Annotated in this window: 58 protein-coding genes, 1 tRNA gene and 2 pseudogenes (1 of these 61 only partly in view); 31 read left to right on the plus strand and 30 right to left on the minus strand. The window is 47.9% G+C overall.

Features of this window, described 5'->3' with window-relative positions:
* Window positions 1–221: 221 nt before the first annotated feature.
* Window positions 222–1,067: a crotonase/enoyl-CoA hydratase family protein gene (locus tag ABJO30_13895; GenBank protein ID MEP3233914.1), complete on the minus strand. Its 846-nt coding sequence runs from the start codon at window positions 1,065–1,067 to the stop codon at window positions 222–224.
* Window positions 1,068–1,179: 112 nt separating this feature from the next.
* Here ABJO30_13895 and ABJO30_13900 point away from each other — a divergent pair, with 112 nt between their 5' ends.
* The 13 genes and pseudogenes from ABJO30_13900 to ABJO30_13960 all read left to right on the plus strand — a co-directional run bounded on the left by ABJO30_13900 (window position 1,180) and on the right by ABJO30_13960 (window position 12,916).
* Complete coding sequence (locus tag ABJO30_13900; GenBank protein MEP3233915.1) at window positions 1,180–1,782, plus strand: DUF6653 family protein; 603 nt, start codon at window positions 1,180–1,182, stop codon at window positions 1,780–1,782.
* Between the two features lie 127 nt (window positions 1,783–1,909).
* Window positions 1,910–2,347: a PaaI family thioesterase gene (locus tag ABJO30_13905; protein MEP3233916.1), complete on the plus strand. Its 438-nt coding sequence runs from the start codon at window positions 1,910–1,912 to the stop codon at window positions 2,345–2,347.
* Window positions 2,348–2,352: 5 nt separating this feature from the next.
* Window positions 2,353–2,469 (plus strand): annotated as a pseudogene (locus ABJO30_13910) (IS1595 family transposase).
* 1 nt (window position 2,470) lies between these two features.
* Window positions 2,471–3,292, plus strand: a complete 822-nt coding sequence (locus ABJO30_13915) for a DUF3800 domain-containing protein (GenBank protein ID MEP3233917.1) — start codon at window positions 2,471–2,473, stop codon at window positions 3,290–3,292.
* Window positions 3,293–3,796: 504 nt separating this feature from the next.
* Window positions 3,797–4,261, plus strand: coding sequence for a 50S ribosomal protein L13 (rplM, locus tag ABJO30_13920; protein ID MEP3233918.1), 465 nt, complete (start codon window positions 3,797–3,799; stop codon window positions 4,259–4,261).
* Between the two features lie 2 nt (window positions 4,262–4,263).
* Window positions 4,264–4,761, plus strand: coding sequence for a 30S ribosomal protein S9 (gene rpsI / locus ABJO30_13925; GenBank protein ID MEP3233919.1), 498 nt, complete (start codon window positions 4,264–4,266; stop codon window positions 4,759–4,761).
* Window positions 4,762–5,014: 253 nt separating this feature from the next.
* Window positions 5,015–5,827, plus strand: a complete 813-nt coding sequence (locus ABJO30_13930) for a glycosyltransferase (protein ID MEP3233920.1) — start codon at window positions 5,015–5,017, stop codon at window positions 5,825–5,827.
* Window positions 5,824–7,071, plus strand: coding sequence for an oligosaccharide flippase family protein (locus ABJO30_13935; protein ID MEP3233921.1), 1,248 nt, complete (start codon window positions 5,824–5,826; stop codon window positions 7,069–7,071). The genes ABJO30_13930 and ABJO30_13935 overlap by 4 nt, the downstream gene beginning before the upstream one ends.
* Window positions 7,072–7,110: 39 nt before the next feature.
* Window positions 7,111–8,073, plus strand: coding sequence for an agmatinase (gene speB / locus ABJO30_13940; GenBank protein MEP3233922.1), 963 nt, complete (start codon window positions 7,111–7,113; stop codon window positions 8,071–8,073).
* A gap of 55 nt (window positions 8,074–8,128) precedes the next feature.
* Window positions 8,129–9,184, plus strand: a complete 1,056-nt coding sequence (gene argC / locus ABJO30_13945; GenBank protein MEP3233923.1) for an N-acetyl-gamma-glutamyl-phosphate reductase — start codon at window positions 8,129–8,131, stop codon at window positions 9,182–9,184.
* A 39-nt stretch (window positions 9,185–9,223) separates the two neighbouring features.
* On the plus strand, window positions 9,224–10,477 hold the full coding sequence (locus tag ABJO30_13950; GenBank protein MEP3233924.1) for an aminotransferase class V-fold PLP-dependent enzyme: 1,254 nt from the start codon (window positions 9,224–9,226) through the stop codon (window positions 10,475–10,477).
* Between the two features lie 111 nt (window positions 10,478–10,588).
* Window positions 10,589–12,004, plus strand: coding sequence for an aldehyde dehydrogenase family protein (locus tag ABJO30_13955; protein MEP3233925.1), 1,416 nt, complete (start codon window positions 10,589–10,591; stop codon window positions 12,002–12,004).
* Between the two features lie 9 nt (window positions 12,005–12,013).
* Window positions 12,014–12,916: a DMT family transporter gene (locus ABJO30_13960; GenBank protein MEP3233926.1), complete on the plus strand. Its 903-nt coding sequence runs from the start codon at window positions 12,014–12,016 to the stop codon at window positions 12,914–12,916.
* Here ABJO30_13960 and ABJO30_13965 read toward each other — a convergent pair.
* Window positions 12,909–13,985, minus strand: coding sequence for a COX15/CtaA family protein (locus ABJO30_13965; GenBank protein MEP3233927.1), 1,077 nt, complete (start codon window positions 13,983–13,985; stop codon window positions 12,909–12,911). The two genes, ABJO30_13960 and ABJO30_13965, sit on opposite strands and share 8 nt — an antisense overlap.
* A gap of 190 nt (window positions 13,986–14,175) precedes the next feature.
* Here ABJO30_13965 and ABJO30_13970 point away from each other — a divergent pair, with 190 nt between their 5' ends.
* Complete coding sequence (locus ABJO30_13970) at window positions 14,176–14,406, plus strand: DUF2842 domain-containing protein (GenBank protein ID MEP3233928.1); 231 nt, start codon at window positions 14,176–14,178, stop codon at window positions 14,404–14,406.
* 12 nt (window positions 14,407–14,418) lie between these two features.
* Here ABJO30_13970 and ABJO30_13975 read toward each other — a convergent pair whose 3' ends face one another.
* Window positions 14,419–15,474, minus strand: a complete 1,056-nt coding sequence (locus ABJO30_13975; GenBank protein MEP3233929.1) for a polysaccharide deacetylase family protein — start codon at window positions 15,472–15,474, stop codon at window positions 14,419–14,421.
* Window positions 15,475–15,568: 94 nt separating this feature from the next.
* Here ABJO30_13975 and ABJO30_13980 point away from each other — a divergent pair, with 94 nt between their 5' ends.
* The gene (locus ABJO30_13980; GenBank protein MEP3233930.1) at window positions 15,569–16,786 is read left to right on the plus strand and encodes a GNAT family N-acetyltransferase; all 1,218 of its coding nucleotides are present in this window, start codon (window positions 15,569–15,571) and stop codon (window positions 16,784–16,786) included.
* Between the two features lie 42 nt (window positions 16,787–16,828).
* On the opposite strand, the gene ABJO30_13985 is transcribed toward ABJO30_13980, so the two are convergent.
* Window positions 16,829–19,171, minus strand: a complete 2,343-nt coding sequence (locus ABJO30_13985; GenBank protein ID MEP3233931.1) for an exopolysaccharide transport family protein — start codon at window positions 19,169–19,171, stop codon at window positions 16,829–16,831.
* Window positions 19,172–19,420: 249 nt separating this feature from the next.
* Here ABJO30_13985 and ABJO30_13990 point away from each other — a divergent pair, with 249 nt between their 5' ends.
* The 5 genes from ABJO30_13990 (at window position 19,421) to ABJO30_14010 (ending at window position 24,076) form a co-directional block, all read left to right on the plus strand.
* Window positions 19,421–19,981 (plus strand): polysaccharide biosynthesis/export family protein, encoded by a 561-nt coding sequence (locus ABJO30_13990; protein ID MEP3233932.1) that lies wholly within the window; start codon window positions 19,421–19,423, stop codon window positions 19,979–19,981.
* Between the two features lie 238 nt (window positions 19,982–20,219).
* Window positions 20,220–21,785, plus strand: a complete 1,566-nt coding sequence (locus ABJO30_13995) for an undecaprenyl-phosphate glucose phosphotransferase (GenBank protein ID MEP3233933.1) — start codon at window positions 20,220–20,222, stop codon at window positions 21,783–21,785.
* A 40-nt stretch (window positions 21,786–21,825) separates the two neighbouring features.
* Window positions 21,826–23,088, plus strand: coding sequence for an O-antigen ligase family protein (locus tag ABJO30_14000; GenBank protein ID MEP3233934.1), 1,263 nt, complete (start codon window positions 21,826–21,828; stop codon window positions 23,086–23,088).
* A 67-nt stretch (window positions 23,089–23,155) separates the two neighbouring features.
* A tRNA-Pro gene (locus tag ABJO30_14005) sits at window positions 23,156–23,232 on the plus strand.
* 67 nt (window positions 23,233–23,299) lie between these two features.
* A complete protein-coding gene (locus ABJO30_14010; protein ID MEP3233935.1) occupies window positions 23,300–24,076 on the plus strand; it encodes a DUF817 domain-containing protein in 777 nt (258 codons plus the stop codon).
* 796 nt (window positions 24,077–24,872) lie between these two features.
* Here ABJO30_14010 and ABJO30_14015 read toward each other — a convergent pair.
* The 6 genes and pseudogenes from ABJO30_14015 to ABJO30_14040 form a co-directional block, all read right to left on the minus strand.
* Window positions 24,873–25,112: pseudogene (locus ABJO30_14015) on the minus strand (MerR family transcriptional regulator).
* Between the two features lie 35 nt (window positions 25,113–25,147).
* On the minus strand, window positions 25,148–25,441 hold the full coding sequence (locus ABJO30_14020) for an integration host factor subunit alpha (GenBank protein ID MEP3233936.1): 294 nt from the start codon (window positions 25,439–25,441) through the stop codon (window positions 25,148–25,150).
* A gap of 113 nt (window positions 25,442–25,554) precedes the next feature.
* Entirely contained in the window at window positions 25,555–26,532 is a 978-nt protein-coding gene (locus ABJO30_14025) for a beta-ketoacyl-ACP synthase III (GenBank protein ID MEP3233937.1), read from the minus strand.
* Between the two features lie 28 nt (window positions 26,533–26,560).
* Entirely contained in the window at window positions 26,561–27,598 is a 1,038-nt protein-coding gene (plsX, locus tag ABJO30_14030) for a phosphate acyltransferase PlsX (protein ID MEP3233938.1), read from the minus strand.
* 166 nt (window positions 27,599–27,764) lie between these two features.
* Entirely contained in the window at window positions 27,765–28,346 is a 582-nt protein-coding gene (locus tag ABJO30_14035; protein ID MEP3233939.1) for a DUF177 domain-containing protein, read from the minus strand.
* Window positions 28,347–28,350: 4 nt separating this feature from the next.
* Window positions 28,351–28,911: a ubiquinol-cytochrome C chaperone family protein gene (locus tag ABJO30_14040; protein ID MEP3233940.1), complete on the minus strand. Its 561-nt coding sequence runs from the start codon at window positions 28,909–28,911 to the stop codon at window positions 28,351–28,353.
* A gap of 294 nt (window positions 28,912–29,205) precedes the next feature.
* Between ABJO30_14040 and ABJO30_14045 the strand changes: the two genes are divergently transcribed.
* Together ABJO30_14045 and ABJO30_14050 are read left to right on the plus strand one after the other, a co-directional pair.
* Window positions 29,206–29,655, plus strand: coding sequence for an outer membrane protein assembly factor BamE (locus ABJO30_14045; GenBank protein ID MEP3233941.1), 450 nt, complete (start codon window positions 29,206–29,208; stop codon window positions 29,653–29,655).
* Window positions 29,630–30,976 carry a DNA polymerase IV gene (locus tag ABJO30_14050; protein MEP3233942.1) on the plus strand — a complete coding sequence of 449 codons (1,347 nt, stop codon included), beginning with the start codon at window positions 29,630–29,632 and terminating at the stop codon, window positions 30,974–30,976. The genes ABJO30_14045 and ABJO30_14050 overlap by 26 nt, the downstream gene beginning before the upstream one ends.
* Before the next feature lies 1 nt (window position 30,977).
* Here the strand turns inward: ABJO30_14050 and ABJO30_14055 are convergent, their stop codons facing one another.
* Entirely contained in the window at window positions 30,978–31,799 is an 822-nt protein-coding gene (locus tag ABJO30_14055; protein ID MEP3233943.1) for a DUF1849 family protein, read from the minus strand.
* Between the two features lie 136 nt (window positions 31,800–31,935).
* Here ABJO30_14055 and ABJO30_14060 point away from each other — a divergent pair, with 136 nt between their 5' ends.
* The 3 genes from ABJO30_14060 to ABJO30_14070 all read left to right on the plus strand — a co-directional run bounded on the left by ABJO30_14060 (window position 31,936) and on the right by ABJO30_14070 (window position 34,145).
* Window positions 31,936–32,415, plus strand: coding sequence for a RidA family protein (locus ABJO30_14060; protein MEP3233944.1), 480 nt, complete (start codon window positions 31,936–31,938; stop codon window positions 32,413–32,415).
* Window positions 32,416–32,524: 109 nt separating this feature from the next.
* Window positions 32,525–33,727, plus strand: coding sequence for a GNAT family N-acetyltransferase (locus tag ABJO30_14065; protein ID MEP3233945.1), 1,203 nt, complete (start codon window positions 32,525–32,527; stop codon window positions 33,725–33,727).
* Window positions 33,717–34,145, plus strand: a complete 429-nt coding sequence (locus tag ABJO30_14070; protein ID MEP3233946.1) for an HIT domain-containing protein — start codon at window positions 33,717–33,719, stop codon at window positions 34,143–34,145. Before ABJO30_14065 ends, ABJO30_14070 begins: the two co-directional genes overlap by 11 nt.
* Here the strand turns inward: ABJO30_14070 and ABJO30_14075 are convergent, their stop codons facing one another.
* The 5 genes from ABJO30_14075 to ABJO30_14095 form a co-directional block, all read right to left on the minus strand.
* Complete coding sequence (locus ABJO30_14075) at window positions 34,146–34,502, minus strand: AzlD domain-containing protein (GenBank protein MEP3233947.1); 357 nt, start codon at window positions 34,500–34,502, stop codon at window positions 34,146–34,148. It abuts the gene before it with no gap.
* Window positions 34,499–35,245, minus strand: a complete 747-nt coding sequence (locus tag ABJO30_14080; GenBank protein MEP3233948.1) for an AzlC family ABC transporter permease — start codon at window positions 35,243–35,245, stop codon at window positions 34,499–34,501. The genes ABJO30_14075 and ABJO30_14080 overlap by 4 nt, the downstream gene beginning before the upstream one ends.
* 103 nt (window positions 35,246–35,348) lie before the next feature.
* Window positions 35,349–37,793, minus strand: a complete 2,445-nt coding sequence (clpA, locus tag ABJO30_14085; protein ID MEP3233949.1) for an ATP-dependent Clp protease ATP-binding subunit ClpA — start codon at window positions 37,791–37,793, stop codon at window positions 35,349–35,351.
* A 122-nt stretch (window positions 37,794–37,915) separates the two neighbouring features.
* Window positions 37,916–38,263 carry an ATP-dependent Clp protease adapter ClpS gene (clpS, locus tag ABJO30_14090; GenBank protein ID MEP3233950.1) on the minus strand — a complete coding sequence of 116 codons (348 nt, stop codon included), beginning with the start codon at window positions 38,261–38,263 and terminating at the stop codon, window positions 37,916–37,918.
* Window positions 38,264–38,504: 241 nt separating this feature from the next.
* On the minus strand, window positions 38,505–38,837 hold the full coding sequence (locus ABJO30_14095; GenBank protein ID MEP3233951.1) for a phasin family protein: 333 nt from the start codon (window positions 38,835–38,837) through the stop codon (window positions 38,505–38,507).
* 496 nt (window positions 38,838–39,333) lie between these two features.
* Here ABJO30_14095 and ABJO30_14100 point away from each other — a divergent pair, with 496 nt between their 5' ends.
* A complete protein-coding gene (locus ABJO30_14100) occupies window positions 39,334–40,617 on the plus strand; it encodes a D-alanyl-D-alanine carboxypeptidase (GenBank protein MEP3233952.1) in 1,284 nt (427 codons plus the stop codon).
* A gap of 74 nt (window positions 40,618–40,691) precedes the next feature.
* Here the strand turns inward: ABJO30_14100 and ABJO30_14105 are convergent, their stop codons facing one another.
* A complete protein-coding gene (locus ABJO30_14105) occupies window positions 40,692–41,417 on the minus strand; it encodes a DnaJ domain-containing protein (protein MEP3233953.1) in 726 nt (241 codons plus the stop codon).
* On the minus strand, window positions 41,417–42,151 hold the full coding sequence (locus ABJO30_14110) for a VWA domain-containing protein (GenBank protein ID MEP3233954.1): 735 nt from the start codon (window positions 42,149–42,151) through the stop codon (window positions 41,417–41,419). The genes ABJO30_14105 and ABJO30_14110 overlap by 1 nt, the downstream gene beginning before the upstream one ends.
* Before the next feature lie 97 nt (window positions 42,152–42,248).
* Between ABJO30_14110 and panC the strand changes: the two genes are divergently transcribed.
* The gene (gene panC, locus ABJO30_14115) at window positions 42,249–43,112 is read left to right on the plus strand and encodes a pantoate--beta-alanine ligase (GenBank protein MEP3233955.1); all 864 of its coding nucleotides are present in this window, start codon (window positions 42,249–42,251) and stop codon (window positions 43,110–43,112) included.
* A gap of 6 nt (window positions 43,113–43,118) precedes the next feature.
* Here panC and ABJO30_14120 read toward each other — a convergent pair whose 3' ends face one another.
* The 3 genes from ABJO30_14120 to ABJO30_14130 are packed head-to-tail and all read right to left on the minus strand — an operon-like array spanning window position 43,119 to window position 44,149.
* Window positions 43,119–43,556: a DUF1489 domain-containing protein gene (locus ABJO30_14120; GenBank protein MEP3233956.1), complete on the minus strand. Its 438-nt coding sequence runs from the start codon at window positions 43,554–43,556 to the stop codon at window positions 43,119–43,121.
* 42 nt (window positions 43,557–43,598) lie between these two features.
* The gene (locus ABJO30_14125; GenBank protein MEP3233957.1) at window positions 43,599–43,997 is read right to left on the minus strand and encodes a rhodanese-like domain-containing protein; all 399 of its coding nucleotides are present in this window, start codon (window positions 43,995–43,997) and stop codon (window positions 43,599–43,601) included.
* Window positions 43,997–44,149 carry a hypothetical protein gene (locus tag ABJO30_14130; protein MEP3233958.1) on the minus strand — a complete coding sequence of 51 codons (153 nt, stop codon included), beginning with the start codon at window positions 44,147–44,149 and terminating at the stop codon, window positions 43,997–43,999. Before ABJO30_14130 ends, ABJO30_14125 begins: the two co-directional genes overlap by 1 nt.
* Before the next feature lie 207 nt (window positions 44,150–44,356).
* On the opposite strand from ABJO30_14130, the gene ABJO30_14135 reads away from it, so the two are divergent.
* Together ABJO30_14135 and ABJO30_14140 are read left to right on the plus strand one after the other, a co-directional pair.
* Entirely contained in the window at window positions 44,357–45,058 is a 702-nt protein-coding gene (locus tag ABJO30_14135) for a DUF599 family protein (GenBank protein MEP3233959.1), read from the plus strand.
* Window positions 45,055–45,387: a DUF3253 domain-containing protein gene (locus ABJO30_14140; GenBank protein ID MEP3233960.1), complete on the plus strand. Its 333-nt coding sequence runs from the start codon at window positions 45,055–45,057 to the stop codon at window positions 45,385–45,387. The genes ABJO30_14135 and ABJO30_14140 overlap by 4 nt, the downstream gene beginning before the upstream one ends.
* Before the next feature lie 15 nt (window positions 45,388–45,402).
* Here the strand turns inward: ABJO30_14140 and ABJO30_14145 are convergent, their stop codons facing one another.
* Window positions 45,403–46,026: an ATP-dependent Clp protease proteolytic subunit gene (locus ABJO30_14145; GenBank protein MEP3233961.1), complete on the minus strand. Its 624-nt coding sequence runs from the start codon at window positions 46,024–46,026 to the stop codon at window positions 45,403–45,405.
* A 184-nt stretch (window positions 46,027–46,210) separates the two neighbouring features.
* On the minus strand, window positions 46,211–47,623 hold the full coding sequence (gene mgtE / locus ABJO30_14150) for a magnesium transporter (GenBank protein MEP3233962.1): 1,413 nt from the start codon (window positions 47,621–47,623) through the stop codon (window positions 46,211–46,213).
* 156 nt (window positions 47,624–47,779) lie between these two features.
* On the opposite strand from mgtE, the gene ABJO30_14155 reads away from it, so the two are divergent.
* Window positions 47,780–49,300, plus strand: a complete 1,521-nt coding sequence (locus tag ABJO30_14155) for a DEAD/DEAH box helicase (GenBank protein MEP3233963.1) — start codon at window positions 47,780–47,782, stop codon at window positions 49,298–49,300.
* A 142-nt stretch (window positions 49,301–49,442) separates the two neighbouring features.
* Complete coding sequence (locus ABJO30_14160) at window positions 49,443–50,492, plus strand: GGDEF domain-containing protein (GenBank protein MEP3233964.1); 1,050 nt, start codon at window positions 49,443–49,445, stop codon at window positions 50,490–50,492.
* Between the two features lie 38 nt (window positions 50,493–50,530).
* On the opposite strand, the gene ABJO30_14165 is transcribed toward ABJO30_14160, so the two are convergent.
* From ABJO30_14165 to ABJO30_14195, 7 genes are all read right to left on the minus strand, one after another.
* Window positions 50,531–50,917: an iron-sulfur cluster assembly accessory protein gene (locus ABJO30_14165; GenBank protein ID MEP3233965.1), complete on the minus strand. Its 387-nt coding sequence runs from the start codon at window positions 50,915–50,917 to the stop codon at window positions 50,531–50,533.
* A 13-nt stretch (window positions 50,918–50,930) separates the two neighbouring features.
* On the minus strand, window positions 50,931–51,323 hold the full coding sequence (locus ABJO30_14170) for an SUF system Fe-S cluster assembly protein (GenBank protein ID MEP3233966.1): 393 nt from the start codon (window positions 51,321–51,323) through the stop codon (window positions 50,931–50,933).
* Window positions 51,324–51,345: 22 nt separating this feature from the next.
* Window positions 51,346–52,569, minus strand: a complete 1,224-nt coding sequence (locus ABJO30_14175; protein MEP3233967.1) for a cysteine desulfurase — start codon at window positions 52,567–52,569, stop codon at window positions 51,346–51,348.
* Window positions 52,562–53,704 carry a Fe-S cluster assembly protein SufD gene (gene sufD / locus ABJO30_14180; GenBank protein ID MEP3233968.1) on the minus strand — a complete coding sequence of 381 codons (1,143 nt, stop codon included), beginning with the start codon at window positions 53,702–53,704 and terminating at the stop codon, window positions 52,562–52,564. Before sufD ends, ABJO30_14175 begins: the two co-directional genes overlap by 8 nt.
* 9 nt (window positions 53,705–53,713) lie before the next feature.
* Entirely contained in the window at window positions 53,714–54,469 is a 756-nt protein-coding gene (gene sufC, locus ABJO30_14185; GenBank protein ID MEP3233969.1) for a Fe-S cluster assembly ATPase SufC, read from the minus strand.
* Window positions 54,470–54,575: 106 nt separating this feature from the next.
* Window positions 54,576–56,045, minus strand: coding sequence for a Fe-S cluster assembly protein SufB (sufB, locus tag ABJO30_14190; protein ID MEP3233970.1), 1,470 nt, complete (start codon window positions 56,043–56,045; stop codon window positions 54,576–54,578).
* A 250-nt stretch (window positions 56,046–56,295) separates the two neighbouring features.
* Window positions 56,296–57,084: the 3' portion of a cysteine desulfurase family protein gene (locus ABJO30_14195; GenBank protein MEP3233971.1), read on the minus strand. Its footprint extends 336 nt past the window's final position; the window shows 789 of its 1,125 coding nt (coding positions 337–1,125); its start codon lies off the right edge, out of view — the gene reads right to left on this strand; it ends in the stop codon at window positions 56,296–56,298.

Below are 57,084 nucleotides of genomic sequence, written 5' to 3' on the forward strand. Positions count from 1 at the left end.
TGGATCGGGCAAATGCGCACTGTACCGCTGTGATCCAGCCGATGAATCATCTGCGCGCCCCAACTACACACCGCGCATTCAGCATCCATCACAGCTATCGGTGCGCTATCATCAAATGAGGGAACGCTGACATCGTCGCGAAAAGAATATGGCTTATACATAACGCCATTAGTATCGATGAAAAACCTCTCTTTTTCAACCAGATAAAAAGAGCGGAAACGCTAGTCGAATGGGCGATTATTAGTCCAATCAAAGGTGCCTGCATCGCGTTCTTTCACCGCTTGCTTCCAACCAACAGCTTCTGATCGCTGCTTGAAGTTCATGCCTTCAGGCGAGTAACGAGAAAGACCATCGAAAGTGGTGGCAAGTCGTTGTGTTTGCATGATCTCTGCTTCAACAGCGGAATTGATCACCATCTTATGCATAGCCAATTGGTTGATCGGCACACTCGCCATTCGGTTCGCTAATGCTTCCACCTCTGCATCGAGTTTTGCGTGAGGAACAGATCTCAAGACCAGGCCAATCTCTGCGGCTTCTTTGCCGGAGATTTTATCGCCAGTAAACATCATCCGTTTGGCCTGCTCTGGCCCAAGCCGATGCACCCACATTGCCGTTGTTGGACAACCCCAAACTCGCGACGGCATATAACCAATTTGCGCTTCATCAGCCATGATCACAAGATCAGAACAAAGCGCGATATCTGAGCCACCAGCAACCGCAAACCCGTGCACTTTACAAAGCACAGGCTTCATCGCGCGAAACAGCGACATAAAGCCCTGCGTATTCGCCCACATAAGCTGGAAATCCTTCATTGGATCCCATGGCATGTCTTGGCTGTATGGATGTAGTTCATCGCTTTCTGCGTAATAATGCAGATCGTAGCCAGAACAAAACGCCTTACCGTTTCCAGACAGCACAATCACATGCACATCTCGGTCTGCATCTGCTTTTGCAACGGCCTCAGCAAGATCACCTGCCATATTACCGTCTATCGCATTCATCACCTCAGGCCGATTGAGCGTAATACGCCCTATCCGCCCGTCTTTTTCGTAAATAACTGTAGTCATACCAGCTCACTTAAATCCATACTAGTATGGTGAGTAAGCCAATATAAATGGGCAATCAAGCAATCCATAGTTGAATACGCGATAATTTGCGTCAAATTGCGGACATGATAAGATGATTCAACGGTACAATCATTCAACAATTGCACATGGCACAATGAGCGCAGCTGGTAAAAATGCTTTTGAAAAAGCGATGGTCAAGACCATGAAAATGGATGAGACCATATGGAAACGCCATGCCAGCCCTTGGTCTGTTTGGACACGCTTCAGCTGTCTACCTCTAATCGTTATGGCCATATGGAGCCGACAGTGGCTGGATTGGTGGGCACTCGCCCCTCTCGCCCTCGCGCTTTTGTGGACATGGATGAACCCTCGCGTCTTCTCTCCACCACAAGACCTCAACAATTGGGGATCAAAGGTCACACTCGGCGAGCGGGTCTGGTTAAACCGCCTCCACGTGCCCATCCCTGCCCATCACGCAAAAATGGCATGGATCACCAGCGTTCTCATATTTCCAGGCATCGCCATTATGGCTTACGGCCTTTATGCTTTAGCCATCTGGCCAACCGTGATTGGCACTGTGCTTACAATATTGGCAAAGGTCTGGTTTTGCGACCGCATGGTTTGGCTTTACGAGGATATGCGCAAAGAAAACGCGGTCTATGCAAGCTGGGTACAAATACCAGTCAATGACAACCGAGGCCGCAAAGCCGCCTAACCAAACACCAATCAGCACATCTCGTTGCCGATTCAGCAAAAGTGTTTTGCGCCATTTTATATTTGTCTCAAAGAAAGAGTGGCTTATGGTGATGAGAATAGGCAAGGCACGAACTTAGGCGGATAGTTTGACCAACGAACCAAAAATCAACAGGGAAGAATTGACCGAATATCTGCGGGTAGAATTTCCGCAAGTGTTCGACAACCCACGCGACATGGAAATCGAAACGCTAGGCTTCGGCGACGTAACAGTGCGCCTTATGGTTCAAGACCATCACTTACGCCCCGGTGGCACTGTGTCTGGCCCCTCCATGATGACGCTGGTTGATTGCGCGGCCTATGTGTCCGTCCTCAGCATGATTGGCCGCCAAGCACTGGCTGTAACCACCAATCTCAACATCAACTTCCTACGCAAACCACCCGCAGCCTCAGACCTATTATGCGATTGCCGCCCCTTGAAGCTCGGAAAATCTCTCTTCGTCTGCGATGCCTTGGTCTATGGCGCAGAAGACAAGGACAAAACACCCCTTGCCCATGCGACGTTGACCTATTCAATTCCGAAGTAGGGGTGGAATATGATTACCCTTATGGCAATCGCGCGAAGTTAGGGTGTGGTGATGTGGAGCGTGCGAACCTTGTGCTTGAGGGAATTATTGGCAAGCACCTCATATTACGTCTAGGATGGTGAAATGAGCAAAATAGTAAATTTTTATATCGATGATTCTGGAACAAGGCATCCAACAAATGACCGAGGGACGACGCCAGAGCATGGGTATGACTGGTTTGCGTTCGGAGGCGTTCTCATAGATGAAGAGGATGAGATAAAAGCAAGAGAATTACATGCAAATTTCTGCCAAAATTGGGACATTACTCAACCTTTACATTCTTCAGAAATTAGATCTCAGAATGAAAATTTTTTCTGGCTGCGAGACCTAACTGACTCAAAAAAAGAACGCTTTTATGAAGAACTATATTGTATGATGAGAGATGCTCCCGTCACCGGATTAGCGTGTGTCATAGATAGACCAGGATACAATGAAAGATATTTAGACACTTATAAGAACGAGCCATGGTTGCTCTGCAAAACAGCATTTAATGTTGTAGCAGAAAGAGCAACAAAACTATCAATATCCCGTAATAGAAAGCTGAGAATTTATCCTGAAAGATGCAATAAATCTGAAGATCAAATGATCAAAAGCTATTATGATGCACTGAAAACAAAAGGAATGCCGTTCGCAAAGGCCGAGTCAGATAAATACGCGCCCCTAACAAAAACGGATTTTCAGAATACGCTGTACGACTTTAAGGCAAAGAAAAAAACGTCCCCCTTAGCTCAGATGGCTGACTTGTACCTATGGCCTATATGCATGGGCGGATATCACAAAGGGAACAAACCTTATCGACGACTCAAGGAAGATGGAAAATTAATAGAGTGCTATTTAAGTGAGGAAGACCAACTGACACTTGCAAGCAAGTACAGTTGTTTTGAGAATGTAAACGTTAAACCTTAAAACACAAAAACCTCATACGTTTCCGTAGAGGTTTTGGCGACCGCACAGGCGATCTCGTAGGCTAAGCCTAGCTCTTTTATATCAGAATCAGCCGAGAATTTCAATGTCTGTCTATTAAACATCTATAATGGATTGTAAAAATATTATTTTGTCAATGAATTCAATGCATTAACTTTGCAAGAAATGGGGGGAATATATTTGTATGCTTAAAATCATGACAAAAAACAAAAACTGACATATTCGGAGAAGCCACCAAAGCACTCGCAACCGACAACTACGAAAAGCGTTTTGACAAGAACTTAACCTATTCGATACAGAAATAAGCATGAATTTAATGAGGTAACATAATACCTATTTTGTAACCCATTGTTTTAACACAGCTTTTCAATTATTTTCCGCTTGACCAAACACTAAACTCGTCTTATTCCATCCCTCAACGGCGAAGAGTGATGTTTTGTTGCTTTTTGCGTTTGAAAACAACCAGAACAATAAATGGAAATTTCCATGTCTACCTTTTCTCAAAAACCTGCTGAGGTCGAAAAGAAATGGATTGTGATTGATGCAAAGGGCCTCGTAGTTGGTCGTTTAGCAGCAGTAATCGCAACCCGTCTTCGCGGCAAGCACCTGCCTACATTCACACCGCATGTGGATATGGGCGACAATGTCATCGTAATCAACGCTGACAAAGTAGTCTTCACTGGTAAGAAGTTCGAAGACAAAAGATACTACTGGCACACAGGCTTCCCTGGCGGGATTAAAGAGCGCACACCACGCGCGATCCTCGAAGGCAAGTTCCCAGAGCGTGTTGTTCAAAAAGCTGTTCAGCGCATGATGCCGGGCGGACCTTTGACACGTCAGCAGCTTCGTAATCTTCGTGTTTATGCAGGTACAGAGCACCCGCATGAAGCACAAAACCCAGAAACACTCGATGTCGGCTCAATGAACCGCAAGAACAAGAGGGTCGCATAATTATGGCTGAAGAAATCAAATCCCTCGAAGACCTCGGCGAAGCAGTTAATGCCGCTCCAGCAATGGATGACGAGCAGCAAGCAGCCCCTGTCTACGTTCAAAAGCTAGACGCACACGGTCGTTCATACGCAACTGGTAAGCGTAAAGATGCGATTGCTCGTGTTTGGGTAAAACCAGGTGCTGGCAAAATCACTGTAAACGGCAAAGACATGGACAAGTATTTCGCGCGTCCAGTATTGCAGTTGATCATCAACCAGCCGCTTGAGCTTGTTGATCGTAAAACACAGTACGATATCATCGCAACTGTATCTGGCGGCGGTCTTTCTGGCCAAGCTGGTGCGGTTCGTCACGGTCTTTCATTGGCCCTCACCCGCTTTGAGCCTGAGCTTCGCTCACCACTCAAAAAAGGTGGCTTCCTAACACGCGACAGTCGTGTTGTTGAACGGAAGAAATACGGTCGCGCAAAAGCCCGTCGTTCATTCCAGTTCTCAAAACGCTAATCGCGTTTCTGGGGCCAGTTCTCAAAACGCTAATCGCGTTTCTAGGGCAAGCTTACAAAGCGTTGGCTTCAATATTGAGAATACTAAAAACAATAAAAGCACGGGTTTTGCCCGTGCTTTTTTATTTTGCGCAGGAATAAATCCCGCAAACATTTGGTTTTGACTTAATCCAAGGCCCATCTCACTTAGAAAGCGTTGCTTAACATCTAAATGGTAAGGTGTAGACAGAGAGCACTGCAACCTGAGCATAACCATGACCCTCGCCGTCATCACAACCTATTACAATGAAGTCGAGACCATCGGCGAAGTTGTGGATGCAATTGCGAAAACAGAAGCAGCTTTTGATCTTTATTTAATCGACGATTGTTCCACCAAACCACCTAGCGATGTGCTGGAGCGGTATGGCAACGAGCCTTGGTTCCATTATCTCAAGAATGAAAAGAACATGGGGCCGGTATTTGGGTTGAATCGTGGCATCAAAAAAGCGTTGGAAAATGGTGCGACTTTTATCGCCATCAACGATTCTGATGACGTCACCTATGACAACCGTTTCCCAGAGACATTGGCCGCCTTTAACGCCGACCCAGAACTGATGATTGTCGGCGGTGGCGCTGATTTTACAGATCATGATACCGGCGAGCTACTATGGCAAACCAACCATCCAAGTGAAAATGATGCGATACATCGGCAAAATTGGTTGAATTCAGCCTTTGTGCATTCAACCGTCACGTATCGTGCTGAAGTATTCAACAAAGTTGGGTTTTACCGTGAGGGCTGTTACGCGCTTGATTATGATATGATTACGCGGGTTCTAACATCTGGCGTAAAGGCCGCAAATCTGCCGTCTATCGTGCTCAAATATAACGTACGCGAAAATTCAATGTCGGTCTCAAAACGCCGTAAACAGGTTTCGTCCAGATTGAGCGTTCAACTGCGCCATTTCTCCCTATTTAATCCGTTAAGTTGGCTCGGCATCATACGCTCATCCCTTGCCTATATCGCGCCCAACAATGCGCCAAGTAACGCTAAAACACTGCTTCACAAATTTAAGATCAGAGCATCATGAGTAAGAACGGCCTGTTTTCACAAGCAAGCTGGAGCTTAACGGGGCAAGTTGGATATTACGGCTTGCAATGGATGAATATGATCATCCTAGCTCGGCTTTCTGGGCCAGAAGCCGTTGGTCTTTATACGCTCGGTCTGGCCATCGCAAATCCGATCATGGCTGTTGCATCACTGATGTTCCGCTTGGTCTACGCCACAGAACAAAACAATCGTTGGAGCATTGCAGATTATGATGCTGTGCGTTGGGTTACATTGCCGATCGGCGTGTTTGCCATTGCAGCCATCGGCTTCGGCCTTGGTTACCGCGAACTCGCCCTCATTGTGATTTTAATCGCGGCGAGCTGGAAATTTGCTGAAACGTTGAGCGACATTAATTACGCAGTCCCCCATAAACGCGGCGATATGCGCGCCATCGCGCTTTCTATGATCATGCGGGCAGCGCTCTCCTCTTTCGTCCTCGCTCTCGTCCTTTACACCTATGAGCGCCTCGATTACGCGCTTGGCGCTTTCTCGCTTACATGGTGGGTTTGCTACATCTTGATTGATAAGCGGTTTTTGCGTGACGCGGAACCAAAGGTTGGCGATGCAACAAGAGTAGACTTAGTGCGGTTCGCCCTGCCAATGGCATTGTCTGCTGCCGTTATCTATCTAACCTTCTCGATCCCGCGCATCATTCTGGATCAATATGAAGACACTGCAACACTCGGCATCTTCGCCGCCATTAGTCATCTGCTGCTAGTTGGTGCGCTTGCTGTCAATTCTGTCGGTGCTGCTATCACCCCGCGCCTTTCGCGCTATTTCGCCAATGGCGAGATGGGATCTTACTTCAAAGAGATCGGCATTGCGATTGGTGCGGCTGCTTTTGTGGCTTTGGGTTTTATCAGTGTCGCCTATTTTGCCGGCGATCTTTTAATCACCCTGATTTATGGTCGTGCCATTGCAGGCCAAGGTGAATTGGTCTTCGCAATGAGCCTTGCTTCCTTGCCAATGTATATCGGCTCGATCATCGGGTTTGTCCCGCCTGCTCTTCAAGCTTATCGTTTTCATCTCATCGTCAACGTTATAACCGTCATTGGAACAACAGCCGCTGCCTTCGCCTTCATTCCATCAATGGGTGCAATCGGCGCTGTCTATGCCGTGATGATCCAAGGCACCTTGCAACTGCTCAATGCGTTGATTTTGCTGCGTCGCCCTAAAACAAATTCGCAAGAGCCTGAAGATCCTTCTTTGCTTGAGGCCAATTGAGCGTTAGAACTAAGCAATCAAAAAGCTGGGTTCTTCTCAATGACATATGAAAAAGACAAATTCGCCAATGATTTCGCATTCACCAGTGACACCCCTTATGGTGCAGCAAGTGAACCAACCTTTGCAGGCGCTTTATCCTTTATGCGTCGGCAATATTCACGAGATTTGAGCAAAGCGGATGTGGCCGTTCTCGGCATCCCGCTTGATACCGCCACCTCAAACCGCCCCGGCACCCGCTTTGGACCGCAAGGCGTGCGGCGCGCTTCTGTCATTTTATGTGAGGCACCGCATTACCCCTTCGGCTTTGACATCTTCGAAGACCTCGCCGTCATCGATTATGGCGATTGTCTGTTTGATTATGGTCGCGGCCAAGAAGTGCCTGACACGATTTATCAAACAGCAAAGAAGGTCGTTGATAGCGGCACGTTCCTTTATTCAATTGGTGGCGATCATTTCGTCACCTACCCTTTGTTGAAAGCACATGCTGAAAAACACGGCCCCGTCGCCCTCGTTCAGTTTGATGCCCACCAAGACACATGGGATGATGAAGAAGACCGCATCGACCACGGCACCATGATAACCCGCGCCGTGAAGCACGGACTAATTGACGTGGATCACTCGATCCAAATCGGCATCCGCACCCATGCGAGTGACACCTATGGCATCGAAATTATCGACGCGCAGGAAATGCATAAGCTCAGCGACGTAGAAATTGCAAAGCGCATTTATGACCGCGTCGCAGGCAAAAGCGCCTACCTCACCTTCGATATTGATTGCCTCGACCCCGCTTTTGCCCCTGGAACAGGAACGCCTGTTTGTGGTGGTCTCACCAGTGCGAAGGCCATCGACATTATGTGCCACTTGAAGAATATTCCGTTTGTTGGTGGTGATGTTGTGGAGGTCTCCCCACCTTACGATCATGCTGATGTCACCTCGCTTGCAGGTGCCACCATCGCACAATGCTTCCTCGGCCTTCTTGCACAACGCAAACGCGAGGCGTAAGAGAGACACAAGTTGATCTCCCATCAACAAATTCACTAAGACGACAGGAAATATCATGGCAGATAAAAAGCTTCGTATCGGCGTGCTCGGCGCATCTGGATATACAGGTTCCGACCTCGTGCGCTTGGCTGCCCGCCATCCCAATATCGAAATCACCGCGCTAACGGCCAACAGTCACGCTGGCAAAAAGATGTCAGCAGTATTCCCACATTTTCACATGCTTGACTTGCCAGATCTTGTGACATGGGAACAGGTCAATTGGGATGACATGGACGCGGTTTTCTGCGGCCTGCCTCACGGCACAACCCAAGATGTGACCAAAGCCATCTACGAAGCGAATGACGCCATCAAAATCATCGATATGTCCGCAGATTTTCGCCTGCGCGATACGGCTACCTATGCCAAGTGGTACGGACTAGAGCACCGTGCGCCTCATCTACAGGGTGATGCTGTCTATGGTCTTTCTGAGCATTACCGCGACGACATCAAGAACGCCCGCATTGTGGCTTGCCCAGGTTGTTATCCAACTGCGACATTGATGGCGCTTATCCCTGTTGCAGCAGCAGGTGCTGTCTCACCGCATGATCTCATCATTGATGCCAAATCTGGCACCACAGGTGCAGGCCGTGGCGCGAAGCAAGCTATGCTGCTTTCAGAGGCTGGTGAAGGTCTCACGCCATACGGCGTTGCAGGTCACCGCCACGCCCCTGAGATTGAGCAAGAAGTAAGCAAAGCAAGTGGCGCAGATGTCACCGTCAACTTCACCCCTCACCTCATCCCAATGAGCCGTGGCGAACTATGCACAATCTATGCACGACTTGGCGATGGTAAAACTGTTGACGATGTGCGTGCAGCACTCATCAATGCCTACAAAGACGAACCATTCGTTCACGTCGCTGATGAAGGCGTTCTGCCACAAACTCAAATGGTGCGTGGCTCCAATCATTGCGTCATCAACGTGTTTAAAGACCGCATTGAAGACCGTGTAATCATCATCTCAACCCTTGATAATTTGGTCAAAGGGTCAGCAGGCCAAGCGCTTCAAAATTTCAACATCGCCTTCGGCCTTGAGGAAACCTTGGGCCTTGAGCAGTTACCACTCTTCCCATAGTCGGGCTTTATACGTTCAAACCAACCAACGGAGCACTTCATGTTTTCTCCAGACCTAATGCAAGAAGTTCGCGATCGTTTTGCTCATGTAGATAGCTGCCCGTTTGAAGGCGAGCGTATCTTCTTTGAAAATGCTGGTGGCGCTTTGACGCTTAATAGCGCTGTTGAAACCTCCGCCATGTTTGCCGCGATCCCTGACAATCAAGGCCGCGCCAATGGTGCTGCTGAAAAGCTGATGGAGATCATCGCGAAATCAAAAGCAGACACCATGCTGTTTTTGAACGCCAAAGAAGGCCAAGTCTTTGTTGGTGAAAGCGGCACCGAGCTGCTGTTTCGCGTTATCCGCTCTGCAATCGTTGCAAGCGCCAAAGATGGCAATGTGATTGGCACCACATTAGAACACCCCGCCTCCCGAAGTGCTGCTCGCCATTGGGCAGCCGAGACAGGTCTCAATTACCTGCCCGTTGAGCACAACAACGACACGGGTTCTGTGGACGCGGAAGCTTATGCAGCCGTCGTTACACCTGATACCCGCGTTGCAACCATTGTGCACACGTCACCCGTTACAGGCATGGGTGTGGATGTTGAAAGCGTCTCCAAAGCCATCCGCGCGGTAAGCCCAGATTGTTTCATCATCGTTGATGGCATACAGCACGCCGCTCACGGCGGTCTTGATGTGGATGCCTACAATATCGATGCCTATGTCATCTCACCGTACAAATGCTTCTCACGCCACGGCTATGGGCTTGCGTGGGTCTCTGACAAGCTCGGCTCTGCTCACCATGAACGTTTGATCGGCTCACCAGAAAACAACTGGGAACTTGGCACTCGAGATACTGGTGCTTATGCGACTTTTAGTGATGTGGTTTCTTATTTTGATTGGCTTGGTAGCAAAGTAAGCGACAGCACAGACCCCCGCGCGCGTCTTGTTGCGGCATCAAAAGCAATCCATGATCAAGAAAAAGCCCTCACAGATGCCATGCTCTTTGGCGCTGGCAACATGAAGGGGCTTGCTGACATGGAGAAAGTTTCTATCATCGGTGGCCTCGAAAACCCTATGCGTGAAGGTTTGGTGGCTCTTAATGTTGACGGCATGGAAGCCCCTGATGTGGTTGAAAAACTCAACCAAGCAGGCATCCGCACCCACACCCGCAAGGCAGATCATTATTCTGGCAATGTGCTGGATCCGCTCGGCTTGTCAGGCTGTGTGCGTGTTTCAATGTGTCACTACAATTCAGAAGCAGAAGTAACCCGCTTCTTGGAAGTAATGCGCGATATTGTGGCAACCGCCTAGCGCGTCAACAATGACGTTTAGAAAATTCATAGGGTCGTTTTTGCTCGTTACAATTGCGTAAAAATATTGCACAGTCGGCGCATCATAATTATGCGTCGGGAACACCAAGCAATGGACAGCAAGCAATTCTATATCAATGGTCAGTGGGTAGCCCCTGCAACACCTCAAGATTTTCCTGTTATTGATCCATCGACAGAAGAACAATGCGGCATCATTTCGCTTGGTAGTGCTGATGATGCAGACCGCGCGGTTGCTGCGGCAAAAGCGGCTTTTCCTGCATGGGCCCAAACACCTTTGAGCGAACGAATTGCGCTGCTTGAAAAATTCGAAGCTCTATTTAACGCTCGAAAAGATGACATCGTGAAAGCGATGACCTCAGAAATGGGTGCGCCGCGTGATTATTCTCGCGATGTGCAATTTGCTGCTGGTGCGGACCATATTCGCGCGACCATTGAAGCGGCCAACAAATTCACCTTTGAAGAACGCCGCGACGATTGCTTGATAACACACGAACCGATTGGTGTTGTCGCAATGATCACACCTTGGAACTGGCCGATGAACCAAGTGGTCTTGAAGATTGCGCCAGCCCTCATTGTTGGCGCTACACTCGTTTTAAAACCATCTGAGATTGCGCCCCTCTCCTCGCTCATCGTGGCAGAACTCATTCATGAAGCAGGCTTTCCAAAAGGCGTGTTTAATTTGGTGAACGGCGACGGCGCAGGCGTTGGCTCTCGCCTATCACAGCACCCAGATGTCGACATGGTATCTTTCACTGGTTCCACCCGTGCAGGTATCGCGATTTCTAAGGTTGCAGCAGATACAATCAAACGTGTATCGCTGGAACTTGGTGGTAAGGGCGCTAACATCATTTTTGCAGACGCAGATGATGACGCCGTATCGCAAGGCATCGCAGGCTGTTTCGACAATGCGGGCCAATCTTGTGACGCTCCAACCAGAATGCTGGTTGAACGCTCAATCTACGACAAAGCGCTAGAAAAAGCAGAAGCAGCGGCAAAAGCTCAAAAGGTAGCGTCTGGCCATGAGAGCGGCGATCATATCGGCCCCGTGGTTAGTGATGTTCACTGGAACAAAATCCAAGGTCTGATCCAAGCAGGCATAGATGATAAAGGCCGCCTTTTAACTGGCGGCACGGGAAAACCGGACGGGCTTGAAAAAGGCTACTTCGTCAAACCAACCGTGTTTGCCGACATCACACCAGACATGACAATTGCGAACGAAGAAATCTTCGGCCCCGTGCTTGCCATCATGCCGTTTGATACAGAAGAAGAAGCAATCCAAATTGCCAACGACACGCCATACGGCCTTGGCAACTATGTACAGACCCGAGACCCTGAACGTGCGCTGCGTGTTGCAAAACGCCTTCGCTCTGGCACCGTCAATCTAAACGGCGGCTATGGCAGCGTGAACACACCCTTTGGTGGCTACAAACAATCAGGCAATGGTCGTGAGGGCTCTGATTGGGGTTTGATGGAATACCTTGAAGTTAAATCCATAAACGGTCTCTAGGCGCGATCTGTGACACGCCAAGCACCAACTCCAACCACAGCATCTCTCGCTGTCGTATTGCCTGCAGCGCTTTGGGGTGCTGTATGGTGGCCGCTTCGTTATTTGGATCAACAAGGTGTCCCAGGTGAATGGTCTATTGGCTTCGTCAATCTGGTAGCCGCTTTGGTGCTGTTGCCGTTTTTGATCTTCTGGTTCCGCCAATATCGCGCCCATCTTGGCAAAGCGTTTCTCATCGGGGTCGCCACTGGAACTGGGATTACCCTTTATTATTTAGGGATCATCCATACCTCAATTATCAGAGCGACATTGTTCTTTTATATGACGCCAATTTGGGCAACGCTCATCGGCATTTATTGGCTGAAAGAACCCTCAACCTTTCGCCGTTGGACGGCTATTGGCATTGGGCTTGTTGGCTTGATTTTACTTTTGTCAGGCGACCACATCAGAGCCTTCAATATTGGCGACTTCCTCGCTTTTTTATCAGGTGTTTCATGGGCAATTGGCGGGGCAATGCTCAACCGCTATAACGACGTGCCCTTTGTCGCGAGCACGTTTTTCCAGTTTCTCGTGGCAGCAGTTGTGATCTTCCCGATCTCACTCATGGTTGGTATTTTGGTGGTACCTGACTTTGGTGATTTTTGGGTGCAAACGCCGGTGATGATCATTGCAGCGCTAGTCTTGTTCCTGCCCTCAATCCTCAGCATCTTTTGGGCAAGCCAATATCTGTTCCCTGGGCGGGTTGGTCTGCTGATGATGTCTGAAGTCTTAGTCGCCGTTATCTCAACAAGCTTGCTGCTTGAAGACGAGCAGTTGCAGTTCATTCACTGGATTGGGGCCGCTCTCATTATCATCGCGGGCATTGTAGAACTAACGCCAGCGCGAAAGAAGACTGAAAGCCCTCCCATCAAATGAAGTCGTAAGAACCTTCAACTTGTCTGAGGTGCCAGACCAAAGCCATCAGCACGAACAACACGCCAGCTTGGTGCATCAGCGCAACATCTAGCGGCACAGCAAGCAACAAAGTCGCAATGCCAATCAACGCCTGCCCTGTGACCGCTGCAAACACTAACCACGCAGAAACTTTCACGCGGCTGGATGCTGCCTTGCCCGTAATCCACAAGGCGTGAATAAGCGCCAACACCCAAAGGCCATAAGCGATGAAACGGTGATTGAATTGAACCGCTTTGGCATTTTCAAATGAATTAAGCCAAAACGGCTCCATCACGGCAAGTCCGTCTGGCACAAGCCCACCATCCATCAATGGCCATGTGTTATAAGCAAGCCCTGCATCCATACCAGCCACCAAAGCGCCCGCGAAAATTTGGATGAAAACCAAAACAAGCAACGCCCAACCTGCGCGGCTCAAAGCAAGACTTCCCGCAGCAGCACGTGGTTTTAAACCGAGGGCTACCCAATGAACGCCAGCGAAAAGAAAACAAGCAAGGCTCAGGTGCGTGGCAAGGCGATATTGGCTCACATCAACACGGTCAACCAACCCGCTTGCAACCATCCACCATCCGACAGCTCCTTGAAGTCCACCTAAGACAAACAAAATGGCGATGCGTGGTTTCAACTGGCCAGGGAGCCATCCGAGCATCCAGAAGATGACAGCAGGAACGAAGAAGACCAAACCAATAAAGCGCCCCAAAAAGCGATGTCCCCACTCCCACCAGAAGATAAATTGAAACTCAGCAAGGCTCATGCCTTTGTTGATTTCTAGATATTCAGGGATCAGGCGATACTTATCAAAAGCAATTTGCCAATCAGCATCATTCAACGGCGGAATGGCCCCAAGGATCGGTTTCCATTCTGTAATCGAAAGACCTGAATCTGTCAGCCGCGTTGCGCCACCAACCACCACCATGGCAAAAATCAAACCAAGGACTGTGTAAAGCCACGCACGGATCATCGCCAACCGCCCTGCAGGCGTATTGGTTTCAGTCGATATTGCCATTTTTGGTGCATCGCCTGCTAAGGTCATCACAAAGTCCTATACTGACTATTCTTATAAGCGAAATAGCGCTCTATAGAGTTCTTTACAACCGCATGCGCATAAGAAAAACTCAAATGCGATTGCTTGTCCGCTCACTTTGGGTGAAATTGATACCCATGCCCTTCACAAAGCGTAAGCCGCACGTTAGATACGGCACAACAATCGCTGAGGAAAAACCATGAAACGCGCTCGTAAGATCATCGCCACCATCTTCTTGGTCGCCTTCATCGTGATCTATTCACTAGGTGCTATGGTTTTTGCCGTGCGCCTTTTGCCAGAGACATCAGGCTTCTTTCAATTCGTCTATTATGCGTTTGCGGGTCTGTTTTGGGTAATCCCTGCCGGATTTATCATCTGGCTAGGTTGGCGCGGAGAACGGGCGATTACGCCTAAGCACCCGAACCAATAGGCTGGATTTCAACTAGAGCGTTTTGACGCGGTTAAATCGGTTCGCAATGTAGAATGGAAAGCCGCTCAACAAAGCGCGCATTGCACCCATATTTTGATAGTGTCCATTGATAGAAACACGCGGCAAGGCGCACATGTGATTAGTATGCTCTGCTGATAATGTCCCTTTGCGGGTGGTAAAAGCAGCCTTGAAACCAATTTCCTCAGCAAGCCGAACCTCTCTCGGTCCAGCTGCACCCTCAAAACCATAAGGATAGGCGAAGAATTCCGTGTCGCATCCGGTCATTTCTTTGATCCTGCTGCGACTATCCATCATCTCCTGACTGGCTTTTTCACGGCTCAATTTAGGAAGGAATGGATGGGAAACAGTATGAGCTGCAATCGTCACAAGCGGGTCACTTGATAGATCACTTAGCATTTCCCACGTCGACATTTCTTGATCTACAAGAGCGAGCGGATCGTGCTGATAATCATCATAAAGGCGTGTCAGGCAATTTTCAGCAACGTCAAAAGGCGCGTTCTTCAGCAGTTCAACGGCTTTTACGTAACTGGTGCCTTTTTCATTTTTACCAACGCATTGTAGCTGGTGGGTAGCGCCATCAATATAGAGTTCAATCTCATTATTCGATTGAATGATCGTCTCAAGGCTCAACCACCAAATAGGAACCTTACGATCAACAAAGCCGGAACACACAAAAATGGTGAAAGGCACACGAAACGATTGAAGGATTGGATAAGCGGTCTCGATATTATCACGATACCCATCATCAAAAGTTAGGGCAACAAACGGCGCTGTTTGCTTATCAGTCTTCATGCGCCAAATGGCTTCATCTAACGAGACAATATCGATACATTCTTGGCGAAACTCATCAAGCATTTGTGTCAAAAACTCAGGCTTGATGGAAAGGTGGTCATTGCCGCCAAAATAGCTGGGCGCACGATTCCCCACATGGTGCAGCATCAAAACAGCACCAAGGCCGCCAAATACGGGTTTAACGACATTAGCAAGACCAGAGCGGCCAATTGCGTTTAAACCAAACCGCATGAATGAGGTTGAAAGAGCTGACAAAAGACACCCAGTATTCAAAATCTTAATAAGAAGATGACATGGTAGCCGCAGAACGTGACTAAACCTTTACCGGATCGGCATGAACAGGCGCAAAATGGCGGCTTTTAAAGAGAATACTCCAAATAACAATGAGAGCCACGTCGATTTTGAAATCGCAGCCTTCAATATTTCAGTATATTCTTCGTTTGAAGCTGTGATGCTTCAATGGCAAGAGTTGGAAGAAAAAACACCTGCTACGATCTATCAAACTTATGCTTGGCAAAAGGCTTGGCAAGATACAATTGGTGCAGCCGACAATGCAGAGCCGTTGCTGATTACCGCCTCAATTGATGGCAAAATTGTCTTTCTACTTCCCCTCACATTAGTCGAAAAATCTGGGTTGCTTACGGCCTGTTTCATGGGTGGTGATCACGCGAACTATAAGTTTGCGCTCTTTGATCCAAATCATTTGACTGAAATCAGCGCGATCCTTCCTAAGTTACTGGAACAAATTGCAACGCTCAAAACGCACTCTATTGACGTGTTTGATCTAACACGCATACCACTGAAATGGGATGGCTTTGATAACCCATTGACTGAAGCGTTCAACCATAGCCCCTCCACGGAAAATGGTGGTTCTGTCTCAATGGGTGGTGATTTTGACGCAGTGCTTGCTTACGGCAATTCAAAACGAAAACGCAAAATTTTGCGCGCGCAAGAACGAGGTCTCGAAGCGCTTGGTGGTTATGAATTTATCACCGCTCGAAATGCGAAAGAAGGCGCTGAAATTTATCAACTGTTTGTTGAACAAAAGCAGGAATGGTTCGCGCAACGTGGCATCGCCAACCCGTTTGATAATGAGCCTACTAAAGCCTTCTTTGGGATCCTCAACAAAAAAACCCAAAATGACGAAGGCCAACTCCTCAATTATAGCGCTTTGAAAGCAGACGGTAAGTTTCTTGGCCTCCTCGCCCACGGCATATTCAAAGGTCAAAGCTTCGGTTATTTCACCTCAATGAGTATGGACGAAAAGTACAAATCCATCTCGCCAGGTTCGTTCATCTTTCATAAGCAGATCGAAGAATGCTGCCTGAATGGTTTGCGGCGTTTTGACTTTGGTGTTGGTGGCGAACGGTACAAAAAATCATGGTGTGATGAACAACACGACTTGGTTGATATCATTCTTCCAGTGTCCACCAAAGGACGCCTTTATTGCGCCGCTGTTCGTCTAGGCCGTCATGCAAAGCAGCAGATTAAAGACAATGATGCCGTGTGGTCTTTTGTCAAAAAATGCAGAACGACATTGCTTGGCTCAAAAAAGAAGGCCCAGTAAGTAATACTGAGCCTTCTATAACTTTAAACCTATCGAACAATTCTATGCAGCAACCGCTCCACTGTCGGAGCCTATGGCGACAAACATCGAGTGCGCTGGAACCGTATCAATGTTTTCGCGAAGCATTGCCGCAACCTGTTTGCGGGTCAACGGTGCATTGGTTGCAAAGACAATCATATCCGCATGCTCAACCAGTTCATCAAAATAAGGAACTGTCACACCCATAGGATCGTGCAATACCGTAACATCATAGTTTTCTGACAATTCCTGCACGACTTCTTGCACGTGCCCTTCTTCCCAATCGTCAATGAAGAGTTCTGATGTGCCGCTCATAATCAAATCAACATCAGACATCGGATCAGCGAACACCGCTTCATCCAGATTAACGTCCTCATTAATTACATCCGAGATACCAGCAAGCGAAGCATCGCCTGTGAGGCCCGCATCACCTGTATCGACAAAAGCAACACCATGGCCAGATGCACTGATTGAGCGGGCGAGTTGCAGCGCAAAATCGGCACAGCTACGGTTTTGGAAAACAGGCAAAACCACAATGTTTTCGAGTTGATATTTGTCAATCGCGTCGATGGCTTGGGCGACCGAATAAAGGTCACTGGTTGACTTTACTTGGCGTCCCGCGCTTTTCGGGCGACGTCTGACTTTTTGGCGCAATTGCGTTGATTGTTTTTGTGCCACGTAATCCAACATGTCATCGTGACCGTCCGCCTCAACCGATTGATCTTCGCTCAGTGAAGTCTCATCTTCAAATGAGGTCTCAGGCTCAACTACTCGCTCATTTAGCGTCTCATTTTTGCGCTTTGCCTCTGCCATAATACCAGTAAGTTCAACATCTCCACGTTCATCTGCCTGCTCTGGCACTTCGTGGGATAAGGATTCTTCATTGGTTTTTGCAACGAATTCTTCTGCGGCCAAATCATTAAAGCTTGGATCCACTTGGCCGTTCACCGTCACCATGGCCCGCCCCGTCAGCAGTTCTCCTGCAAGGATAAAGAGGCTTGCTAAGAATGCACCAGCAAATGTTGCAACAGCCAGCGTTGGAACTGGTTTTGGGAAATGCACATTAAACGGAACGCTCGCAGCTGAAATAACCCGTGCGTTGACCGGAAGAAGTTCTGAATTTTGGCGTGCAGTCGACTCGCGGAAACGAGTTAGATAAGTCTCCAACAATTCACGTTGTGCATTGGCTTCACGCTCCAAAGCGCGCAATTTAATTTCTTGCTCATTTGCACGAGATGTTGCTGTTTTTAAGCGCGTAATTTCACGTTCCAGCTCTTGCTGGCGAACTTTTGCAACCTTAGCATCGCCTTCCAAAGCGCGTGCAATAAGCCGCGCTTGGCGAGCGATTTCTCGGTCTAAGTCAGCCAATTGCGATTGTGCCGCCTTCACTTGTGGGTGGCTTGCCAATAGGCTGGTTTGCAAGTCAACAATGCGAGCACGCAGTGACACTTGTTGTTCACGCAGACGCTGGATTAGTGGTGAATCTTGCACATCAGATGAGCTATCAAGTGCGGCACCAGAATTGAGGAGACGCAAAATTTGGTCTGCCTTTGCTTCTGCTTCTGTGCGCTCAGCATTAACATCGCTCAACAATGTCAAAGTTTCGCTAAGCTGTTGTTTTGTCAAAGTAGAATCGTCATCAACTGCAATAAGATCAGCACTCGAACGGAAGTCTTCAACCTTACGTTCAGAAATCGCAACGCGCTCTCTTAGTTGGCTAATCTCTTTTTCAAGAAACAAAGAAGCCCCTTCAGTATTTGTCCGACTGTCGTCGCGTTGAACCTGAAGATATTCGTTGGTGATCGCATTCGCAATTTCAGCAGAAAGCGTTGGCTCACGTGTCACCACTTCAACAGAAACAACCCGTGAATCATTCACACCATAAACAGTAACGCGCTCAGAAAGAGACTTCAGCACTCGTTCCTCACGAGTTTCAGAAGCGCCCCCACCTGTTGCAAAACCCAGCAAGCTCATAAGGGTTGAAACCACCCCGCCGCCATTTGGATCAGACAGAAGTGGATCAAATTCAGCCTTGGTGCCGAGCTTAAGTTTATCTGCAACTGCCTTTAGAATGCCGCGCGATTGCAAAACCTCTACCTGACTTGCCAATGACAATGCATCGAAATCATTTGCTTGCGGTATATTACGCTCATCGTTTGGACGCGTAAAAACGGTCTCACGCTTTTCGATCAAAAGCTGAGTATTACTTTCATAAGTCGGCTTGACCAAAAACAGAAACAACACGGCAAGGCCTAAACCCAACAATGCGAAAAAAATTACCCGCCACTTGCGACGCCAAAGCGCTCCAAATAAAGAAGTTAAATCGATCTCATCGTCATTACGATGGTTTGTTGCGAAGTCGCTCATGGTGCTCGAATCTATAAGTTTAATCTAACTCTATAGATCACAATTATGGTAACTGTTTAGTTAACCGCCCTGAAAATCAAGCATAGCAAGACAACTCACCACCAATAAAAACACAGGTAAGTAATTCATCCTTGTTACTCTCATTTATATTTTGTTAACGATAAAATTTTCCAAATTACTGCGGGCTTTACGCTCAATTAACTATGTTTTCGGATAAAGGGAGCGTGTAATCATTTCTGGCGAATTAAAATGCGTTTCGTACCTGCTCTTATCCTAACCCTTGTTTGTAGTGTCCTTATTGGGTGCGCGAGCAACACTCTTCCGCAGTCGGCTTCTCACAAAGCCCTTACATCGCCCTATCAACTTGATAGCGGAGATCAATTGCGTGTAACTGTGTTTGAACAAGCAAACCTCTCAACGACCTATACAGTCGATCAAGCGGGTTTCATTACGATGCCACTCATTGGCGTTGTTCCAGCGCGTGGTCGCACAACCCAACAATTATCAGGTGATGTCGCCGCCAAATTGCGTCAAGGCTACGTTCGCACCCCAGATGTTGCCATCGAAGTTGCAACTTTCCGCCCTTTCTTCATTCATGGCGAAGTCAACAACGCAGGCCAATTTGAATATGTAAACGGCCTTACAGCACAAACAGCAATCGCAATTGCAGGTGGTTTTTCACCACGAGCAAACCGCAAACAAGTTCAAATTGCGCGACAAATCAACGGCTCTATTGAACATGGCAAAGTTGATCTAAACACGCCAATCCGCCCGGGTGATACTATCACGGTCAAGGAGCGGCTTTTCTAAGCTTAAAAACTAATTCGCAGGAGCGTCTTCACGCACTGCTCACGAACGCGGGCCAAAGGTCTGGAGTACCCGCCACTCATGCTAGGCTCGTCATGGTAATCATGGCGAGCCTTTATCGTTAGCAGTTAGTAAAACAAAACCCTCAAATCTCACTCTTTCCTCGAAGCGTTTTTTTATGCTTTTCAGTTATCTTCCTCCCATACCAGAAGTAATGGGATTTCACTGGTGTGGGGAAAATATGGAAAAGTTTGATAACATTCTTAATGACGACAACGATACAAATGCCGATGTTATAGGCATGGACAACGATGGCGGCCTTACACCAGCAAGACCTGATGAGCTCTTCAAAACCCCATCTGAAATGGGGCGTGATGACGTTGCAAGTCTTCTTGCGCAAAAAACAATGTCACCTGCCGTAGTCAGCGGTTTCGTCGTAATATTCGAAATGGTCTTGGTCATGGTATCAGGAGCCCTATCCATTGCATTCGTAAACGAAGGCTCATTCACCAGCCTCGGTCTGCCAATGGCCGTGCTTTTTGGTGTGACTGTTTTATTCTCCCTCCTTGTACACGCTCTCCATCTTGACACATTACGTGTCATCCGAGATTTGCCGCAGCAATTGATGCGCATCGTAGCGGCATGGATGGTTTGTTTCAGCGCCGTTATTTTGTCATCACAAATGCTACCAGAGCTCAACCTATTTGATACGCGCTGGGTTACACCCTGGTTCGTCACAGGCTTCGCCCTCGTCTTCATTTTCCGTTCTCTTGTTAGTTTAGTCGTAAAAAGTTGGACAGAAGCGGGTCTGTTGGAGCGCCGTGCGATCATCGTTGGCGGTGGTGCAGAAGCAGAACAAGTCATTCTTGGCTTAGAGCGTGAACAAAATAACGATATTCGTATCTGTGGCATCTTTGATGACCGCACAGATGACCGCTCCCCTGATACCGTTGCAGGCTATCCAAAGCTTGGCACTGTGCCTGAGTTGGTAGAATTTGCTCGCTCAGCCCGCCTTGATATGTTGATTGTATCATTGCCGCTAACAGCTGGCGGTCGTGTACGCGAAATGCTGAAAAAGCTATGGATTTTGCCGCTAGATATTCGTTTGTCTGCCCATACCAATAAAATGGCGTTCAAACAGCGTGCTTATTCTTATATCGGCGCGATGCCGTTTGTGAAATTGTCAGAACGCCCAATCTCAGGATGGCGGTTTGTTAGAAAACGGATTTTCGACATTGTGGTTTCCGCTTTGATGATCATTGCTCTGGCACCATTGATGGTTGTGACAGCGATCATGATCAAGATGGACAGCAAAGGCCCTGTTTTCTTCCGTCAAAAACGCCACGGCTTCAACAATGAAGAAATTGACGTTTGGAAGTTCCGTTCCATGTATACGGACAAATGCGATCCAACTGCCAAAGTGGTCGTAACCAAAGGTGATCCCCGCGTCACAAAAGTGGGTGCCTTCATTCGCAAAACATCAATTGATGAATTGCCACAGCTTTGGAACGTTCTAAAAGGCGAACTATCGTTGGTCGGCCCTCGCCCACACGCCGTTCATGCTCATTTGCAAGATCAGCCTTGGAATGAGGTAGTGGATGGATACTTTGCCCGCCACCGTGTCAAACCAGGTGTAACAGGCTGGGCACAAATTAATGGCTGGCGTGGTGAGATCGACAATGTTGAGAAAATCAAAAAGCGCACAGATCATGACCTTTATTACATCGAGAACTGGTCACTGGCCTTTGATCTTTACATTGTGATCAAGACCCCTTTCCGCTTGATGGACACGAAAAACGCTTACTAAGCAGCCCATTTTTGATCATTTGTATTGATTGGATCAGATTTTGAGTTTCGTCACAGAAACATATAGCCCAATAAGCCGACAAACTGGCCGTGTGACGCTATCGACCACAGCAATTGGCAACTTTATGCTTGGCTTTGTTGTGTTTTTGATTGGCTTCGTGTTTTTTGAGCCAGCGCCCTATGAGCTGCTGATCGTACCGATGCTGGTTGTGTGGTTTGCTTTTGGTCTAACAATCAAACGCGGCTTCCTCCCCCTCACCTTAATGATGCTTTGTTTTGTGTGCGGCGGCATGATTGCAGCAACACAAAAGGCGGATGTAGGCGGATCCTTTTTCTACATTGTGGTGACAACCTTTTTGGCAACCACATCGATTTTTTACGCAGCCCTCATCGCAGAAAAACCCGGCGAGCGGCTTCGTATCGTCTTTAATGCCTATATCATTGCCGCGATTATCGGTGCCTTGATTGGTATTTTGGCTTACTTCCATATTTTGCCAAATTCTGAGGCCTTCCTTTTTGGTGGGCGTGCGGCAGGTCCGTTCGAAGACCCGAACGTGTTTGGCCCTTTCCTCGCGCTTCCGATTATCTTCTTGTTGCGTCAAATTTTGGTACAACCTCTTAATCGCAATCTCTTGAACATCCTTGGCCTGATGATCCTGCTCGCGGCGGTCTTCCTAGCCTTCTCGCGCGCAGCATGGGGGCTTACCGCTGTTGGTATGTTTATGATGGTTGCCGTTGTCTTTATCTCTTCAAACAGCCGCAGATTACGCACCAAGATTACCATTATGTCTGTGTTCATGGTCATCTTGCTCGTCGGCATGCTGGTGTTCGCCCTCAGCTTTGAGGCTGTTTCCAGTCTCTTTTCTGAGCGCGCCAGACTTGTGCAAAGTTACGATGGTGCACGTTTTGGCCGTTTTGCCCGCTACACCTATGGTCTTGAATGGATTATGGAAAAACCGCTTGGTTATGGCTTTGGTAAATCGCGCGAAACATTTGGCGAAGACACGCACAACGTCTATATCAAAGCATTCCTCGTTTATGGTTGGCTTGGTGGCCTCGCCTATTTAAGCCTTGTTGGCACCACCCTTTATGCAGGCTTCAAGAACATCTTGAAGCAACGACCATGGCAAGGGTATCTCCAAGTCTGTGTTATCGTTATTGCAGGCCATGCATTGGTTGGCATGGTTGTGGATACAGATCGCTGGCGCCACCTCTATCTCGTTTATGGCCTAACGTGGGGCATGATCGCAGCGGAACGTATTTGGCAACACCACCAAAATCAGCGACGTAGACAAGCCTCTTAAAAATACCGCTAATTCCTTGCTGTAACGCGTTGCTTCTCAATTCACAATGCGATTATAGTCGCGCCATCGGAGTGTGGCGCAGCCTGGTAGCGCGTTCGTCTGGGGGACGAGAGGTCGTGGGTTCGAGTCCCGCCACTCCGACCATTCCCAATCAATAGTTGGGTTAAATTCGGAGGCAATCGCCATCAAGAATTTCCTCGTCTCAGCCATTATTGATCTTTGGTATTTCGGCATAAAACAAGCCTATGCCTGTATTTTTGCGGGCCTTATGTTGGTCGCAATTCTTGCAACCAAATGGCTTTGGCCAGACGACTTCATTCTTGCGCGATACGATTTCCTCGTGATCTGGGCAATCGCCATTCAAGTTGTGATGGTCATTTTCAAATTAGAACATCCCAATGAAATCAAGGTGATACTGATTTTTCATCTTGTCGGCACCGTGATGGAGATATTTAAAACCCATGTCGGATCGTGGAGCTATCCAGAAGAAAACATCCTTCGCGTCGGTGGCGTTCCACTGTTTACGGGTTTCATGTATGGGGCTGTTGGCAGTTACATCGCAAGGGTTTGGCGCATTTTCGATTTTCGCTACATCGGCTACCCACCCATGTGGCAAACCGCCCTGCTCTCCTTGTTGATCTATCTCAACTTTTTCACCCACCATTTCACATGGGACATAAGGTGGGGTTTATTCGCGCTAACAATCTTGCTGTATTCGCGAACTTGGATCTACTTCAAACCGCATAAGACCTATCGCACGATGCCACTTTTGCTTGGTTTCGTGTTGGTCTCATTCTTTATCTGGGTTGCAGAAAACCTCGGCACTTTTGCTGCAGCATGGACCTACCCCGAACAGCGCGACGGCTGGAATGTTGTCTCACTTGCAAAAATGGGCTCTTGGTTCCTGCTTATGATCATAAGCTTCGTGCTTGTCACATTGGTCAACACCATTGAAACAATGCGACAAGACAAATCACCCCCCAACTGAGGTAAGGTGACGTCTATCTAATTTGATCCAAAAGACGCTTGCATTCCAACAGATCAACCAAGGTCGCTTGCAGGCGTTCGATATCACCTTTTGGCAAAATTGATTGGCCTTGCTTCTTGCTATCCCCATCATCAGAGCCAGTGATCTTACCAAGCAATCCCATGCCAATGGACTTTGCGATACTGCTACCTTTTGTGTCATCGACCAAAATATCAGCGGGCACGGCATCAGCACTTCGGCTGCTTGCCCCGTCCTCATAGGCTACAGATTCAACCAGTGAGGATGTCGGCGTTATAGCCTCAACCAGATGGGCAGGTGCGCCGTGCGTAATCGCAAATGGTGGCATAACAGCTTGTTTTTGTGGCTCTGTAGGCTGCATTTGTGGTGTTGCGGCCTGTGGTTGAGCCACTGGCTGTGAAACAGCCTCTGTTGGCGCCACCGGTTGGGCTGGTGCTGGTGGTGCAACAACCGGCGCGGCTGGGGCAGCTTGAGCTGAAACAACCGCAGGGGATGGAGACATTATAGGTGCTGCGGCAGGTGCTGGGGCAGGTTCTAGTGTAGGCTCTGGCGCAGGTTCTGGGATCGGCTCTGGCACAGGAGCGGTCATAGGAGCTGGTGCTGTCGGCGCGGCTACGGGCTCAGCAACTTGTTCTATCGGTTGCATAACAGCTGTCGGCGGAACAGGGATCGGCGCAGCTGACGCAGGTTGAGCAGGCGCTTGTGGCGTCACAACGTCAGATGGCACTTCCGCTTGACCGTCTCCAGCATCCAACCACTGAGTTGCAACGTGACGGGCACCTTGCTCCTTCAAAATGCGTTGAACGCCTTTGATTGTATAACCTTCGCTATAAAGAAGATGGCGAATACCCCGCAATAAACTGAGGTCATCAGGGCGATAGTAGCGTCTACCGCCGCCCCGCTTCATTGGCTTTATTTGAGAAAAACGCGTTTCCCAAAACCTCAACACATGCTGAGGGAGCTTAAGCTCTTCTGCAACTTCGCTAATCGTTTTGAAGGCGTCAGGTGATTTCGTCACGACATACCGTCCTTAAAGACGGCTTGAGAAACCGTCTAACCTTTGTTGATTTTATCTTTCATCACATTGCTTGGTTTAAAAACCAAAACACGTCGAGGTAAAATTGGCACTTCCTCGCCTGTCTTTGGGTTTCGACCAATTCGCTCATTCTTCGAACGCACAATAAAAGATCCGAACGAGGATAGTTTCACGGATTCGCCCCCTACAAGGCAATCAGAAACTTCATTCAAAAATGATTCAACTAATTCGGCAGATTCTGCCCGCGATAAACCTACTTTTTGATAAACGCTCTCGCAAAGGTCGGCGCGTGTTACGGTTTTACCGCTCATATTCCCCTCCTAAATCTCTTATTCCCCTGAGAAAGCTTAACTATTTCAGCACTGCGGGTCAATCTACAAGATTTCGAAAGATGCTCTTTGATCAATAAGGTGACGTTGAGGTATTACCAGTTTAAGAGGATCGATCCCCAAGTAAAACCACCACCCATTGCTTCAAGCATGAGCGTGTCACCTTTTTTCACTCGACCATCTTCAACCGCTTCACAAAGAGCAAGTGGGATTGAGGCAGCTGATGTGTTGCCGTGCTTATAAACAGTTTTCACGATTTTAGCAGGGTCAATACCAAGCTTTCTTGCACTGGCATCAATGATGCGCTCATTGGCTTGGTGCGGGATAAACCAATCAAGGTCATCGCTAGAAAGTCCTGTTGAATCAAAGGCATCGTAGACAACGTCAGTGATCATTCCGACGGCATGTTTGAAGACTTCGCGGCCTTCCATGCGCAAATGACCTGTTGTTTGGGTCTTTGATGGACCACCATCCACGTAGAGTTTTTCACGGTGCGAACCGTCAGAACGAAGGTGGGTTGTTAAGATGCCGCGATCACTCGATGTGCCTTCACCTTCGACAGCCTCAAGCACGACAGCGCCCGCTCCATCGCCAAAAAGAACGCAGGTTGTGCGGTCTTCCCAGTCTAAAATACGAGAAAATGTTTCTGCGCCAATCACCAAAACACGTTTCGCTTTTCCGGCACAAATGTAGGTATCTGCCGTGCTCATTGCAAAAACGAACCCCGAACAGACCGCTTGCAAATCAAAGGCAGCGCCTGTTTTGATGCCTAAATTATGCTGAATTTGGACAGAACTTGCCGGAAAGGTATAATCTGGCGTCGATGTCGCAAGAATAATCAGATCAATGCTATCAGCTTCAATTCCAGCATTTTCTAAGGCTGCAAGAGCAGCTTTTGTTCCAAGATCAGATGTTGTCTCACCTTCTGCCGCGATATGGCGGGCAGTGATGCCCGTACGCTGAACGATCCACTCATTCGACGTATCGACCATAGTCGCCAGCTCATCATTCGACAGAATCTTTTCTGGAAGATAACGACCACATCCAATTGCAGCGGAGCGAATAATACTCACTAATGTCTTCCTCTCACGAAATTCTCAACTAACTCGTCTTAGACGAGCCAAGGTCAGCTGTCATGTCTGACTTTATCTTTTCAAGTAAACCATTGCTCACAATGTTGAAACCAAGCTCGGTTGCACTTGCAAAACCCTTAGGGTCGGTGCCGCCATGACTCTTAATCACAATACCATTCAAGCCCAAAAACACACCGCCGTTTACACGACTAGGATCCATCTTTGCGCGCAATCGGTCAAACGCACCTTTAGCAAGCAGATAACCAAGGCGTGCGCGCCATGTACGGGTCATTGCCTGGCGTAGGTAACCAGCGATCTGATTAGCGGTGCCTTCTGCCGTTTTTAAAGCAATGTTTCCAGTGAAACCTTCTGTAACCACAACATCAACGGTGCCGCGTCCCAGATCATTCCCTTCAACAAAGCCATAATATTCAATTGAGCTGTCATCAGCCTCACGAAGCAAACGCCCAGCGGTTCTCACCTCTTCCAGACCTTTGACTTCTTCAACGCCAATATTGAGCAAACCAACAGTCGGACGCTTAAGGTCGAATAGAGCGCGAGCCATCGCGCCGCCCATCATGGCAAAATCAACCAACTGCTGCGCATCAGCACCAATGGTTGCACCCATATCAAGCACAACACTCTCGCCACGCTCAGTTGGCCAAAGGGCGGCAATTGCGGGGCGCTCAATGTTTGCCATCGTACGCAGGCAAAATTTAGACATCGCCATCAACGCGCCTGTATTACCGGCTGAGATACAAAAAGCTGCCTCGCCCGTCTTCACCGCTTCAATCGCCAGCCACATGCTGGATTTTCCACGACCGGAACGCAAAGCCTGACTTGGCTTCTCATCCATCGCAATGGTTATATCACAATGGCGGATTTCACTTGCAGCCTTCACTTTTGGATAATGCGCAAGGATCGGCGCAACCTTATCCTCTTCACCAAACAAAAGAAAAGTAAGATCGGGTTGGCGTACCAGCAACAAGTTAAGACCGGGAATCACCATTTCTGGTCCCTCGTCTCCCCCCATTGCATCAACTGAGATGATCATAGAAGTGTTCATTCGCGTAAAAAGCCCATCAATCACACCCGTTCAAGGTGCATGATCCCTTTGCTATATTTTGCTAGCCGAACCGCCCGATCAGGGCAATCGTGGTTAAAAGCCTCAATTCGCGCGAATGTGCAAGAGTTAAATACGTAAACATGTGCATGCTTTGCTCAAGAAAAGTTTAGTTTGGCTTTAGTTTATCTTTTAATGACGCCAAACCAGCAAATGGGTTTTGCCGCAATTCCCCATCATCTGAGCCCTCTTCTAACTCCGCACCCTCGGCTTGAGGGTATGGATGTAAGCCTAACGCTAAATGCTCCAAAACCAAAACACCAAGCTGAACTTTATCACCTTGGTACGTATCTGGGATGTCATCCTCAAGAGAGATGATCAAAGATCCATCCTCGTCTTTTCGCTCAAGAAAACGTTCAAACTCGTCTTCAGGAAGCAAAACTAAATTGATGTCCTCATCAATAATAGTTTCAACAGGCGCAAGAGACACAACACAAGGTTGATGAACCTTGGCTTTCAAGCGCCCCTCTACGATGAACTTAGTGGTGGTCCGCTTGGTAAGCGTAATATCAGCTTCGAACTTAAGCACTTCAAGCAGATTGTAAAACGTACAGACAGCAGCCTTTTCATCATCACTGAGCGTCAATGTGGTTTGATAGCCATTGCGCGGGATGGCGGATACAGCCAAAGGCCGAGGAAGGACGTGTTCAACTTCAATTGCCTCGTTTGACGGGGTCTTCTTGCTTGTCATTGGTTTATTCACTCACAAATTCTTGGGGGTTTGCAAAAGGAATATCGCCATTTTGCAATTCATATAAAGAATAGTCATCGAGTGCTTGGATGCAAGAAAACGCATAGGCTGAAAACATCACAGACAAGCTCTCGGCCCGCTCGTGCTCTGGGAAAACATTGCGTTCAATCGCTTCAGCCATCGCACTTTCATCCCCGCTCTCAACGGCAGAATCATAGGCCGCAATCCGCCCATAAAAAGCTTCACCCATATTCTTCATGCGTTTAGGGACAGCCTGATAGCCTACCCCCATTTCACGCAGGGAACGGTCCATATCTTCAATAAAAATATCAAACACCTCCTGCCCAAACACCTTACCGGTCTCTTCTTCACGTTTTAATCTGTGCAACAACAAAAATGCGTGAAACACAATCATATCAAATCGGCCAGAAACTGAGTCCTCAACCCTGTTATTTTCATAGAAAACAACCTGTCTGGATTGAGTGACGACCTGGTCATAAACCCTGCGTGCAGCAGGGCTTTGGCGGGATGAAAATGATTTCAGTAGCTTTGCGAAAAAGGACATATTCTCTGAGTTTCTATAGGGGCTAACAAGCCGATACCTTGCCCCTTAAATCGAGTTACCCACCAAAGCAAGCCTCTTTACCTTCTATCACCTTTCGTTCAAAGAAATTTTATGGCATAAACAATGCCACCTTGTTGCCTTATTACCCTTTTAATGAGCTACAATGTTAACCATGAGAGCATGATCTTAATAAGGTCGATTTAGCCTGCGGCTCTCTTGGTGTATACGAGTGCAGGATATGGGGAAGTTCAAGCTCGTTTGACTCTGCTCAAACCATGCTTAATAGGTGATTATATGGGAAATTTCGGGAAAATTGCTGTTGTTGCGCTGCCACTTATGCTCAGCGCATGTATATCGCAAACATTGCAGCACGGTTATGTCGTGTCGCCTGAAGCACTTCAGCAAATCCCAGTTGGCGCTAGTCAAGAACAAGTTCTTTTAGCGTTGGGCACCCCTTCCACCATCGAATCATTCAAAACTGAAGGCTATTACTACATTAGCCAAACGACGAAAAAACGCGCAGCCTTTGCGCGCGGCAAAATTGTTAATCAGCGCGTTATTGCGGTTTACTTTGATGAAGTAGGCAGTGTTCGCAACATTGGCGACTTTGGCCTCAAAGATGGCAAGGTTTTCGATTTCTTGACCCGAACAACACCAACCAGCGGTTCGGAAATCACGTTCTTGCAACAAATCCTAAAAGCGGCTGAAAACCCAACAAATGCTGTCGGAGGATTGGGACGTTAACGGCCCCTCTAAACCGGAAGACTTAAGCAGTCGTGCACTTTGTCGCGACTGCCTCACACCACAAAAGCTCTCAGCCAATAAATCAATTCCACGATGTGTATCATGTCGCAGCCCGCGATTACTTGCGCATGATGAATTGCACACCCTCTCCATCGCCCATATTGACTGCGATGCCTTTTACGCATCGGTGGAAAAACGCGATAACCCTGAACTCATCGACAAGCCATTGATTATAGGCGGCGGACGACGAGGTGTTGTATCAACAGCTTGTTATATTGCCCGTATAAATGGCGTTCACTCGGCACAACCCATGTTCAAAGCGCTGGAAGCGTGCCCAGACGCTGTGGTGCTACCACCTAACATGGAGAAATATTCGCGTGTTGGCCATCAAATCCGCGAAGAAATGCTTTCGCTCACCCCTTTGGTTGAACCCATTTCCATCGACGAAGCTTTTCTCGACCTAAGCGGCACAGAACGCCTGCACAACGCCTCGCCTGCTGAAACACTGAATGCCTTTGCCAAACATATTCAAGAAACGATCGGCATCACAATTTCAATCGGACTGTCGTTCAATAAGTTCCTTGCAAAAATCGCGTCTGACTTCGAAAAACCACGCGGCTTTTCTGTGATTGGCAAAGAGGAAGCATTGAGCTTTTTAGAAGACAAACCCGTCTCCATGATTTGGGGCGTTGGCAAAGCATTTCAAAAGAAGCTTGCCGCCGATGGCATTACGACCATCGGACAATTGCAGCAGATGGAAGAAACCGACCTTGCCAAAAGCTACGGCGTTATGGGTTTACGCATCGCCCAACTTTCCAAGGCAAATGATAGCCGCATTGTTTCACCTTCTCGCAAGACCAAAAGCATCTCGTCTGAAACCACCTTCAACAACGATATTTCAAGTTTTGACGATTTATCGCGGTCCCTAAGGGCGCTATCAGAAAAAGTATCAGCGCAACTGAAAAAGAAGCAGTTCAGCGGTCACACGGTTGTTTTGAAACTAAAGACCGCTGACTTTCAAACAAGAACACGCAACCGAAAACTAACCGATCCAACCCAATTGGCTGACCGCATATTCAGAACAAGTTACGACCTTTTGAAAAAGGAAACCGATGGCACCAAGTTTCGTCTTATTGGTGTTGGCGTCTCAGATCTTTACCCAGCAGACATTGCTGATCCAGGCGATTTGATCGATGAACAATCAACAAAGCGCGCCCAAGCAGAACGCGCAATGGATAGTGTACGTGAAAAATTTGGCAAAAACGCTGTGAAGCACGGGCAGCTCTTCAATGATGACACCCGCCCGCAACGCGAAAAATAGATCAGCAATCTTCTTTTGACAAAAGCTCCAGCGTTTCCATTTTACCCCTCAAAACGAAATCGCCGTAGTCAAAGGTAAAATCACGCGTCACGCCGTTTTCATAAAGCAAGAACGAGTTTTGCCATTCCGGTTCACCATCGCCCTTCTTTTCATGTTTGAAATAAGAAATTGTAACGGGCCAGCGGCGCAATTTCATATCTTCCAGCATTTGGTAAACCAGCCCGTCGCCTTCTTCGGCAGGCTTTTCTGGCAAGATGATAGAACTTGCTAGAAGCGATGTTTTCGCGCCTTCAATCCCCTCATAAACCACATTGTTCACGAGCTTCTTGCCAGCCTTTGCATCTTCAACCAGCTTGATAAAATGCTGCACCGGAAACAAAGCTTCATTCTCAACGGTAACAGTTGCAGCCTCTGGCTTGGAAAGGCGCACATTAATAGTCTCATCGCCGCGGCTTGCAACACCCTTCACGGCTTCTCGCAATTGATTGTTTTGATAAACAGAGTTCGCAAAATCAAAAGCGGTTGCATCACCGCTTTCAAAATATTTGCCGCGCGTATCCAACGTGATTTCCGCGCCATCTTGTGTTTGTAGCTTAGAGACAAAGCGGTAACTGACATTATAACCCGTGCAGCTTGCGCCTTTTACCTCCAGCACCCATTTACCAATGCCGCCAGCAATTTGTGATTCGGGTCTCGAGCTTCCAAACGTGATTTCATAAACCGCGCGGTGTGGCGCCATTTCCATCGCAACCGCCTGCCCGCCCATCATCAATGCCGCAAAAGTGCATCCAACTGCTTTGTAATAAGACATTTTAAAATTCATTTGCGAGGCTCTCCGTTTGCTTCGTTTAAAGGTAGTCTATGCGCGGTATAAAATCCAAGGGACTCTCATAAAAATCGTGCATCATGAACAAGGTAGTTTTATGGTGCGGGAAATTAATCAGTCTTACGAGGTAGATATGACGAGCGACTATATGAAAGAAGTTGAAAACCGGCTTGCAGAGCGCGGCATGAGCATTCCAGAAGCAATGGCGCCAGCAGCAAACTACGTGCCGTTTAAAATTGCAGGCAATGCGCTTTATATTTCAGGCCAATTGCCAGCAGCAGACGGCAATATGGTCAAAGGCATTTGCGGTGATAGCATCTCTACCGAAGATGCCGCCAAAGGGGCTGAACTTTGTGCGCTCAACATCCTAGCTCAAGCAAAAGCTGCCGTTGGTGATTTAGACAAGCTCGAAGGCCTAACCAAGCTTGTTGGCTTTGTTGCCTCAACAGCTGAATATGGCGAGCAACCCGCTGTCGTAAACGGTGCGTCCAACTTTATGGTCGAAATCCTTGGTGACCGTGGCCGTCACGCCCGTTCTGCTGTCGGCATGGCATCGCTACCATTCGGCGTTACTGTTGAGGTTGAAGCGATCTTTGAGCTTAAGGCCAACTAAATCGCCCAACTCTCAACCAAAAATAATAAAGATCGCATCTTTCCATTTGCTAGTTTCTACCTATCTTATGAGAGATGCGATTTCTCTTTTCCCCTAGTTGTTCAAACACATGACTGAAGATGCCCATCTTGTCAGCATTGTCCAATCTTTGTCAGATATAGACAAAGACCAATGGGACGCATGTGCCAACCCTAATGGCCAACCGTATAACCCGTTTGTGGCGTATGACTTCCTGCATGCTTTAGAACAATCAGGCTCTGCGGTTGCAGATACTGGCTGGCTTGGTCAGCACATGATTTTAAAAGATGCGGACGGTCAAGCGACCGGCGTTATGCCGTGCTATTTGAAAAACCATAGTCAGGGGGAATATATCTTTGACCATGGCTGGGCGGACGCGTTTGAACGCGCTGGTGGGCGCTATTATCCCAAGCTGCAAGTGTCTGTACCCTTCACTCCCGTTTCTGGCCCGCGCCTGCTTACACGCCCTGGACCTGACGCAAAAGAAATCCGCGCGGTCTTAGCTTCCGCCGCCGCAGAACGCGCCCGATCGCTTGGCGCTTCCTCAATCCACGCCACCTTTATCGAGGAAAGCGAATGGGACGAGTTTGGCGAGTTCGGGTATTTGCAACGCACAGACCAGCAGTTTCATTTTGTCGATGAGGGTTACGAAAATTTCGATGGCTTCCTTGCCGCTCTCTCTTCCAGAAAACGCAAACAGCTGAAAAAAGAACGCCGCGAAGCGCTGTCTAATCACATCACGATTGAATGGGTGACGGGCGCTGATATTACCGAAGATCATATCGACCAGTTCTTCGAGTTCTATCTGGATACAGGCGCCCGCAAATGGGGCACGCCATACCTTACCCGCGAATTCTTCTCTCTTCTGATTGAACGCATGGCAGACAAAGTGCTCTTCATCTTTGCCCGCCGCCATGACGATATTATCGCAGGCGCATTGAACATGATTGGCAGCGATACACTCTATGGCCGTTATTGGGGCTGCGTTGAAGACCATCCTTATCTGCATTTTGAAGTCTGCTATTATCAAGCAATCGATTACGCCCTCGCCCATGGCCTGAAGCGCGTAGAAGCAGGCGCACAGGGCGGGCACAAATTGGTGCGCGGATATATACCGGTCAAAACCTATTCAGCTCACTGGATTGCAAACCCAAGTTTTCGCGATGCAATTGCCCACTACTTGGAACAAGAACGCAAACAAGTAGACTTTGAAAACGAAATGCTTGCAGAACGCACACCATTCAAGAAAGATGGCGGCGAAGAACGCCAAAAGGGAATCAGCAATGACACTTGAGACATACGATTCAGACAATATTTTCGCCAAAATCATCGCTGGCGATATTCCCTGTCACAAAGTCTATGAAGATGCTGGAACACTGGTCTTCATGGATATTTTGCCAGCAAGTGAAGGCCATTGTCTGGTGATACCCAAAGCCCCATCGCGCAATTTGCTTGATGCAGCAGATGCGGAATTGGCTGCTTGTATTGCCACTGCTGCCAAAGTTTCCCGTGCCATCATGAAGGCGCTTGATGCTGATGGCGTAACCCTTCGCCAAAACAATGAAGCAGCAGGTGGCCAAGAAGTCTTCCACACGCATTTTCACCTTATGCCGCGTTATGAAGGTCAAGGTTTGCGAGTTCATAATGGCAGTGAGGCTGATCACCCTGCCCTTGCAGCAACTGCCGCGAAGATTGCCGCAGCGATCGAGTAATTATTCAGCCACAATCAAGGTGGCCGAAATTAAGGCCGCCTCGCCAGCCAAGACGCCAAAGAAAATGCGCGGCCTTGTGGCGAAGTAAACGGCATAGCCAAATAACAGCGACCCAATCCGTGCCCACAATGGCACGATGGCCAAATCACCTGTTGGAAATATCACCAATTTAGCAATCAGCCCCGCAACAAGGGCCGTTGCCACTGCCCGCACCCATTTCAACACTTCGCCATTTTCATCCATAGAGCGGGATAAAATGACACCGAGCGAACGCCAAATTTGGGTCGGTATCGCACCTGCCAGCAAAATGAACAGATAAGGCGACCAATCGCTGAAGGGTAAGTTCAACAAATTCATGATGCCGCCTTACGTCGTTCAACAAGACGGCCAATGCCGTAGCTCAACGTTCCACCAATCAGCCCACACCACAACAAATCTGTATCCGGTGTGATCAGATGAAATATCGGCCCTAAGACCAAGCCAAAGCCAATTGCCCAATATTCGGGCGCAATACGGGCTGCTTGTGTCATCGACAATAAAAAATATATCGGCGTTAGAAAGATCAATGCCGCCGCGATTGGCGCGGGTAGATTTGGCACTAGACTGTGGGCCATGCCCAAGACGATTGTCACAGTCGTTGCAAGAGTGAGCGCAAAACCTAAGAAAAACGGAACCCGATTTGGCCGTGGAATTTCTGGTAGTTTGTTCATGGCAAACACCCATGAAGTAACAGCCATGAAATAGGCGGCGAGAAACAGAGAAGAAAGTTTAGTTTTGTCAGATTTCAAAACCGGCACCAATGCCATCGTCATCGGGAGTAGTCTGACAGAAGCCAGCGTGACGGCAATGACAGTCGCATAAAACGGCACATCATTGATAATGGCGCCAGCCACCACCACAGCACTTGGCAAAGCCCATGTGGAAAGCCCCAAGAACATTGCCTGCCATACGGTCAGACCTGCTTCTACAGTCAGCGCTGCAAAGCCGATAAATGACATGATCAAGATAAAAGCTGGCAGCGAAGCAACATGCTTCGCACCTTTAAAAAACCAATAGCGTGGCGGTTTTACGAGATCGTTTTCAATGCCAAGATCAGACATGTCAAAAACCTTGGTTACGAGAAACCCCAATGCTCAGCTAAAATGCCCCACGCACCAAAAGCACAACGCATTGTCGCGTTTGCCTTCGGTCGCATGAACCATATTAGTCCGTTTTCAGCGGAACTTTTGGAACCGAGCTTCCACCATCACCCTTTTTGCCTTTTGGCGAAGTCGTTTTTTTCGCAGCCGTTGTGCGCTTTTTCGCAGCCGCTGCACGCGGTTTCTTAGGCTTCACAGCTTCTTTCTTCGGCGCAACTTTCACGTCCTCGACAGACTCCAACAAGAGGCCAGAACCGCCCTCTTCCAGATGCTCCACGGACACTTTCACAATGCCACCACTCTTAAGTTTGCCGAAGAGAACTTCGTCTGCGAGCGGTTTCTTGATGTGCTCTTGAATGACACGGGCAAGCGGCCTTGCGCCCATCTGCTCGTCGTAGCCTTTCTTAGCAAGCCAAGCGACAGCGTCGTCGGAAAGCTCAAAGGTAACGCCGCGCTCAGATAATTGCGCCTCGAGCTGGATAACGAACTTGCGCACAACCTCAAACACCACTTCTTGCGGTAGCGAACCAAACGAAATGGTCGCATCAAGGCGGTTTCTGAACTCTGGTGAGAACAGTTTGTTGATCGCTTCTTCGTCGTCGCCAACACGTTTTTGGCTACCAAAACCAATCGCTGCTTTTTGCATATCAGCAGCACCAGCATTAGTCGTCATGATCAAAATCACATTACGGAAATCAACAGCCTTACCGTTGTGATCAGTAAGTTTGCCGTTATCCATCACCTGCAACAAAACGTTGAAGAGGTCTGGGTGGGCTTTTTCAACTTCATCAAGCAGCAACACACAATGCGGATGCTGATCAACACCGTCAGTTAGCAGTCCACCTTGGTCAAAACCAACATATCCTGGAGGCGCACCAATCAAACGAGAGATCGTGTGGCGCTCCATATATTCAGACATGTCAAAGCGTAGAAGCTCAACACCAAGAACGCTTGCCAATTGCTTCGCGACTTCCGTCTTACCAACACCTGTCGGGCCAGAGAACAAATAGTTGCCGATTGGCTTATTCGGTTCACGCAACCCTGCACGAGACAACTTAATCGCAGCAGTTAGCGCTGTGATCGCATCATTTTGGCCATAGACAACCCGCTTCAAGTTGCTTTCAAGGTTAGAAAGAACTTCAGCATCGTCTTTTGATACAGTTTTCGGCGGGATGCGAGCCATTGTTGCAATGGTTGCCTCAATGTCTTTCACACCAATGGTTTTCTTGCGCTTAGATTTTGGCAGCAAATGCTGGCTCGCGCCTGTCTCGTCAATCACGTCGATGGCTTTATCCGGCAATTTGCGGTCGCCGATATATTTTGCAGACAACTCAACCGCAGATTTAATCGCGTCATTTGAGTATTTCACATCGTGATATTCTTCATAGTAAGGGCGAAGACCCTTCAAAATATCAATTGCATCTGGAACAGTTGGTTCATTCACATCAATCTTCTGGAAACGACGCACAAGCGCACGATCTTTCTCAAAGAACTGACGATACTCTTTGTAAGTGGTTGAACCAACACAACGAATTGCACCAGAAGAAAGCGCAGGTTTCAGGAGGTTTGATGCATCCATCGCGCCACCAGATGTTGCACCAGCGCCGATGACAGTATGAATTTCATCAATGAACATAACCGCACCGTCATATTCTTCGATCTCTTTCAAAACCTGCTTCAAGCGTTCTTCAAAATCACCGCGATAACGTGTACCCGCGAGAAGCGTGCCCATATCGAGGGAGAAGATTGTGCTGTCTTTCAATACTTCTGGCACATCGCCATCAACAATGCGCTTGGCAAGACCTTCAGCAATGGCAGTTTTACCAACACCTGGATCCCCCACATAAAGCGGATTGTTTTTAGAACGGCGGCATAGAATTTGGATCGTGCGCGAAATCTCGGTGTCACGGCCAATCAATGGGTCAATTTTTCCATCAACTGCTTTTTGGTTAAGGTTCACACAATAAGCGTCCAGCGCATCAGCTTTTTTGCCGTCGCCCTCACCGGCTGAATCGTTAGCCATATCTTCATCTTCAACACCAGTTGGTGATTTAGATTCTGACATGCCTGCACGTTTTGCAATGCCGTGGCTGATATAATTCACCGCATCATAGCGCGTCATATTCTGTTCTTGCAGGAAGTAAGCTGCATGGCTTTCACGCTCAGCAAAAATCGCAACCAACACATTCGCGCCCGTTACTTCATCACGGCCAGAAGATTGCACATGAATCACAGCACGTTGAATAACACGCTGGAAACCAGCAGTCGGCTTTGGCTCATCGTCAAAACTGTTAACGAGGTTTGATAATTCCGTATCCACGTATTCGATCAGGTCTTCACGCAGCTTATCGAGATTTACGTTGGAGGCCTGCATCACAGCAGAAGCGTCTTTGTCATCTATCAACGCGAGCAGCAAATGCTCAAGCGTCGCATATTCCTGACTGCGATCGCTCGCCAGCTTCAGGGCTTCGTGGAGGGCTTTTTCGAGACTGCGTGAAAATGAAGGCACTCGTTATATCTCTTTCTTTGTTCTACCGCTTTGGTATTTGGATTTTACCGTTTGGTATTCGGCAATTTAAAGCCAGTCCTGTCTTAGATAGGTGCTCGTCAGCAATTTTCTCAGTTATTTTCTCAATTCTTTTCCATGACACATTGAAGAGGATGCTGATGTTTGCGCGCAAAGTCCATAACTTGCGTCACTTTTGTTTCAGCAACTTCATAGGTAAACACGCCACATTCACCTACTCCGGCATTATGAACATGCAACATAACCTGTGTGGCTTGTTCTTCATTCTTCTGGAAAAAACGTTCAAGCACGTGGATGACAAATTCCATCGGCGTGTAATCGTCATTAAGTAAAAGAACACGATAAAGACTAGGTTTTTTGACCTTCGTGCGCGTGCGCGTGATGACACCAGCGTCGGTGCCCTCATCATTATCGTCGTTATTGTCGTCGTCGTTAGACAGATAAATTTTCATGCCTTCAACATGACCCTTCTTGTCGGCTGGTTCAAGATGATACCACGATAAAATGTGGACTTTCGAACAGTTGGTTAAACACCTATGTATGAAATAAATAAATCCAAACAATCGCTTTTGTAAATTGTCACAAAGATGGAAACCCTATGAGCCTTACGATAGTTTTAAACACAAAAAAAGCCGCGCAATAAGCACGGCTTTTTAAATCTTCAAACGTTGAAGAAGAGCGTTGATGCGTCGCTTATTTAGCGGCTTTCGTCATTGCTTCTTCAACAGGCTTGTAAAGCTCTTTAGCAAGGGCAGCGTACTGGTCGCCAACTTTAGTTGCTTGCGCAACAAAACCTTCAAAAGACGCTTTTGCATATTCGCTTTGAATTTCAAGAGCTTTGTCAAAAGTTTTAACGCTCATCAATTTTTCAGCCGTTGCAGAACCTTCTTCAAAAGCTTTCTTTGAGAAATCAGCTGATTCAGTTGCGATTTCTTGGAAAACTTTAGAAACAACACCAGCATTCGCCATTGCTGATTCGAGGTTGTCTTGGCTCATTTTTTGAAAATCATCTACATAGTTTGTCATGGTCGCATCCTTTTGGATTGAATGAGTGTTGGGTCATGAGCACTTATTGAGCAGTGCTTCTTAATCTGTTGACATACATATATTGCATCGCAACATAAATTGCAAGAATTTTTTGCATCGCACCATATTTAAAAAAATTTAAGGCAGCAGACTCTCTAATTTTGTGGGTCTACCCCTTCCCTAAAACCAAGCTAACGCTCGTTTTAGTCAACAAAATATTTCCAAGCCGAACAAAATGTTATCTCAAATGCAACACAAAAGACCAAGTTCCTATCAACGTAAACAAGAGCTTTACGGATTCGTAACCCCTATAGGGCATTGTGCCTCCAGTAAGCGGACGGGATTGATGCGGTACATCGGCCTCGCCCTCCAGTTTTTGTATTGAGTAGCGTTGGAGTTGGCCGTGTTTTTCGGTTTGAAGAATTCGAAGTCCCGAAACATTAAATCCTTGTTTTCGGCAGTTGTTTTATCTGCTGCAATGGTTGTTGCGCCTCAAATGGCCAAAGCCAACGCGAAATATGCAGCTTTTGTGTATGATGCGAATAAAGGCAAAGTCCTTTTTTCTCGTAACGCAGATAGATATCGTTATCCCGCCTCTTTGACAAAGATCATGACGCTTTATCTCGTCTATGATGCCATTGATGCTGGTAAGATCACCCTCAACTCCAAACTTAAAGTGTCACGGCGCGCTGCTTCTATGCCGCCGTCAAAGCTTTACTTGAAAGTTGGCGGTCATATCCGTGTTAAAGATGCAATTTTGGCGTTGGTAACAAAGTCGGCCAATGATGTGGCAAGTACGATTGCTGAAAACCTTGGCGGGACAGAATCCAACTTTGCAGCGATGATGACCCGCAAAGCACGCTCTATTGGCATGTCTAAGACAACTTTTGCCAATGCGTCTGGTTTGCCAAACACAAGACAGCGCACCACTGCGCGCGATATGGCTCGTTTGGGTCTTTCTATTCGCAAAAAACATCCAAGATCATTTAGATACTTTGCAACACGCAGCTTTAAGTACGGCAAGCGCACTTATCGCAACCATAACCGTCTGTTAGGTCGTGTTCGTGGCGTGAATGGCATTAAAACTGGCTACATCCGTGCCTCAGGCTTCAATCTAGTGACAAACGTTGAAACACGTGGTCGTCATATGGTTGCCGTTGTTATGGGTGGCCGCTCAGGTAGTGCAAGAAACGCGCATATGACTACTTTGATCAATCGCCACATTAGCAAAGCATCGCGCAGAAACTATAAAAAGAAGCGGACACCGCTTTTGGTTGCAGCAAGAAAAGCGCCAAGCCCAGTATTAGCAAAAGCGCCATTGCCTGAAGTTAAACCAAGAGCTGCCGTTATTGCGTCAGCCGCCCCTGCGCCAACACCTAAAACTGGCTCAACGCCGGAACCAAAATCTAATCCGGTCATCGTTGCTGCTAACTTGGTCACTGACAATAAAATCGAGCAAGGTTCACAAGGCAATGCTGCAAACAAGCCCGCAACGGCTGGAAACGTAGCCCCTGCCCCTCAAGCAATTGTTAAGCGTGAAGGATGGAAAATTCAGCTTTCAGCTTCACCAAACCTTCAAGATGCGCAAGATATGTTGCTTGAAGCCTCCAAGCGTGGTGCTACCGTTCTGACAGCAAAAACGCCTTATACCGAGCCTGTTCAAAAAGGAACAGAAACTCTTTACCGCGTTCGCTTTGCAGGCTTTACGGACAAGCACGCTGCCAGACGTGCCTGTAACTATCTGAAAAAGAAGCGTTATAACTGCATTTATCTCAATTAGAAAAAGTGAGCGCTTAAAGCCCACTTAATCGGCAAGACCTAAGTTTGTGTCTTCACCTGAAGTGTAACTGAGTATCAGGAAGTAGAAGAATGGTTAGACAAGAGAAAATCTTTAGCCTCATTGATTTTAGCGGCAAGCGCCGTAGAGCCGCCCCTGTCGGGATGGATCTTCATCATCAAGCGTCTGTGCGCAGCGACGATGCTGTCGCGGCCAGCCCCCGGAGCAAGCCCAAGGATCTCGTAGGCCTCCTCCTCGGTTATGGTGCCAGAACCCGTCGTTCTGCGATGCCCCGCGTCGGCGTCAACCTCGAAGTCTTCACGCCAAGTGGCAATCACGCTGTCAAGATAAGCTTCAAGTAAGCTCAAACTGTTCGGGTCACCTTGGTCCAGAACTTCCTCATAGAGAGACTTTAATTGCTCAGGCGATAAATTCGAAAGGCGATCATCTTCATGGTCGCCTTTTTTAATGCGCCCATCCATTTGGCCTGATTGGTGGTTGAGGGTCATCTCAAAGTAATCGGTATTGACGGATGATGTCTTGCCCGCATTCGGATTTGAACCTGCCCTCGCCTTAAACGGCCAGCGCCATCCCAGCAGCAAACCGAGAGCGACCAATCCAACCGGCAACGACAAAACCGCATAGCGGCTGGTAAAAACCAAAATAATGGCCACAACGAAGGCGACAACTGCCAACAATTGCCGAAACAATGTGGCAAGCGCTTTTGGTTCACTGCGAGAAAAAAGCCGCAACCCCAAAAACACAATAGCCAAAAGCAGGACGCCTGCAAAAAATTGGATCATCATCCCTCACCGTTCAACTGCGGCAACAATAATCTGTCGCCACTTTCTTCCAAAGCCTTCAACCCACCAGCAGCATAAACTGCAACGGCTTTCAAAAGCTCCGACAAATGCTTAGCGCTTGCCTGGTCAAACCTTGCATAAGCGCCATTGGATAAACGCGCCATTTCTTTAAACGCGCGCTCTGTCGTTGGGTCGCGTCCTTCTTGAAACACAAACATTGGCACACCAAGCAAACCCAGTTCACCCGCTTTGTCGCATAAAATATCGAGGTTTTCTTCCATCGCATCACCGATAAACACCAACGCATCAACCGATTGCCGTGACTGTTCGCGCAATGCGTTGAGAAGCACTTTCTTGATCTGGGTTTTACCGCCCCGACAAGAAATTCGCCCCATATAGCTATGCAATGCGGTTGTTTCACTCACCCAAGGCGAAGATCGACACTCTCTAAACCCGCGAAAATAATTAAGCTGAACATCAAGTCCGCCAACACTTTCAACCGTTTCAAACATTTCAGCCTGTATGTGACAGGCCAAATCCCACGTATGTTGCCGGCTGAGTGTTGCATCAAGCGCAAATATCAATCGCCCTCGCTCATTCTTGCGCGGCTTCATCTGCGCCAATTGATTGGCTTTTTGCAGAAATTCAGCGACCTCATTAGCGGTAGAAGCCGACGCCACGTCAGTAGCCTCTTCCCCGTTCTTGATCGATATGTCAGCGTTTTTGCTGTTCAAAACCAAAAATTCTCCGCTTTTCTTTCAATATGGGAGCATTATAAGCGTGGGACAAGATCATCGGAACATTTGCCACAGGTGCAAGGAACGACCAATCATGACGAATGTGCAAGCAATGCCAAAGATTACGCGCACTGATAGCGAGATCAGGGCAGAAGTCGCACATTGGCACAATGCGGGGGAAAAAGTAGCCCTTGTCCCCACAATGGGTGCTCTGCATGAAGGCCATTTGTCACTGATTGATTATGCCCGCCAGTTTGCAAACCGCATTGTCGTTTCAATTTTCGTCAATCCGACCCAATTTGGTGAAGGCGAAGATTTTGAGAGCTATCCAAGAACATGGGATTCTGACATCGCCATGTTAGCTGAGCGCGGCATCGACGCGATTTATGCACCAACTGCAAAATCCATGTATCCCAATGGCTTTGCCACAAGCATCACCGTTGCAGGCCCCGCCCTTGAACTGGAAACCGACCACCGCCCGCATTTCTTTTCTGGTGTTGCAACGGTTGTTTCAAAACTTCTGCTCGGCGTCTTGCCAGATTTTGCCGTCTTCGGTGAAAAGGACTACCAGCAGCTGCTCGTTATCAAGCAAATGGTGCGGGATCTGCAAATCCCCTGTCAAATTGAAGGAGCCCCAACGGTTCGAGAATCAGACGGCCTCGCCATGTCCTCGCGTAACACCTATTTGACGGATGAAGAACGACCAATAGCGGCAAAACTCCACGCGACCCTTCAAGATTGCGCAGAGCAGATTCGTAATGGCGAGAATCCAGAGATTGCTTGCAATCAAGCTATTGATGCACTTACAAAATTTGGTTTCAGCGTCGATTACCTGACACTAAGAGATGCCGAAACATTGGCCGCTCTAGAAACGGTGAAAGATCAAAAGCTGAGATTATTGGTCGCGGCCCAATTAGGAAAACCGCGATTGATCGATAACATCGCGGTCAATTACTAAAGCCTTTTAGATCAAACCAAGCTCAGCAAGCTCTTTGCGCATTTCAGCAGGAAGCTCGCCCTCGCCATCCGAAAGTTCGCGCTGATCAGCTGGTGCTTCATTGGCTTTGAGATAGCGCCACCCCTGAAACGGGCGTTTTGGGCGCATTTCTGTCAGGATGATGCGCGGCTCTAGCACAATATCGCACCGTGAAATACCATCATCCCCAACAACGGCCCGCAAATCGACAATATGTTGCCGCGCTTGCATGACACCTTTAATCACCCAATAAAGCGAACCGCCCTGCAAAATAGCATCACGCTGCTTGGGCATCGCCCGTGTGGTGTGAAATTGCTCGAAATCCCAGCCTTGAATTTTGGCTTGATCACGGCGGAAATCAATCCACGCTTGAAGGTCTTCAACATTTTGAACACCGACACATAATTTTTGGAGATGCATGGTCATATCTGGAAACTACGGCGCTAAAGCCTATATGCCAAATGACAATCAGTCTTTTTCCACAGTCGGCTTACCGGATTTCTTCCAGCCCATATAGCCACCCTCAAGATGACCGCACTGTGTAAGGCCAACGTCCTGCGCCGCCTTGGTTGCAAGCGCAGAGCGCCAAGCGCTAGCGCAATAAAACACAAAGGTCTTATCTTCTTGAAAAATTTCTTTGTGATACGGGCTATCTGGATCAACCCAGAATTCCACCATGCCACGCGGCGTGTGCATTGCACCCTCGAGCATTCCATCGCGCTTTAGTTCGCGAATATCACGGATATCGACAAACACAACATCATCCTGGTCCAACATGGCCAAGGCTTCATCTTGCGAATATGTCTTAATTTCTTCGTTAGCGGCTGCAACTAATTCTTTGACAGAACTGCGGCTCTCACTAATCATTACTCAGCCTGCTCTTGGCCAACAGATGCAACGGTGTCACCGTCTGTTTTATGGTCTACAAATAAAGAGAACACGGCAAAAACACCGACAAATACCAGCACGCCCCAAACAGCAACGCCCCAGCATGATTTTTGAACTTCTTGTTCGTCCATTATTTTAATCTGCCATTATTCGAGGCGTCAGAGCGCCTCTGCCCATTTAATCAGAGGCCCGAAGTAACTCTTTAGTAATAATTGTGCAAGTGCTAACATCACTTTTTCACCACAATTAAATCTTGTTTTCGTCAAATCTACTAAACGGCGTAAACTTTTCACTCATCAAAGTGCAAAAACATGCCCATTCCTGTAAAGCTCTGATTCATGACATTTACAAACCCATTCAGCTTGTTCCTAACCCCCCTCGATCAAATAGCCATCGTTTGGTTTTTGCTGCTTTCCATCTTCTATTCTTGGTGGCTAGAGCACGGACCACTGCGAAAACAGTCTTTGTCGGCCTATATGAATGTCCAAAGGGAGAACTGGTTACGAGAAGCGCTGAGGCGGGATATCCGGATTGTCGATGCGACTATTGTGACAGGTCTTCAACACGGCACTGCGTTCTTCGCATCTGCATCGCTGCTTGCCATTGGCGGCTGCCTTGGTCTATTGCGCGCATCAAATGAGATTTTTGCAGCCTTAAAAGACCTTCCAATAGGGATATCGGGCGATTTGCACCAATTGGAAATGAAACTCTTCGGCCTCGCACTCATTTTCGCCTATGCCTTTTTTAAGTTCGGCTGGTCTTTCAGGTTGTTAAATTACAATGCCATTCTCGTGGGGGCGATCCCGCCATCCGACGAAGCAGATACTGAAGAGGCTGAAAAAGCCGTCAAAAGAGCCCTTGCAATGAGTAAAAACGCAGGTACACACTTCAACCGAGGCCTTCGCACTTTCTTCTTTGCCCTCGGCTTTATTGGCTGGTTCATTGGCCCGCTCTATTTCATGGCGGCAACGACATGGATCACGCTTGTGCTGTACCGCAGGCAATTTTATTCATCCTCATTGCGTGGAATCGAAACATGACCGACCAACAGCCTCAAGAAGTCGACAGCCTAGCTGAAGACGTTACCCCTGCCCCTGAAAAACCCATCGTCAAATTACCTTATGAAGATGAGATAAAGACAAGCATTTTTCGCCTGCTTGCAGAACGGGGCGCGGGCAAAACGATTTGTCCGTCTGAGGCAGCTCGCGATATTGCTGGTAAAGATGAGAAAAAATGGCGCCTTCTCATGAAACCAATCAAGCAAGTAGCTGTGGCTCTTGCCTTAGAGAATGAAATTCAAATTACGCGCAAAAGAAAACCGGTAGACCCACTTGCATTCAAGGGTATCTACCGGCTCTCATTACCTTAATAAGGCATGTGGCTTTTAGCCTACGTCTTTTACTGACTTAACAACTTTGCCAGCAAGACCGTATTTGATCGCTTCATCTGGAGACATCCAGTAATCGCGATCTGTATCTTCTTCAATTTTGCTTTTTTTCTGGCCTGTAGCGTCAGCGAAAATCTGGTTCAAGCGATCACGCATTTTGATGATTTCGCTTGCCTGAATTTCGATGTCAGACGCTGTACCACCTGCACCACCGCTTGGTTGATGAAGCAAGAAGCGTGTGTTTGGTGTGCAAAAACGTTGTTTCACTGGCACAGAAGCATAAATCAATGCGCCCGCGCTTGCGACCCAACCAGTACCAACAATGTTGACGGTCGGTTCGATGAAATTGATCATGTCGTGGATCATATCGCCTGATTCCACATGGCCACCTGGTGAAGAAACAATCACGGTGATTGGTTCATCAGATGCCTGCGATAACGCGAGCAATCTGGCAGATGTGTCACGAGCAAGATCTTGCGTAATCTGGCCGGTAATCAAAACGGTACGGCTATCAAAAAGATGTTTTTCAACGCTTGGCGCGCTGTCTTTTTTCTCGTCATCTTTTTCTTTGTCATCATCAAGATGGCTAGGTTTTGGATTGTAAGTCGCAAACTGCGTCATAAAGATCTCTCTACTTGCTCAGAATCGTTTCCAATAGTCTTCGTCTTAGATAGCGCTCCCACCCTAGAATTACCAGCATTCGAGAGCACGTCCATCGACTTCAGACCGACTTTCTAACCAGATTGTATGAATATCTTCCAAATATTGCGGTAAAATTATTCGTAGTTGGCAAAAAATCTAACGACTAAAATAAGCCAAACCACCATGCGGCCAAACCTAGGAAGGCAAAGAAGCCAACAATGTCTGTCACCGTTGTCACAAAAGCGGTGGAAGCAATGGCCGGATCAATATTGAGTTTATCAAGCCCAATCGGGATCAAAATGCCCGCCAGCGCTGCCGAAATCATGTTCACAACCATTGCAGCAGCGATCACCAAAGCCAAAGGCAAATTACCGAACCAAACCACGGTGACAATCGCGATCAAAACCGCAAAGACAACACCATTGATAACCCCAACCATAAGCTCACGCATAATAATGCGCCGTGCGTTGAAGTTATCAATCTCGTGCGTCGCAATCGCCCGCACAGCAACTGTCATGGTTTGCGTGCCCGCATTGCCGCCCATAGACGCAACAATCGGCATCAAAATCGCCAGCGCCACCATTTGCTCAATGGTTGCATCAAACAAGCCAATAACAAATGACGCTAAGATGGCCGTCACCAAATTGACCGCCAGCCATGTGAACCTACTTTTGACGGCGCGTATCACGCGGTCAGACAGTTCCTCATCACCAACACCGGCAAGACGTTTAATATCTTCGTCCGCCTCTTCATGGATCACATCAACAATGTCATCAATGGTCAACACACCAACAAGGCGTTGGCTTTCATCAACAACAGGGGCAGACAAAAGGTCATAACGCTCAAACAAGCGCGATGCTTCTTCTTGGTCTTCCGTTGCAGGAACAGTCACGCCATTACTCTGCATGACTTCTTCCATCGTTACATCCCGCTTGGTTCGCAAGAACTTGTCGAGGGCTGCGGTGCCGACCAATCTGAAGCTTGGGTCAATGACGAAGATCTCATAAAACTCATCCGGCAGATCGTCTGCTTCGCGCATATAATCGATGGTTTGACCAACCGACCAAAATGGCGGCACAGCGATAAAATCTGTTTGCATGCGCCGACCAGCGGAATCGTCAGGGTAATCCAACGCCTTGGCGAGCTTTTCCCTCTCAATTTGCGACATCTGCGCCAAGATTTCTTGTCGCTCGGGCGCGTCCAAATCTTCGAGAATATAAACCGCATCATCATTATCGAGTTCTTGAACGCCGACGGCCACCTGCTCAGGGCTCATCTCGTTCAAAATCGCAAGACGGTCGACTTCATCAAGCTCCGTCAAGGTGCCGAAATCGAAATCAGAACCTAGCTCCTGAATAAGCTGCACACGTCGCGCTTGCGGCAGCGCTTCAAGGAGGTCAGCCAAATCGGCTTCATGCAAAGAACGCGTTTCTAATAAGGTGGAATTGATATCCCCCTCTTCCAACGCCTGCTCAATACGTTGCACATAGGCGGTCGAAAGCGAGTCATCCTCATCCCTTGGGGAGTAGATAATAGGCTTTGATATTTCCGCTATATTTTCCTGATTTTTAGTCACGAGAAAGAACCGACATATAAGAGGATTGGGAGTGCGAAGCTATTAAAGGCTTGAATTACAGCCTTTATCAACCGAATCCAACCACTTTAAGAGCAGAAACATTGACTTATTGTCAAACATCCATATGGTCCCGCTCAACCTTAAAACTAATAGATTTTGGATAAGACTCTGACTGAAAACACGGACGTTACCTTCGCAGAATTGGGCTTGAGCAAAAAAGTGCTCGCTGCTGTTGAAGAAGCAGGTTACACCCATCCGACACCTATTCAAGCTGGTTCTATACCGCCAGCTCTTGAACGTCGCGATATTTTGGGCATCGCACAAACGGGTACAGGCAAAACTGCCTCCTTTACGCTTCCGATGTTGACGCTGCTAGAAAAGGGCCGTGCACGGGCACGTATGCCCCGCACGTTGATCCTCACACCAACACGCGAACTTGCTGCACAGATTGAAGAAAACTTCATCAAATACGGCAAGAACAACAAGCTGACTGTCGCCCTATTGATTGGTGGCGTGTCGTTTGAAGAGCAAAACAAAAAGCTGGACCGTGGCGCAGATGTTCTCATCGCAACACCGGGCCGACTGCTTGACCACTTCGAACGCGGCAAACTATTGCTAACCGGCGTCGAAGTTTTCGTGATCGACGAAGCTGACCGCATGCTTGATATGGGTTTCATCCCTGATATCGAACGCATCTCGTCGCTTATTCCATTTACAAGACAGACCCTCTTCTTCTCGGCCACTATGCCGAAAGAAATTCAAGGTTTGGCTGATAAGTTCTTATCGAACCCTGTTCGCGTTGAAGTGGCACGTGCTGCGACAACGGCCAAGACAGTGACACAACGCCTTGTAGCCGCCACTGGTGAAGCATGGGACAAACGTGAAGTTCTGCGTGGTTTGATTTCCAATGCAGAAGAACTCAAAAACGCGATCATCTTTTGTAACCGCAAGAAAGATGTTTCCGAACTCTTCCGCTCTTTAGACAAACACGGCTTTATGGCTGGTGCCCTGCACGGCGATATGGATCAATTTGCGCGGACTGCAATTTTAGAAAATTTCCGAAATGGCAAATTGCCAATCCTCGTGGCGAGTGATGTTGCAGCCCGTGGCCTTGATATCCCTGATGTGAGCCACGTCTTCAATTTCGATGTTCCGTTTAACGCTGAAGATTATGTGCACCGTATTGGCCGTACAGGCCGCGCGGGTCGATTGGGCACTGCCTATACGCTGGTCACTCAAGATGATGAGCGCAATGTGGCTGACATCATTGATTTGATAAAACAGGAAATTGAATGGCACGGCGAGTCAGTTGATTTTGAAGCTGAACGCGAAAAGCGCCCAAAACGTGGTGGACGTGGTGGACGTGGCAAAGGCCGCAGCCCGCGATCTGAAAATTCTAAGCCTGCTTCTGGTGACAAACCTGCAAGCAAAGCAAAAGTAGAAAAGAACGACGCAGAAAGCCCCGTTAAAGCAGAACAGCCGCAAAAAACAGATGCGAAAGCAAATGAAGCGGCAAACCCTAAATCGGCAGATCAAAACACGCGCAAAAAATCAAAAAGGCCAGAACGATCTAAAGATGGTGGTCGCAATGATCGATCTGAAAATAAGGTCGTTGGCATGGGCGACCATGTACCAGATTTCATGACGCGCCCTATTCGCAGCCGTACATCTGCTTGATTAATACTGCAATTTAGCAAAAAAGTACGCAAAACTAGTCGTTTTAACGCGTTTTGAATAACAGCAATACTTTGTCGGTAACCTTACGTTAAGGTCAAAAACCTAGAATGCGCGGACTTTAATTGGAGCGCATCGTTCTCGCATGGATAGCCAAGACGATATTGAGCAGACAATAGCTATTGCGGAAAACGCAATTGGCGCTATGTCGTCAAACAGAATTGCCGCCTATCCAAAAGCGTATGAAGTTTGGTTCAGACATCTTTCTGGCTCAAATCCAAGCCTATCCGCATCAATTGATGACATTATCAAAAAATATGGTCGTATCTCCTCAGCGCAAATTCTGCAGCTTTACGAAGATTTCTTGGCCAAAGGTGCTGATACCGTACTTTCTGATGAAATTAACAACAAAATCACAGAAGAAGCATCAACGCTTGAGAAAATTGCGCAGCGCTCATTCGGGCTGACCCAATCCATGGGTGATAATCTCGCTCAAGCAACAGAAGATCTTGAATTACAACTCGATCAAACATCGCTTACCAAGCTTATCAAGCGTATGGCAATGGAAACTGCTGACGCTCAAAGACAAAACGCTGATATTTCTCAACAGCTTAAAGAAGCCCATAAAGGATTACTATTACTTCGCAAAAATCTTCAAGAAGTGCGCGAAGAATCCATTATGGATCAGTTGACTGGCATCGGTAATCGCCGTCACTTTGATCGAAGCCTTGATAAAGCCATTCTGGATCATAAGCACGCAAGACAACCGCTCTGTCTTATTTTGGCAGACATTGATCATTTCAAGAAGTTCAATGACCAATGGGGACATCAAACCGGCGACCAAGTGCTACGGCTGGTGGCTCTCGCAATCAAAAGCAACGTGAAGGTAACAGATAACCCTTGCCGCTATGGTGGGGAAGAGTTCGCCATCATCTTGCCAAATACGTCGCTTGTTCAAGCACATAATGTGGCTGACAGAATGCGTATGACGGTTTCAAAACGCGATGTAATCAAGCGATCATCAGGCGATAATCTGGGTAAAATTACGGTCTCTGCGGGCGTTGCATTGATGACGGCGAATGATACGCCACAATCCATGGTCCATCGCGCTGACCTTTGTCTTTATGCCGCCAAAAATGCTGGTCGGGACAGAGTGGTAACTGAACGCGACAAGCTAATGATCAACGCCGCTTAAGCGTTTCAACTGATTTCAAAGTAAATTCAAACGTAGACCTATGAACGCCCTAGCGTCATGCCCTCTGGCAAAGTTGCAGGTATCAGTTCAACTGATTCACCGCATCCGCAAGCCGATGTTTGGTTTGGATTTTTAAACACAAAGCCCGTTCTGAACTTTGTCACTTCAAAATCAACCTCGGTGCCAAGCAGAAACAAGATCGCTTTGCTGTCGATATAGACGTTACCTTCATCAAAGGTTACGACATCATCGCCCTTCTCGCCGCCTTCAGTGAGGTCGACGGTGTATTCCATACCCGCACAGCCGCCGTTCTTAACGCCAATGCGAATGCCATCAGCACTCTCAGCATTTTCCATAAGTTCACCCAAACGCGCCTTGGCTGCGTCTGTGGCTGTTAGAATTTCTAAACCTAAACCACCGAACATAGAAAACTCCTGCTTAGTACCAGTTAAGGGCCACTTGTGCTTCTTCAGACATGCGGCTCATATCCCATGGGGGATCAAATACCATGTTGACGTTAACAATCCCGATACCGTCTACCGATGAAATGGCATTTTCTACCCAAATCGGCATTTCGCCAGCAACCGGACAACCAGGTGCAGTCAATGTCATGTCAACTTCCACATTGCGATCATCTGAGATGTCGACCTTGTAGATCAAGCCGAGTTCATACACATCAACTGGAATTTCTGGGTCATAAACCGTTTTCACCGCAGCAATAATATCTGTGGTTAGCTGCTCAAGCTCTGCTTGCGGAATAGCAGATTTCTGCAATTCTTCGGCAGGTGCCGCCTCAATCCGGTTTGATGTTTCGTCGTTTGAATCAGCCATTTTCTCGTTTCCGTCTTGGGTCTCAGCTAAAGAAGTCTTGGGCTTTTTTGAGGGCTTGCGCCAGAACATCGACTTCTTCCTTGGTGTTATACATACCAAATGATGCCCTACATGTGGAGGTTACACCAAATCTTTGCAAGAGGGGTTGAACACAATGTGTACCTGCCCGAACCGCTACACCTGCGCGGTCAATCACCATCGACACATCATGGGCATGAATGCCTTCAAGCTCAAAGGAGAAAATCGCGCCCTTGCCTTCAGCCTCACCAATAACCCGCACAGAGTTCATCTCTCCAAGGCGACCTTTGGTATAAGCAGTCAATTCAGTTTCATGCGCTGCAATGTTTTCACGGCCAATGCTGTCCATATAATCAAGGGCAGCGCCCAGACCAATCGCTTGTGCAATTGGCGGTGTACCGGCCTCAAAACGATGCGGAGGGTCATTGTACGTCACACCATCGGTCGTGACGTCTTTAATCATCTCACCACCACCCATATAAGGCGGCATTTCCTTCAGCAAATCCATCTTACCGTAAAGAACGCCGATACCTGACGGGCCGTATAGTTTATGGCCAGTAACACAGTAAAAATCAGCATCAAGGTCTTGCACATCAACAGGCATGTGAACCGCACCCTGCGAGCCATCCACCATGACGGGAACGCCTTTAGAATGGGCGAAGGCACAAACCTCTTTTAGTGGCACAACAGTACCAAGCGCATTGGACATATGCGTGATGGCAACAATCTTGGTGCGGTCAGAAAACAGTGCCTTGAATTCATCCATCAAGAAATTGCCGTCGTCATCCACTGGCGCCCATTTAATCACGGCACCCTTGTGTTCGCGCAGATAATGCCACGGCACAATGTTGGAATGGTGCTCCATGATCGAGAGGATGATCTCGTCACCCTCTTCAATATTCGCAGCCCCATAAGAATGAGCAACAAGATTGATTGCTTCTGTTGAAGAGCGGGTGAAAATGATCTCATCCACACTGTCAGCATTCAAGAAAGAACGAACTTTCTCGCGAGCAGATTCATATGAATCCGTCGTCGCATTTGATAGAAAATGAAGGCCACGGTGAACGTTTGAATATTCATTCGAATAGACGTTATTCACTGCATCAATAACAGCAGTCGGCTTTTGTGCCGACGCACCATTATCTAGATAAACCAGAGGCTTACCGTAAACCTCACGCGAAAGAATTGGAAAATCCGCGCGGACTTTTTCTATGTCATAATTAGCCATTCGCATCCAACCAGCTGTCGATCACATCAACCATAGCGCTTTCCAACGCTTCATTGTTGATGTCTTCAACGATCTCATCCACGAAACCTTTGATAAGTAGCGCGCGCGCCTCCCGCTCAGGAATACCGCGAGACATCAAATAGAACATGTAGCTTGGCTCAATATCCGCAAATGTCGCGCCGTGGCCACACAGCACATCGTCTGCAAAAATTTCAAGCTCAGGCTTGGTCGAGAAATTACCATCATCAGACAGAAGCAACGTGTTACATGCCATCTTCGCGTCTGTTTTTTGAGCGATTTGAGCAACGCGGATTTTGCCTTGGAAGATACCGTGACCTTTGCCGACAACCACATTGCGCAGAATTTCTTCTGACTCTGTGTTTGGTACAGAGTGGTGCAGATCCATCGTTACATCAATGTGCTGATTGTCACCGATCAGGTTCACGCCACGAAGCTGGAAATCTGCCCCCTCACCTGCAACCGTCACATTCACTTCCTGACGGATCAATTGACCACCAGCATTGAGAATGAAGATTGTAAGTTTAGCGTTCGCACCAAGGCTGACATTGATTTGGCCAAGATGGGTCGAGGCGCGGTCTGTTTGCTGAGAAATCACATAAGTAACCTCAGCATCATCACCAACTGTGAGGTTAGTCACCGTGGTCGAAAAACCTTCAACAGCGCCATGATGTTCAATAACAGTGCCTTTAGCACCATTTCCAATATCTATCGCATTGCGCGTGTGTGTCGCGCCATTTGATACCATCGCTGGGACCAAAAACGGTGAGCCACTTGCATCACCAAGGATAGAGAGTTCGACACCCTTGGTTGCAAATGATGCATTCAATTTGCCGATGGCATCATCATCACTAAAGTCGCTGGCAGCTTTTGGCGCATCACCTGCTTCAAGCAAGTTACAGCCAGTAAACATGGCAACATCGCCAACCTCAGGGTCAACCGTGGTTGCAGGCACAGCTTTAAGCAGCGTGCGAAGATCTGTGTAGTGCCAGCTTTCAATGCGGCGTGTTGGCAGGCCAGATTCTTTGAGCGAGCCGAGCACGTCATCATTTTGGCTTTCAATACCAAACAGCGTTTCTTCGGCAGCCGTATGTTTGATCATAGGAACAACAGTCATGAGTTCGCCTTACGCAGCTTGAGTAATGATGTCGTTATAGCCGTTTGCTTCAAGCTCAAGCGCAAGTGACTTGTCGCCTGACTTGATGATTTGACCTTTGTAAAGAACATGCACTGTGTCTGGCACAATGTGCTCAAGCAGACGCTGGTAGTGAGTGATCACAAGGAAGCCACGGTTTTCAGCACGAAGCGCATTCACGCCTTCTGAAACGATTTTAAGCGCATCAATATCGAGACCTGAATCGGTTTCATCAAGAACACAAAGCTGCGGGTTCAAAAGCGCCATTTGCAAAATTTCTGCACGCTTCTTCTCACCACCAGAAAAACCAACGTTAAGCGGGCGTTTCAGCATGTTCATGTCGATTTTAAGCTGACCAGCGGCCTCTTTCACAAGACGAATAAAGTCAGGCGTTGGAAGCTCTTCTTCACCACGCGCTTTGCGCTGTGCGTTCATGGCTGTTTTGAGGAACGTCATGGTCGGCACACCTGGAATTTCTACAGGGTACTGAAACGCCAAGAAAACACCAGTTGCAGCGCGTTCAGCTGGGTCCATCTCAAGGATGTTCTCGCCATTGAACAAGATCTCGCCTTCGGTCACTTCGTAATCGTCACGACCTGCAAGAATGTAAGAAAGCGTCGACTTACCAGAACCGTTGGGGCCCATAATCGCTGCCACTTCGCCCTGCTTTACGCTTAAGCTAAGGCCACGAATGATTTCTGTTCCATCTTCCTCAATACGAGCGTGGAGGTTTTTAATTTCTAGCATTTTTCTTGTCCTTCGTCATTGCGTGGCTCAAGCCCGCAACCCAATTTTAATTTTCAAATTCGCTCCGTAGATTGCCGCCTCATGGGCGGCAACGACCACGCACTTATTAGCCAACCGACCCTTCAAGCGAGATCGAGATCAGCTTTTGTGCTTCAACCGCAAATTCCATTGGAAGTTCTTGGATCACTTCACGCACGAAGCCGTTGACGATGAGCGCTGTTGCTTCTTCTTCGTCGATGCCGCGTTGCATACAGTAAAACAGTTGATCTTCAGAAATTTTCGACGTCGTCGCCTCATGCTCAAACTGAGCAGACGAATTCTTCGCTTCAATGTAAGGCACGGTGTGTGCGCCACATTGATCACCAATCAGCAGTGAATCACACTGGGTGAAGTTGCGCGCGTCGGTTGCTTTACGGTGCGCTGATACTTGGCCGCGATAGGTGTTAGAACTGTTACCAGCTGAGATACCTTTAGAGATGATCCGGCTCTTGGTGTTCTTGCCCAAGTGGATCATTTTTGTTCCAGAATCAATTTGCTGACGACCGTTGGAAACAGCGATTGAGTAGAACTCACCCTGTGAACCATCGCCGCGCAAAATGCAGCTTGGGTATTTCCAAGTGATCGCAGAACCAGTTTCAACCTGTGTCCAAGAAATCTTAGAATTCTTACCGCGACAATCACCGCGCTTGGTCACGAAGTTATAGATGCCGCCTTTGCCGTCTTTATCACCGGGGTACCAGTTTTGAACGGTTGAATATTTGATTTCAGCTTCATCCATTGTCACCAATTCAACAACGGCTGCGTGTAGCTGGTTTTCATCACGCTGAGGCGCTGTACAGCCCTCAAGGTAAGAAACATAACCACCCTCTTCACAGATAATAAGCGTGCGCTCAAACTGACCTGTGTTTTCCTCATTGATGCGGAAATAGGTAGAGAGCTCCATCGGGCAGCGTGTGTTCTTCGGAATGAAGACGAATGAACCGTCAGAGAAGACCGCAGAATTGAGTGTCGCGTAGTAGTTATCCGTTACAGGTACCACAGTACCAAGATACTTTTTCACGAGTTCAGGGTGCTCATGCACCGCTTCTGAAATCGGCATGAAGATCACACCTTTTTCTTTCAACTCTTTTTGGAATGTCGTCACCACAGAAACACTATCGAACACCGCATCCACAGCAACACGGCGCTCTTGCACGCCTGCTAAGATTTCTTGTTCACCGAGCGGAATGCCGAGTTTCTTGTATGTTTCAAGAAGCTCAGGATCAACATCATCAAGCGTTTTCGGGCCTTCTGTCGATTTTGGACGAGAATAATAATAGATGTCGTCAAAGTCGATTTCAGGATAATCAACCCGCGCCCAATCTGGCTCTTCCATGGTCAACCAACGACGATAAGCATCGAGGCGCCATTCAAGCATCCACTCGGGCTCTTTGTTTTGCGCAGAGATATAGCGAACAATATCTTCGCTCAGACCTTTAGGGGCCTTTTCGCTTTCGATATCGGTGACAAAACCATATTTATACTGGTCAACGTCTATTTCTTTGACCTGATCGATGGTTTCCTGAACAGCAGGCATATGATGCTCCGTAGTCGACCCACATTTAAAGGGGCCAGTTTAGAAAGTTTCTAGTTTAGAATTGATATAAACTACTGCTCGAGAATTGGAAGGGGTTAACGAAAATTTATTTTATGAGTTAATTAATCAGGTTATATAAGAAAGCAAGCAATGCAATCAAATATCGAGATAAAACCTGCCACTCTCGACGATCTACCTGCCATCAAGTCTTGCGCTGAGGCAGTCTATCAAATCTACGTGCGCTAATTGATCAAGAACTTGGAAGTCCAAGAAGTTTGGCGGTCGCCGCAATAAACCCATCAATATCCGCTGCATCGCTATTCCATCCTGTTGAGACGCGAATAGCACCAGCCGCTTGTTCTTGCGGTACCCCCATCGCCTCAAGCACATGGGATGCACCCACCTTACCAGACGAACAAGCCGAGCCAGATGAAACGGCAATGCCCGCCATGTCGTAGGAGATAACGGCCGTTTCCGCCCGTTTATTTGGGAGCGAAAAGCATGTGGTGTTTGGCAACCGAGGAACATCTTCTGCGAAGATCACAATTTCATTAGAAAGCGCTTTGAGGCCCTGCTCTAACCGTGTTTGCAATGAGCTATCAGCGGGCATTTGTGAGAGTACGTCTTCTGCAGCAATACCAAAACCTTCGATGCCAGCAACATTCTCCGTGCCACCACGATAGCCAAGCTCCTGCCCGCCACCTGTCAAAAGGGCTGGAATACCAACGCCCACCTGTCGACGGATCAACGCACCAACACCTTGCGGCCCGCCAACTTTATGGGCGGATACTGTCATGCTGTCAGCTTCTAGCTCAAAAATATCAATCGGAATTTTACCAGCCGCCTGCACCGCATCAACGTGGAGGAAACCATCGCGCGCATGAACAATTTCAGCGATAGCGCCAATCGGCTGGATCACGCCCGTCTCATTGTTCGCCAGCATGACACTCACAAACGGCATTTCAACATCAGCCAAAAGGTGCGCCATCTTTTCAAGATCAACAATCCCGTATTCATCAACGGGCAGATGATGCATCTG

The organism is Hyphomicrobiales bacterium, from assembly GCA_039973685.1.
GTDB lineage: Bacteria > Pseudomonadota > Alphaproteobacteria > Rhizobiales > JACESI01 > JACESI01.

What these genes read in the sequence shown, in the direction of transcription:
- ABJO30_14060 (MEP3233944.1), top strand. Translation starts at nt 31,936, where the DNA reads ATGACGAGCGACTATATGAAAGAAGTTGAAAACCGGCTTGCAGAGCGC.
- ABJO30_14045 (MEP3233941.1), top strand. Translation starts at nt 29,206, where the DNA reads ATGGGAAATTTCGGGAAAATTGCTGTTGTTGCGCTGCCACTTATGCTC.
- ABJO30_14120 (MEP3233956.1), bottom strand. Translation starts at nt 43,556, where the DNA reads ATGACCATGCATCTCCAAAAATTATGTGTCGGTGTTCAAAATGTTGAA.
- argC (MEP3233923.1), top strand. Translation starts at nt 8,129, where the DNA reads ATGGCAGATAAAAAGCTTCGTATCGGCGTGCTCGGCGCATCTGGATAT.
- plsX (MEP3233938.1), bottom strand. Translation starts at nt 27,598, where the DNA reads ATGAACACTTCTATGATCATCTCAGTTGATGCAATGGGGGGAGACGAG.
- ABJO30_14135 (MEP3233959.1), top strand. Translation starts at nt 44,357, where the DNA reads ATGACATTTACAAACCCATTCAGCTTGTTCCTAACCCCCCTCGATCAA.
- ABJO30_13895 (MEP3233914.1), bottom strand. Translation starts at nt 1,067, where the DNA reads ATGACTACAGTTATTTACGAAAAAGACGGGCGGATAGGGCGTATTACG.
- ABJO30_13900 (MEP3233915.1), top strand. Translation starts at nt 1,180, where the DNA reads ATGATTCAACGGTACAATCATTCAACAATTGCACATGGCACAATGAGC.
- ABJO30_14175 (MEP3233967.1), bottom strand. Translation starts at nt 52,569, where the DNA reads ATGGCTAATTATGACATAGAAAAAGTCCGCGCGGATTTTCCAATTCTT.
- ABJO30_13970 (MEP3233928.1), top strand. Translation starts at nt 14,176, where the DNA reads ATGAAACGCGCTCGTAAGATCATCGCCACCATCTTCTTGGTCGCCTTC.
- panC (MEP3233955.1), top strand. Translation starts at nt 42,249, where the DNA reads ATGACGAATGTGCAAGCAATGCCAAAGATTACGCGCACTGATAGCGAG.
- ABJO30_13965 (MEP3233927.1), bottom strand. Translation starts at nt 13,985, where the DNA reads ATGACCTTAGCAGGCGATGCACCAAAAATGGCAATATCGACTGAAACC.
- ABJO30_13930 (MEP3233920.1), top strand. Translation starts at nt 5,015, where the DNA reads ATGACCCTCGCCGTCATCACAACCTATTACAATGAAGTCGAGACCATC.
- ABJO30_14105 (MEP3233953.1), bottom strand. Translation starts at nt 41,417, where the DNA reads ATGATCCAATTTTTTGCAGGCGTCCTGCTTTTGGCTATTGTGTTTTTG.
- rpsI (MEP3233919.1), top strand. Translation starts at nt 4,264, where the DNA reads ATGGCTGAAGAAATCAAATCCCTCGAAGACCTCGGCGAAGCAGTTAAT.
- ABJO30_14020 (MEP3233936.1), bottom strand. Translation starts at nt 25,441, where the DNA reads ATGAGCGGTAAAACCGTAACACGCGCCGACCTTTGCGAGAGCGTTTAT.
- ABJO30_14050 (MEP3233942.1), top strand. Translation starts at nt 29,630, where the DNA reads ATGCTGTCGGAGGATTGGGACGTTAACGGCCCCTCTAAACCGGAAGAC.
- ABJO30_14075 (MEP3233947.1), bottom strand. Translation starts at nt 34,502, where the DNA reads ATGAATTTGTTGAACTTACCCTTCAGCGATTGGTCGCCTTATCTGTTC.
- ABJO30_14145 (MEP3233961.1), bottom strand. Translation starts at nt 46,026, where the DNA reads ATGACGCAGTTTGCGACTTACAATCCAAAACCTAGCCATCTTGATGAT.
- ABJO30_14095 (MEP3233951.1), bottom strand. Translation starts at nt 38,837, where the DNA reads ATGACAAACTATGTAGATGATTTTCAAAAAATGAGCCAAGACAACCTC.
- ABJO30_14070 (MEP3233946.1), top strand. Translation starts at nt 33,717, where the DNA reads ATGACACTTGAGACATACGATTCAGACAATATTTTCGCCAAAATCATC.
- ABJO30_13990 (MEP3233932.1), top strand. Translation starts at nt 19,421, where the DNA reads ATGCGTTTCGTACCTGCTCTTATCCTAACCCTTGTTTGTAGTGTCCTT.
- ABJO30_13915 (MEP3233917.1), top strand. Translation starts at nt 2,471, where the DNA reads ATGAGCAAAATAGTAAATTTTTATATCGATGATTCTGGAACAAGGCAT.
- ABJO30_14125 (MEP3233957.1), bottom strand. Translation starts at nt 43,997, where the DNA reads ATGATTAGTGAGAGCCGCAGTTCTGTCAAAGAATTAGTTGCAGCCGCT.
- ABJO30_14160 (MEP3233964.1), top strand. Translation starts at nt 49,443, where the DNA reads ATGGATAGCCAAGACGATATTGAGCAGACAATAGCTATTGCGGAAAAC.
- ABJO30_13935 (MEP3233921.1), top strand. Translation starts at nt 5,824, where the DNA reads ATGAGTAAGAACGGCCTGTTTTCACAAGCAAGCTGGAGCTTAACGGGG.
- sufC (MEP3233969.1), bottom strand. Translation starts at nt 54,469, where the DNA reads ATGCTAGAAATTAAAAACCTCCACGCTCGTATTGAGGAAGATGGAACA.
- ABJO30_13980 (MEP3233930.1), top strand. Translation starts at nt 15,569, where the DNA reads ATGGCGGCTTTTAAAGAGAATACTCCAAATAACAATGAGAGCCACGTC.
- ABJO30_14130 (MEP3233958.1), bottom strand. Translation starts at nt 44,149, where the DNA reads ATGGACGAACAAGAAGTTCAAAAATCATGCTGGGGCGTTGCTGTTTGG.
- ABJO30_14035 (MEP3233939.1), bottom strand. Translation starts at nt 28,346, where the DNA reads ATGACAAGCAAGAAGACCCCGTCAAACGAGGCAATTGAAGTTGAACAC.
- ABJO30_13995 (MEP3233933.1), top strand. Translation starts at nt 20,220, where the DNA reads ATGGAAAAGTTTGATAACATTCTTAATGACGACAACGATACAAATGCC.
- ABJO30_14100 (MEP3233952.1), top strand. Translation starts at nt 39,334, where the DNA reads ATGGCCAAAGCCAACGCGAAATATGCAGCTTTTGTGTATGATGCGAAT.
- ABJO30_14065 (MEP3233945.1), top strand. Translation starts at nt 32,525, where the DNA reads ATGACTGAAGATGCCCATCTTGTCAGCATTGTCCAATCTTTGTCAGAT.
- ABJO30_13950 (MEP3233924.1), top strand. Translation starts at nt 9,224, where the DNA reads ATGTTTTCTCCAGACCTAATGCAAGAAGTTCGCGATCGTTTTGCTCAT.
- speB (MEP3233922.1), top strand. Translation starts at nt 7,111, where the DNA reads ATGACATATGAAAAAGACAAATTCGCCAATGATTTCGCATTCACCAGT.
- ABJO30_14055 (MEP3233943.1), bottom strand. Translation starts at nt 31,799, where the DNA reads ATGAATTTTAAAATGTCTTATTACAAAGCAGTTGGATGCACTTTTGCG.
- ABJO30_14080 (MEP3233948.1), bottom strand. Translation starts at nt 35,245, where the DNA reads ATGTCTGATCTTGGCATTGAAAACGATCTCGTAAAACCGCCACGCTAT.
- clpS (MEP3233950.1), bottom strand. Translation starts at nt 38,263, where the DNA reads ATGAAAATTTATCTGTCTAACGACGACGACAATAACGACGATAATGAT.
- ABJO30_13985 (MEP3233931.1), bottom strand. Translation starts at nt 19,171, where the DNA reads ATGAGCGACTTCGCAACAAACCATCGTAATGACGATGAGATCGATTTA.
- ABJO30_13955 (MEP3233925.1), top strand. Translation starts at nt 10,589, where the DNA reads ATGGACAGCAAGCAATTCTATATCAATGGTCAGTGGGTAGCCCCTGCA.
- ABJO30_14170 (MEP3233966.1), bottom strand. Translation starts at nt 51,323, where the DNA reads ATGGCTGATTCAAACGACGAAACATCAAACCGGATTGAGGCGGCACCT.
- sufB (MEP3233970.1), bottom strand. Translation starts at nt 56,045, where the DNA reads ATGCCTGCTGTTCAGGAAACCATCGATCAGGTCAAAGAAATAGACGTT.
- ABJO30_14140 (MEP3233960.1), top strand. Translation starts at nt 45,055, where the DNA reads ATGACCGACCAACAGCCTCAAGAAGTCGACAGCCTAGCTGAAGACGTT.
- rplM (MEP3233918.1), top strand. Translation starts at nt 3,797, where the DNA reads ATGTCTACCTTTTCTCAAAAACCTGCTGAGGTCGAAAAGAAATGGATT.
- ABJO30_14165 (MEP3233965.1), bottom strand. Translation starts at nt 50,917, where the DNA reads ATGTTCGGTGGTTTAGGTTTAGAAATTCTAACAGCCACAGACGCAGCC.
- ABJO30_14040 (MEP3233940.1), bottom strand. Translation starts at nt 28,911, where the DNA reads ATGTCCTTTTTCGCAAAGCTACTGAAATCATTTTCATCCCGCCAAAGC.
- sufD (MEP3233968.1), bottom strand. Translation starts at nt 53,704, where the DNA reads ATGACTGTTGTTCCTATGATCAAACATACGGCTGCCGAAGAAACGCTG.